Source organism: Kitasatospora sp. CB02891 (assembly GCF_002803145.1).
GTDB classification, from domain to species: Bacteria; Actinomycetota; Actinomycetes; order Streptomycetales; family Streptomycetaceae; genus Kitasatospora; species Kitasatospora griseola.
Genome location: NZ_NNBO01000014.1, coordinates 169,132 through 224,940 on the forward strand (window position 1 = coordinate 169,132; position 55,809 = coordinate 224,940).

Here is a 55,809-nt window from a genome sequence, read left to right on the forward strand (position 1 = left end):
TCGACCGCGTGCACCGCGCCGACCTGGCGCTTGAACAGGAAGCCGTCGAGGACCGGGAAGTGCTTCTCCACGTCCTTGATCGACAGCAGCGGGGTGCCGGAGCCGGCAGCGGCCCCGGACGGCTTCTGGAGGGTCAGTTCGTTGCTCATGATGTCCCTCTCAGCCGAGCCGCGGCTTGATCTGGTCGATGAAGATGTCCTGCCGCTGCGCCGCGCTCAGGTGGCAGGCGGCGGCGGGCCCGGTGGCCGGGTTGAGCGGCGGACGCTCCGAGGTGCAGCCGCCGCCGATCACCTGCTCGGTGAAGTCGCAGCGCGGGTTGAACGGGCAGCCGGTCGGCAGGTTGATCAGGCTCGGCGGGGTGCCGCGGACCGGCCGCAGCGGCACGTCCACGTCGCCGGTCAGGCTCGGCATCGAGGACAGCAGGCCCCAGGTGTACGGGTGCTGAGGGGTCTTCAGCACCTCGCGGACGGTGCCGCGCTCCACGGCCCGGCCCGCGTACATCACCATGATGTTCTGCGCGGTGCGCGCCACCACGCCCAGGTCGTGGGTGATCAGGATGATCGCGGTGCCCATCTCCTGCTGGAGGTCCTTCAGCAGGTCGAGGATCTGGGCCTGGACGGTGACGTCCAGCGCGGTGGTCGGCTCGTCGGCGATCACCAGCTTGGGGTCGCAGACCAGCGACATGGCGATCATGGCGCGCTGGCGCATGCCGCCGGAGAACTGGTGCGGGTAGTCGTCGACCCGGGTGGTGGGCTGCGGGATGCCGACCCGGGTCAGCATCTCGATGGACCGGTCCCGGGCCTCCTTCTTGGAGGCGCCGGTGTGCTTCCGGAAGGTCTCGCCGATCTGCTTGCCGATGGTGTGGTACGGCGAGAGCGCGGTCAGCGGGTCCTGGAAGATCATCGACATGGTCTTGCCGCGGAGCTTCTCCAGCTCGCGGTTGGACGCGCCGACCAGCTCCTGGCCGTCCAGCTTGATCGAGCCGGTGATCTCGGTCCGGTCCGGGTTGTGCAGGCCCAGGACGGCCAGGTTGGTCACCGACTTGCCGGAGCCGGACTCACCGACGATGCCGAGCGTGGTGCCCGGGGACACGTCGAAGGAGAGGTTGTCCACGGCCCGGACCACGCCGTCCTCGGTGCTGAAACGGACCGAGAGGTCGCGGACTGAGAGGAACGGCTTGTCGCCGCCGCTGCCGGCGGACGAGGCCTCCTCGGGCTTGGCCTGGGTGGTCATGGACTGGGCTCCTCGGTGCGGTACGTGAGGTCGGGACTGCTGGGTCGGCCTGGGGTGCGGCCGGTCAGGCCAGGCGGATGCGCGGGTCGATCAGGGCGTAGGCGGCGTCGACGATGATGTTGAAGAACACGATCAGCGTGGCGGCCACCACGGTGACGCCGACCAGCAGCGAGAGGTCGGAGTCGTTGAAGGAGTGGATCGCCAGCTCACCCAGACCGTGCAGGCTGAAGGTGGTCTCGGTGATGATCGCGCCGCCGAGCAGGACGCCGAGGTCGATGCCGAAGACGGTGACGATGGTGCCCATCGCGCCGCGCCAGGCGTAGCGCATGAAGACCGAGGTGCCGGACATGCCCTTGGCGCGTGCCGTCCGCACGAAGTCCTCGGACAGCTGCTCGACCATCGAGGAGCGGGTCATACGGGTGTAGTTGGCGGTCCAGATCAGCGACAGGACGATCCACGGGACCAGCAGGCCGGTGAACCAGCCGACCGGGTCCTCGGTGAACGGCACGTAGGTGGGCTGGGCCAGCAGGTCGGTGCTGTAGACCAGGGCGACCAGGGCGAGCGGACCGGCCACGTAGATCTGCATCGAGGAGACGATCAGCGAGGCGGAGCTGGCGATCTTGTCGACGGCCTTGCCCTGCTTGTGGGCGGCCAGCATGCCGGTGCCGATGCCGAAGATCAGGAAGATCACGGCGGAGCCGACGGTCAGCGACAGAGTGGTCGGGAAGCGGTCCAGCAGGATGGAGCCGACCAGTTCCTTCTTGTCGAAGGAGTAGCCGAAGCACGGGGCGGAGCAGGTCACGTTGTTGTAGGTGCCACCGCTGAAGATGGCGCTCAGCCAGTCCCAGTACTGGAGCGGCCAGGACTTGTCGAAGCCCATGTCGTGCCGGATCAGGGCGAGGTTCTCGGGCGTGCAGATCTTGCCGCAGTAGAGCCGCGCCGGGTCCGCCGGGATCGCGAAGAACAGCGCATAGGTGATCATCGACACGATCACCAGGATGACGAGAGCGCCGAGAGATCGGCGGACGAGGAATCGGAGCATCGGACGGGCTCTCCTGATCGGGGAGGGGCACCGGCAGATCGTGCCGGTGCCCCACCGTGAGCTACTGCTCGGTGATGACTACTACTTGACGTAGATGTTGAGCGGCGACTGCAGGCCGGCCAGGGTGTCGAACTTGACGCCGCCGAGGCCCGAGCCGTACAGGCTCAGCGAGCGCTGGTACACGTCCGGGATCGAGTACGCCTTGTCCTGCAGCTTCTTGTCGATCGCGGCCCACGCCTTGCCCTGGGCGGCCGGGTCGGCGATCTTGACCGCCGCGTCCATGGCGGCGTTGATCTCCGGGTCGTTCACGTGGGCGTAGTTCTGACCACCGTCGGCGATCATGCGGCCGTCCCAGACCGGCTGCAGCGAGGTGTAACCGGTCGGCCAGTCGGCGCCCCAGCCGCCCCAGTACAGGTCGAACTCGTTGTTGACCAGCTGGATCGCGTCGTAGTAGGTCTTCGAGTCCAGCGGCTTCGGCACGAACTTGAAGCCGGCGGCCTCCAGGTTGGTGCGGATGGCCTCGGTGACCTTCTGCTGCAGCGGGGTGTTGTTGAAGGCGTAGACGATGGGCTGGCCCACGGCGTTGGCCTCGGTCAGCAGCTTCTTGGCGGCCTCGGTGTCACCCTGCGGCTTCTTCAGCACGTCGAACGGGTCGTAGGACTCGTAGCCGAGCACGGTCGGGCTCATGTACGAGGTCGCGTAGTCACCGTAGGAGGTGCCACCCTGCAGCTGGCGGGTCTGCTGGTGCGGGAACGCCTTGACCAGCGCCTCGCGGACCTTCTGGTCCTTGATGCGGGTGTTGTTGATGTAGTAGTAGTCCACGTACGGGGTCAGACCCTCGAGCGTACGGGGCTTCAGCTTCTCGTCGGCCTTGACCTTGTCGATGTAGGTCGGGTGGACCTGGTTGTGGAACGAGAAAGCGGTCTTGTCGTCACCGTTGTCCGCGATGAAGCGCTCGGTGGACTGCTGGGCCTGGACACCGAAGGTCATGTGCCACTTGTCCGGGTACGCGTTCCGGATCGGGTCGGTGGCAGCGTCCCAGTTCGGGTTCCGCTCGAGGTCCAGCGAGCGGTCGTTGACGTGCTCGGTGATCTGGTACGGGCCCGAGGAGAACGGCTTCTTGTCGTACTCCTCCTTGGTGTCGTGGGCCTTCGGCACGATGCCGTAACCGGTCATCGCCAGGGTGAAGTTGGCGTCGGTGTGGACGTCCTTGAACTGGATGACGACGGTCTTGTCGTCCGGGGTGGTGATCGCGTCGAGGCCCTTGCCGTCGTACGGACCGGCGTAGGCACCGCGGTAGTCGTCGCCCGAGATCCACTGCTGGATGTAGGTCGGGCCACCCTTGATGAACGAGGCGTAGGTGCGCTCGATCGAGTACTTGACGTCGGCCGAGGTGATCGCGGCGCCGTCCTGCCACTTCACGCCGTCCTTCAGCGTGAACTTCCAGGTCTTGCCGCCGTCGGTGGTGGTGCCGGTGTCGGTGGCCAGGTCGCCGACCAGCTTCTGCGAGCCGTCCGCGGCGGTCTTGTAACCGGTCAGCTGACGGGTGAACAGCAGCGAGGCCTCGGCGTTGTAGTTCATGTAGACCATGGCCGGGTCCAGGTGCGAGAAGTCGTCGCGGTCGATCATGTTGACCGTGCCGCCCTTCTTCGCGCCGGGCTCCGGGACGGCCGGGCCCTTCGAGTCGTCGGCGGTGCCGACCGAGATCGAGGTGGCGGCGATGGGGGCCTTCGAGGCACCCGGCTTCGCGCTCTCGTTGGAGTGGCCGCTGGAGCACGCCGTGGTGACGGTCAGGGCCCCGGCCACCATGATGGCGGCGGCGAGCCGCGAATTGCGAGAACTCATCTTCATCCTGCCTGGGGTAGGTGTAGTGACTATGTGCAGTGGGGTGCCCGGGGCCTGGCTTTCCCATCCCCCCGGAGTCTTGAGGGCCTGCTAGCGGTTGGCCTTCGGGTCGAAGGCGTCCCGGACGGAGTCGCCGAGCAGGTTGAAGGCGAGAACGAAGATCACCATGGCGATGCCCGGGAAGAGCAGGTAGGTGACGTCGGTCCGCAGGTAGTCCGCCGCGCCGGCGATCATGCGGCCCCAGTCGGGGACCGGCTCGCTGACGCCCACCCCGAGGTAGGACAGGCCGGCTTCGGCGGTGACGAACGCCGGGAGCGCGAGGGTGGCCTGAACCAGGATCGGGGTCCACAGGTTGGGCAGGATCTCCTTGAAGATGATCCGCATCGGTGAGGCGCCGGTGACCTTGGCGGCCTCGATGAACTCACGTTCGCGCAGGGCCAGGGCGGTGCCGCGCAGGATGCGGGCCAGGCCCATCCAGCCGAGCAGCGAGAGCACGATGGTCACCGCGACGAACGGCAGCCACGTGGGGACCTTCTGACCCGACGGCACCAGCAGGCTGGTGACCACCGGCATGGTGGCGATCAGGAAGATCTGCGACGGGAACGACATGAGCACGTCGATCACGCGGCCGATGAAGAAGTCGGCCTTTCCGCCCAGGTAGCCGGCCGCGATGCCGAGCGCGACACCGATCACGGTGGTCAGCAGCGAGGTGGCGAAGGCGATGATCAGCGAGGTGCGGATGCCGTAGACCAGCTGCATCATCACGTCACGGCCGAGGCCCGGCTCCAGGCCGAACCAGAAGTCGCCGCTCATGCCGCCGTTGGGGGCCACCGGAAGACCGGAGTCGGTCAGCAGCGTCGGGTCGTTCTGGCCGTAGTGGGTCTCGGCGTCGTTGCCGTAGAGCATCGAGATGACCGGTGCGAGGACCGCCACCAGGACGAAGAACAGCACCACGCAGGCGCTCACCACGCCGGTGCGGTCGCGCAGGAAGCGGCGCCACATCAGCTTCCCGGGGGAGAGGCCGCGGAAGCCGGGATCGGCGGGCGCGTCGGCCGAGGCGTTGTCCGGAAGGTCCGACGTGGACCCGGGGGTGTCCCCGTCCGTCGTGGCCCCAGTAGGCGTCGTCATGGTGCGAAAGCTCCCGACCGTGGTCCGTGCAGAAGCAAGGAGTAAGAACTTGGATGAATGGACTCTTGCAAGTCGTTTATCGAACGTCAAGAGTTCCTCAGTTGTCGAGGGCCCATTTCCTCCTTCGTGCTGGAATATCAACCACTTCGTAGTTCCTGAACTCTTGACAGCCGTTGAGCGATACGGTCAAAACCGGACAAAGGTGATCAAGGCTCGTTCACCTGTCCGTAACGATGCACTGTCAGGTCCGCTATCTGGACGGCCAGTTCGACGGCCGATTGAACGACGCGCGTAGACCTCGTGTCCGTTTTGGCGTCATTGAGAGGAATTGAGATCGGCAATTGAGTGTCCGATAATCGGACACCTGCGTTTTCGGGCATGCCGGGGCGAATTCGTGGGTAGGGGTCACCCAATTCGGGCGGCAGGCGTACCGCCGGCCGCCTGGCAATTTCCCGCCAATGGCGGGACTTCGCCGCCCGGGTGTTACTTCAGCAGCCCGATGTTCTCGTAGACGAGGTCGCCGAGCCCCGGTGCGCCGAGGTTGGCGATGTTCTTGCGGACGCCGTAAATGGCCGGGCGCTGGTACAGCGGGACCAGTCCGGCCACCTCCCACGCCGCCGCGTCGGCCCGGTTGAGTGCGGCCGTCTCGTCGTCCACGGTGTCGGCCTTGGCAGCATCCGCCATGGCCTTGTCAAGTGATTTGCTGCCGACCTGGGACCAGTTGGAGCCGGAGTCCTGCTGGAAGGTGCTGATCGAGTTGGAGACCGGGAACGGGGTGCCCATCAATGCGAACGCGGTGAGGTCGAAGTCGTGCTTGTACACGAAGCCGTCGAAGAACTCGCCGGCCGGCACGGTCTGCACCGTGACCTTCACCCCGATCTGCCCCAGCATCCGGGTGACCAGCGCGCTCTCGTTGGCGGCCAGGTTGTTGCCGGCCGGCGCCACGAACCGCAGCGCCAGCTCCGTGCCGTCCTTGGTGCGGACGCCCGAGGGCCCGAGCTTCCAGCCCAGCGAGTCGAGGGACGCCTTCGCGGCGTCGGGGTCGAACCGGCTCAGGCCGTTCGAGTTGTCCTGGTAGCCGTGCTGGGACGGCACCAGGAAGTGGTTGTTCATCGGTATGTACGGCCAGTCCAGGCCGGCCAGGTCGGTCCGGGTGATCTCCGCCCGGTCGAGCGCCTGGATCAGCGCCTGACGGACCTTCGGATCGCCGAGCGCCGGGCTGCGCCCGTTCAGCACCAGCTGCCGCAGGTTCGGCCCGCCGGCCCGGCGGGCCTCGCCGTCCGGGGTGGACTCGATGATCCGGTAGCCCTCGGTGTTGGGGCCGTTGTTGTAGAAGTCGACCTCGCCGGCGGCGAACGCCTGCGGCATCTTCCCGGTGTCGTACGCCTTGAAGACGATCCGGTCCAGCAGCGGCTTGTCGCCCCACCAGTCCGGGTCGGCGACCACCGTGACGGTGCGCGCCGCCGGGTCCATCTTCTCCACCTTGAACGGCCCGCCGGTGACCGGGAAGCCCCCCTTGAAGGAGGTGTTGAACAGCTCCGGCGTGGCGATGTACTTCGCCGGCAGCAGCGGGGCGTTGCCGGCGTTGTTGAACATCGCCTGCCACTCCGAGTACGGCTCCCGGAAGGTCATCACGGCCTGGTGGTCGTCCTGGCCGCGGACCACGCTCTCCACCTGGTCGAAGCCGTTGCTGGAGGCGGTCCTGAACGCCGGGTCCTGGCCGTTCAGCGCCTGCCAGTCGGCCTGCAGGTCGCGCCAGGTGATCGGGGCGCCGTCGGACCAGTGGGCCTTCGGGTTGAGCGTCCACACCACGGTCTGCTTGCCCTGCCGCACCTCGCTCTTCACCGAGGTCAGGTAGGCCGGGTTGGGGGTCTGCATGCCGCCCGCGTCGGAGCGCCAGAAGGTCGGCAGCAGCGCCTTGACCACGTCGACGGTGGACGCCTCGGAACCGTCCGCCTGGATCGGGTTCCACTGGCTCGAGTACTGGTCGATCGCCCAGTTCAGGGTGCCGCCCTGGCGCAGTGCCGTGCGCGGCTTCGGGTTCAGCGCCTGCTGGGTCATCCGCGGGGCCTCGCCGCCCGCCACCGCCGTGGAACGGCCGCCCGGGGAGCCGCCGGCGGCGCAGGAGCACAGCGCGAAGGACAGCGCTGCCGCCGACGCGATCAGGGCGAGCGGGCGGCGACTTCTCGGGGTGGGGCGTCTCGGCACGCGGCACATCTTGCGTACCGGCGAGACATGTTGTCGACCAGTCGCCGATCAAGTCTTGATAACGCGCCGTGGTCACCCCGTGGCACCGCCCGGTTCGTCCCGTTCTGCGACGCCACTGGCGAGGATCCGCCAGCACGCCGGAGGCCGGGGCTCCGACGGCGGAGCCCCGGCCTCCGGGGGACGGTGACGGCGGATCAGGCGGGGAACTTGTACACCCGGTCCCGGCCCGTCTTGGTGACGGTCTGGCCGATCGCGTCCGCCACGTCCTGCACGGTGATCAGCGAGGACTGGCCGTTCTTGGTGGTCTTCACCTTGTCGAAGGTGGTGCCGACGGAGGTGCGCAGCGCGTCCAGGTCCCACTTCAGGACGATCTGGCCGGACGCGTCCGGGGCCAGCACCAGCGCCCTCGTCGCGGTCTTGCCGCCGAAGTTGAACTGCTTGGCGCCCGCGCTGATGGTGATGTTGCCGGCCAGCACCTGCTTGCCGAGGCCGTCCGCGGCCGCCTGCAGGGCGTCCTGGCCGACCTTCGGCTGGGCGTCGGCCAGCGGCAGCGCCAGCTCGGCGTCCGGCTTGCCGGCCGCCCGGTCCCGGTAGGCCTGCTCGACCTTGTCGGCGGCCGACGCGGAGTCCAGCCCCTGCCCGGCCTTGCCCGGGACCACCTCGGCGGTGGTCTCGGTGAACCGGACGTAGCCCTCCTGCAGGCCCTGCCCGGACTTCGCGGCCAGGTCGTCCAGCGCGGCCTTCAGCTTCGCCTTGTCCACCCGGACCTGCGGCTCGACGGCCTTGCCGCCGCCGGTCAGCGAGGAGAGCACCTCGACCGGGTTGTAGCTGTGCTTGGTCAGCGCGTCCACGGTGGCCGTGGTGTCGAAGCTCAGACCGGCACTGGCCGGGTCCAGGGTCACCGACTGGTCGCCGATCTTCAGCCGCACCGGCTGCTGCCCGGCCTTGCCGACCGAACCGTCCAGCGCCGTCACCGCCTGGTCGCGGGAGTCGCCGCCGATGTCGGTGCCCAGCACCGTGGTGCCCTTGGGAATGTCGGACTGATTCATCATCAGGCCCGCGCCGTACGCCGCCGCGCCCAGGAACAGCACGCCGCCGACGCCCGTCACCAGCAGCTTCTTGACCTTGCCGCCGCCCTTGGCCGACTTCGAGGAGGGCTCGTCGTCGTAGTCCTCCTCCACCGGCGGCGGGTCCTTCGGGACCTCGCGCTTGGGCGTCGCCGCCCGCGGGCCGCCGGGGAACGGCTGCGCCTCGGGCAGGTCGGCGAACCGGCCGCCGCCGTTGCCGCCCGCCGGACGGGGCCGGTCGGCGGCGGCGGCGAAGGGGTCGGCCGCGGCCGGACCGGACGCGGACTTCGGGGCGTTCAGGAACAGCTGGGTGGTCGGCGGGTCAGCGGCTATCGCACCGCCCGGGGCCGGCTCCTCGCCGGTGACCGGGTCGAAGCCGCCGATCTGGGTGTCCTCCGGCTCCGGCTCCGGGGCGTCGCCCCGGCCGGCCGGGGGCTCGGCGGCGAACGGGGCCTGACCGGGGGTCGGCTGCTGCTGGTGGTGCTGCTGGTACTGCTGCTGCTCCGCCGCGTAGGGGTCCTGGCCGGGGGCCGGCTGCTGCGGCTGGGCCGCGAACGGGTCCTGGCCCGGGTTGGGCTGCTGGGGCTGGGCCGCGTAGGGGTCCTGGCCCGGGTTGGGCTGCTGCGGTTGGGCTGCGTAGGGGTCCTGGGCGGCCATCGCCTGCTGCTGGCCCGGGTTGGGCTGCTGGGGCTGGGCCGCGTAGGGGTCCTGGGCGGCCATCGCCTGCTGCTGGTACTGCTCGTGCTGCTGCAGCTCCGCCGCGAACGGGTCCTGACCCGCCGTCGGCTGCTGCTGCGCGGGCAGCGAGGCCTGCTGCGGGTGCTGCTCGGCGGCGTACGGCGAGGCCGGGGCGAACGGCGAGGCCGCCGCACCGGACGGGAGCGGCGCGGCCTGCGGGCCGCCGGCGGGGCCACCGGCCGCCGGGGCGGCGGGGGTGGCGGCGGACCGGGCGGCCGGCGCGGGGGTCGCGGCGGGCTCCTGGCGGCCCTTCTGGCGGGGCTTGAACCACTCGCCGGTGGAGTCCGACTCGGAGGCCTTCGGCGCGGCCGGCTCCTGCCACTCCGGCGGCAGGTTCGGCGGGGCGCCGTTGGAGCGGCCCGCGCCGGCGTCCATCACGCCGAGCACCGGGTCGCCGCCCCCGCCGCGGTGGCGCGGGCCGGCCGGCTCCGCCGGCTTCTCGTCCTTGACCTTGCTCTGCACCACGACCGGCGGGATCGGCCGGGAACCGGGGATGTTGATCCGCACCCGGGTGGTCAGCGTGGTCTCCGTCTTCGGCACCTCGGCCTCGTCGGCGCGCGGGCCGGGAGCGGTCCGTGCGGCGGCCGGGTCCGGAAGCCCACCGGGCAGACCGGTGCCGTACGGCGGAGTGCCCGACGGGTACGCGTCGGGGCCGCCGCGGCGGGGCTGCGGGTGGGCGTTGTCAGATTCGCGGCTGCTCAATGCTGCTCTGCTCCGGGTTCGCGGCCGGGCCGGCTGGGCCGTCCGCTGCGTATGGGGCGGGTCGGGCCGCCGTACGGCGGCGTGCGGCGTGCGGCGGGCCGAACGGCCGGACATCAGCTGTTCACATGTCGGCTGCGGCAACACCCCGTCACGCGCGTGGTGCCGAAGGTACCGCCCTGCCCCGGTGGGCCGGACGGTGGGGGTGGCCCGCCGAGGCACCACCATACCGACTGCGGTTCCACCTCGTCCGACGACCGGTGGATCCCAATGGCCCGAATCCCCCCGGTATGGGCTACCGGTCGCCGTCCTTGACGGCCCGTCGGGGCTCCGGCGCCGGTACGCCGAACAGGAATCCGGTGCCGGTCGGCAGGGTCGCGCAGACCACGCCGAGCACCGAGCCGCCGAACAGGTAGGCGTACGCGGTCGCGGTCGCGGAGAGCACCAGGTCACCCTCCGGGCGGGGCGCCAGCAGCACCGCCAGCACCAGGAACCAGCCGGCCAGCGGCGCGCCCGCGCCCAGCTTGGTGCCGGTCGCCCGCAGCCCGCCGTAGAACAGTCCGAGGCAGGCCAGCAGGGCGAGCAGCACGCCGACCGGCGCCCACAGGGCCTGCACGAAAGCTCCGCACACCGAGACGGCCGCGCCCAGCAGGAACAGCACCGCGTAGGCGGTGATCCGGGCGCTGCGCGGGGGCATCGGCTCGGCCAGTCGGTCCTCGCGGCTGCCGAGCACGGGGTGGAGGAGCTTCACCGGGCCACCCCGGCGAACAGGTCGCTCTCCGGGCCGCCCGGGCCGAGCGCGCCGCGGACCAGCTCGTAGTACTCGGTGGCCAGCAGCGGCTGGCCGAGGTCGTTGCTGAGCGCGAAGTGGTGCCCGTCCACCACGATCTGGGTGGCGTGCGCCCGCATCGCGGCGGCCTTCGCCCCGGCGTGCGCCGCGTTGTCGAGCGTCGTGGTGATGATCTCGTCGTCCACCACGCCGGGAATCTGGTCGACCGGCGCGACGCCCTTGAACGGGGCCTCGGCGGCGGTCCGGCGCAGCCCGGCCTCGACCACCGAGCGCGGCACCCGGTTGTAGTAGACCTTGGCGATCCGCCAGGGCTCGCCCAGCTCCGGGCGGAACGCCGGGTCGGCGGCCAGCTCGTAGCCGCGCAGCGCCACCCGGTGGGTCTGGATGTGGTCGGGGTGGCCGTAGCCGCCGTTCTCGTCGTACGTCACCAGCACCTGCGGGCGGACCTCGCGGATCACCGCGACCAGGTGGCCGGCCGCCTCGTCCACGTCGGCCTGCCAGAAGCAGGACGGGTCGTCGTTGTCCCGGACGCCCATCATCCCGGAGTCCCGGTAGCGGCCCGCGCCGCCCAGGAAGCGGTGGTCGGTGACTCCCAACTCGCGCATGGCCGACGTCAGTTCGCCGATCCGGTGGGCGCCCAGGGTGTTGTCCCGGTCCTGCGCCAGGTGGGCCAGCTCGGGCGGGATCACCTCACCGCCCTCGCCCAGGGTGCAGGTCACCAGGGTGACCCGGACGCCCTCGGCGGCGTACCGCGCCATGGTGGAGCCGTTGTTGATCGACTCGTCGTCGGGGTGGGCGTGCACCAGCAGCAGTCCGCGCGCGTCGGCCGGAGGTACGGAGGTCATGTCCGGCAGCTTACGGCCTGCCCGGGGAGGACTTCCCGGACAGGCCGTGGCGGCGCGCTGGCGGCGGTCAGAGCCGCAGGCTGTTGATCATCCCGGCCAGGTTGGCCGTCACTTCTTGGATCGACGGTGCGATCGAGCTGGAGGCCAGGTAGAAGCCGAGCAGTGCGCACACCAGCGCATGGCCCAGTTTCAGGCCCGAACGTCGGACCAGGAGCCAGACCACGAACAGCATCAGGACGGCGGCGGAGACGGACAAAGCCATGACGGCTCACACCCTTCCTCGGGTGCGCCGCCCCGGGGGGACGGGGCAGCGGGCGGAACGATGGTCAACTGATACCCGATCGGTGACCGTCGAGTGACGTTCCGTGACCCCTCCCGGGGTGTCGCGGCGGGCCCGTCCGGGCACAGCGCCGCCGGTCAGGGGCGGTCCGAACGGCCGCAGCCCGCCGCGGCGGCGGGCTGCGCCGTCCGAGTGATCCACGCCGCGGGCAGGGCTTAGGGTCTGCGCCATGACCACCGAGAAGCCGCACGACACCTTCCCCCGGCAGTACGCGCGCACCAACCGGTTCACCACCGGCGCGCCCCGGTCGTTCACCGTCACCCCGGACGGCGCCCGGGTGCTGTTCCTGCGCTCCCGGGGCGTCGAGGCGCCCGCCAACCTGCTGTGGAGCCTGGACGTCGCGAGCGGCGCCGAGACCGTGCTCGCCGACCCCGCGGCGCTGCTCGGCGGCGGCGCCGAGGAGCTGTCCGACGCCGAGCGGGCCCGCCGCGAACGCAGCCGGGAGACCTCCGCCGGAATCGTCGGCTACGCGCTGGACGCCGCCGGGCGCACCGCTGTCTTCGCGCTCTCCGGGCGGCTGTTCGCGGTCGCGGTGGAGACCGGCGAGGCCCGCGAACTGCCCGCCGCCACGCCGCTGTTGGACCCGCGGCCGAGCCCCGACGGCGAGCACGTCGCGTACGCCACGCCGAGCGGCGAGCTGCGGGTGACCGCCCTCGACGGCAGCGGCGACCGGCTGCTCGCCGGGCCCGACGGGGAGGGCGTCGCCTGGGGGCAGGCCGAGTTCATCGCCCAGGAGGAGATGGGCCGCGACCGCGGCCACTGGTGGGCCCCCGACGGCGGCGCGCTGCTCGCCGCCCGGGTCGACGACACGCCGGTGCGCCGCTGGTGGATCGCCGACCCCGCCAACCCCGACCGCCCGCCGGTCGAGATCGCCTACCCGGCCGCCGGCACCCCCAACGCCGAGGTCGGACTGTGGCTGCTCGGCCTGGACGGCGCCCGCACCGAGGTCCGCTGGGACCACGCCGCCCACCCCTACCTGGCCCGCGTCCACTGGTCGGCCGGCGGTTCGCCGCTGATCCAGGTGCAGGCCCGTGACCAGCGCGAACAGCTGGTGCTGGAGGTCGACCCGAGCACCGGGGCGACCACCGTGCTGCTCACCGAGCAGGACGAGGACTGGCTGGAGCTGTTCGCCGGCGTCCCGGTGCGGCGCGCCGACGGGCAGCTGGTGCGGATCGCCGACCACGACGGCGCCCGGGTCCTGGTGGTCGGCGAACAGGCCGTCACCGACGCCGAGTTGCACGTCCGCTCGGTGCTCGGCCTGGACGGCGAGCAGGTGCTGTTCTCGGCCTCCTGCGGTGCCGCCGAGTTCGAGCGTCGCCCGGCCGGCTGGCTCGGCGTCTTCACCCACGGGCCGGAGGGCGTGCGGGAGCTCGGCGACGGCGCGCTCGGCGCCGTGCGCGGCGGCGGCACCACCGTGCTCACCACCGCCGACCCGCGACGGCCCGGAACCACCGTCACCGTGCTGCGGGCTGGCGCCGAGCCGCTGGTGATCGCCTCCTTCGCCGACACCCCGCTGCTGGCCGCCCGTCCGGTGTTCCGGTTCGCCGGCGAGCGCCGGATCCCCTGCGCGGTGCTGCTGCCCACCGGCTACGACCCGGACGTGGACGGGGAGTTGCCGGTGCTGATGGACCCGTACGGCGGCCCGCACGGGCAGCGCGTGGTGCAGGCGCACAACCCGCACCTGACCTCGCAGTGGTTCGCCGACCAGGGCTTCGCGGTGATCGTCGCCGACGGGCGCGGCACCCCCGGGCACAGCCCCGCCTGGGAGAAGTCCATCAACCGGCGCACCGCCGAGATCACCGTCGCCGACCAGGTCGACGCGCTGCACGCGCTCGCCGAGGAGTTCCCGCTCGACCTCGGCCGGGTCGCCATCCGCGGCTGGTCCTACGGCGGCTACCTGGCCGCCGCCGCCGTGCTCCGCGAGCCCGACGTGTTCCACGCCGCGGTGGCCGGCGCGCCCGTCACCGAGCACGACCTGTACGACACCCACTACACCGAGCGCTACTACGGCGACCCGGCGGTGGAACCCGAGGCGTACGAGGCCAACTCGGTGGTGGCGCTCGCGCCTTCGCTGCGCCGGCCGCTGATGATCGTGCACGGCCTCGCCGACGACAACGTGGTGGTCGCGCACAGCCTGCGGCTGTCCACCGCGCTGCTCGCCGCCGGCCGCCCGCACACCGTGCTGCCGCTGTCCGGGGTCACCCACATGACGCCGCAGGAGGACGTCGCCGAGAACCTGCTGCTGCTCCAGGTGCAGTTCCTGAAGGACGCGCTGGGCATCGCGTAACGGGCGCACCCGTGACATCCGTCATGCGGACGTCACGACGGTGCGCACTGCCGCCGCCACCCCCGTTCCGAGGAGTCTTGAGGAGTCGCAGCGAAACGGCTCCGAAGGGACTGAGAGACAGATGGGTACGGGAACGGGGGAGGTCGCGGCCTTCCGGAACGTCAGCAAGAGCTACGGCCGGGTGAAGGCGGTGAACGGACTCGACCTGGTCCTGCGACCGGGCGAGACGGTCGCGCTGCTCGGCCCGAACGGCGCGGGCAAGTCCAGCAGCCTCGACCTGCTGCTCGGCCTGCGCGAACCCGACAGCGGCACCGTCGAACTGTTCGGCGGCACCCCCCGCCAGGCGATCACCGCCGGCCGGGTCGGCGCGATGCTGCAGAGCGGAGGCCTGATGAGCGACGTCAAGGTCCGCGAAGTGGTCGCCCTCGCCTGCAAGGTGCACCCCAAGGGGCACGCGCCCGACGAGGTGCTGCGGACCGCCGGGATCACCGAGATCGCCGACCGCCGGGTCGACAAGCTCTCCGGCGGCCAGGAACAGCGCGTCCGGTTCGCCCTCGCGGTGGCCGGCGCCAACGACCTGATCGTGCTGGACGAGCCCACCACCGGCATGGACGTCTCGGTCCGCCGGCAGTTCTGGGCCGCGATGCGCGCCCAGGCCGACGCCGGCCGCACCGTGCTGTTCGCCACCCACTACCTGGAGGAGGCGGACTCCATCGCCGACCGCGTCCTCGTCCTGCACAAGGGCCGGCTGATCGCCGACGGCTCCTCCGCCGAGATCAAGGCCAAGGCCGGCGCCCGCCGGATCGGCTTCGAGCTGCACCCCTCCGACGGCGGCGCCCTCGACGAGGCCCTGCTGCGCGCCCTGCCCGGCACCGTCGGACTGGACGTCAGCACCCGCGCCGACGGCGTGCACACCGTCCGGATCCGCTCCACCGACGCCGACGCGGGCGTCGCCGCGCTCTACAAGGCCGGCCTGTACCCGCGCGGGCTGGAGGTCACCACCCTCGGCCTGGAGCAGGCCTTCCTGACCATCACCGGCGAGCGGGACAAGGACGACGAGGAAGCAGAGGCGAGCGCGCGATGACCACCCTGATCAAGCTGGAGATCCTGCGCACCCTGCGCAACAAGCGGTACCTGATGTTCACCGTCCTCTACCCGGCCCTGCTGTACGTGTTCTTCATCAGCGCCTACGGCAGCGGCGGCACCGTGGCCGGCGGCGTCTCCGTCAAGTCCTACTTCATGGTCTCGATGGCCACCTTCGGCGCGGTCGGCGCCGTCCTCACCGGCTCCGCGCAGCGGATCTCGCTGGAGCGCAAGAGCGGCTGGACCCGGCAACTGCGGCTCACCGCCCTGCCCGGCCGGGCCTACACCCTCGGCAAGATCGCCTCCTGCGCCGTCACCACCCTGCCCGCCATCGCCGTGGTCTTCGTGATCGGCGCGATCGAGGGCGTCGACCTCACCGCCGTCCAGTGGCTCGGCCTGGCCGCTGCCCTGTGGCTCGGCAGCTTCGTGTTCGCCGCGCTCGGCGTCGCCCTCGGCTACGCCGCCCAGCCGGACGCCGTCCAGCCCGTCGTGATGATCGTCTACATGCTGATGGCGCTGTTCGGCGGCACCTGGTTCCCGGTCGGCGACTCGCTGAAGACCTACGCCCGGTTCAACCCCGTCTACGACTACAACCAGCTGGCCTCGTTCATCCACGGCCAGAGCGTCGCAGGCTCCGCGATCGCCGCCCTGGCCGGCTTCCTGGCGCTGTTCACCGCCGCCGCGGCCTACCTGTACCGCAAGGACGCGCAGCAGGCATGATGGCCCGCATGCAGAGCACCGGCCCGGCCCGCCGCCCCGACCAGAACGGGGAGGACGGGCCGGACGGCCGTTGGACCACGTACCCGGGCGCGCCCGTCGACACCCGCCGGCAGCTGCTCGTCAAGCTGATGTGGACGTCCGTCTGGGCGTTCTACCTGCTGTACCCCGTCCAGGACCTGGCGACCGGTCAGCACACCACGGCCGGCACCGTCGCCGGAGCGGCCCTGCTGGTGGTCTTCCTGGCCGCCTACATGTCGCTGGTGGTGATCCGCAACACCCGCCGGATCGGCAGCTCCAGGCAGTACCTGCCGTTCGCCCTGATCCTCGGCATCGCCGTCGGCACCTCGATCGGCCTCGGCGAGGCCTGGCTGACCCTGTTCACCTACACCTCGGTCTGCGCCGCCCTCGTCCTGCCCGGCCGCAAGGCCCTCGTCGGCGTCGGCACCGTCACCGCCGTCTTCGCGCTGATCGGTTTCGCCACCGGCGCCGAACACACCACCCTGGTCGCCGTCGGACTGCCCTGCCTGCTGGCCGGCTTCGCCATGTACGGCATGCAGCGCCTGGTCGCCACCATGCGCGAACTGCGCGAAGCCCGGACGGCCGTCGCCCACCTCGCCGCCTCCGAGGAACGGCTGCGCCTCGCCCGCGACCTGCACGACCTGCTCGGCCACTCGCTCTCGCTGATCGCCATCAAGAGCGAACTCGCCGGCCGCTTCATGGACGCCGGGAAAGCCGCCGAGGCCCGCGCCCAGGTCGCCGACATCGAACAGGTCGCCCGGCAGTCGCTCACCGACGTCCGCGAGGCCGTCAGCGGCTTCCGCCGCCCCACCCTGCCGGTCGAACTCGCCGCCGCCCGCACCGCGTTGAGCGCCAGTCAGATCGAACTCGACGCCGACCCCCGACTCGCCGACGAACGCCCCGACCTCGGCACCGAGGAGACCGGCGCCCTCGCCTGGGCCCTGCGCGAAGCCGTCACCAACGTCGTCCGGCACGGCGTCGGCGCCACCCGCTGCACCGTCCACCTCGACGAGACCTGGGAGGACGACGGCCGCTACGCCGTCCTGGAGATCGTCGACAACGGTCCCGGCCCCGGCAAGGCCCTCCCCGGCAACGGCCTCTCGGGCCTGCGCGAACGCCTCGAACAGGTCGGCGGCCGCCTCGACACCGGCCCCGCCAACCGCGGCAAGGGCTTCCGCCTGCGCGCCCTCGTCCCCCTGCGACCCGGCCCCAGCGGGGAATAGGCTGCGCCCCGTGACGGACGGAACGGTCAACCAGCAGGTACGCGTACTCCTCGCGGAGGACCAGAGCATGGTGCGGGAGGCGCTCGCCGCGCTGCTCTCGCTCGAGGACGACCTCGACGTCGTCGCACAGGTCGCGCGCGGGGACGCCGTCGCCGCGGCCGTGACGGAGCACCGGATCGACGTCGCCGTCCTCGACATCGAGATGCCGGGCATGACCGGGATCGACGCCTGCGCCGAGATCCGCCGCGTCCGACCGCAGACCAAGGTCGTCATCGCCACCACCTTCGGCCGGCCCGGCTACCTCCGCCGGGCCATGGAATCCGGCGCGGACGCGTTCCTGGTCAAGGACGCGCCGGCCGCGGAGCTCGCCGACGCTATCAGGCGGGTGCTGCGCGGCGAGAAGGTCATCGACCCGAAACTGGCCGCCGCCGCGCTCTCGGACGGCGCGAACCCGCTCACCCCGCGCGAACGCGACGTGCTGGCCGCGGCGGCCGACGGCTCCGTCAACGCGGACATCGCCGCCCGACTGCACCTCTCCGAGGGGACGGTCCGGAACTACCTGTCGATGGCGATCCAGAAGACAGCGGCGAGGAACCGCGCGGAGGCGGTACGGGTCGCGCGCGAAAAGGGCTGGCTGTAGGAGGCTGCACCGCCTCTGGTGGTGCTCCTCCTCAGTTCAGGCGGTGCCGCGCCGATTTCGCCTCCTGGCGCACGCGCCTCGCGCTCTCCGGGTCGAACGCGTCCAGGATCTCCGCGTACGCGTCCAGCTCGGCGGCGCCGCCCAGGAAGTCTCCGGTCTTGACCAGCAACTCGGCCCGCTCCAGACGGAGTTGCGCGGGGTGGCGGGGGAGCAGGAGGGCGAGTTCCGCGGCCCAGAGCTGGGTGCGGGCGTGTTCGGGGCGTTCGGCGGCCCAGTGGCGGATGTTGCCGAGGACGCGCAGCACGGTGTCGAGCGGTTGGGCGGGGGTGAGCAGGTCGGGGGTGAAGCGGTGGCCGGCCGCGGCCACGAGGCGTTCGACGTCGGGGACGTCGAGCAGGCGGCCGCCGTGGAAGGGGTCGGCGAGGACGTAGTCGCGGCCGGTCTCCGGGTCGCCGACGGCGACGATGAAGTGGCCGGGCAGGGCGATGCCGTGGACGGTCAGGCCGGCCCGGGCGGCGACGGCCGTCCAGACCAGCGAGAGCATGATGGGCAGCCCGCGGCGGCGGCGGAGCACCTCCGGGAGGAGGGAGGACTCCAGCCGCCGGTAGTCGGACTGGCGGCCGTGGAAGCGCTCCCGGCCGCCGAGCACCGCCGCGAGGAGCGCGGCGGTCTCCTCGGGGCCGTGCGGGCGGCGTTCGGCGACGGCCTGCCGGATGGCCGCGGCGTGGCGGTCGAGGGCGGTCCGACAGGCGCTCAGGACGGCGTCGAGGTCGGGCGGTTCAGCGCTGTCGCCGGGGTCGCCGAGGGTGTGCTCGGCGGCGGCGAGCAGGCACAGCAGCACCGGGTCGGGGTGTTCGGCCCGGGCCTCGGCTCGGAAGCGGGTTCTGCTCTGCTCGGTCACTGCGGCCTTCGGTTCGGCAGCGGGTCGTGGCTCGGTTCAGGTGGTGCACGCTACCGCTGGGGGAGGCGGGCGTAGTGGTAAGTGTGACTGGTCGTGAAGCCCCGGTGGTCGTAGAGCGCCTGCGCGCCGTGGTTGTCGGTCTCGACCTGCAGGTAGGCGGCAGTGGCGCCCTCTTCGGCGGCGCGCGCGGCGAGCACCGCCATCAGGGTGGTGGCCAGGCCCCGACGGCGGGCCGCCGGGACGACCTCGATCGCGGAGAGGCCGGCCCAGGCGCCGTCCACGGCCATCCGGCCGATGGCCAGCGGGGCGCCGTCCGGGCCGGGCACGTGGGCGAACCAGACCGACGGTCCGCCGTGCAGGACGGCGCGCGCGGCGGCTTCCAGGGCCGGGTCGTCGCCCACCCGGCGGTACAGCGACAGCCAGTCGCGGTCGGCGGTGCGGGCGAGCCGGACCTGCCGCCAGCTGTCCGGCGCGGCCGCCCTGGTGAGTCCGCCGAGCCGTGCCGTGCGGACCGTGGTCGGGGCCAACGGGGCGCCCGATCGGTCGAGTTCGGCGGTGAGGTCGGGCGGCGAGGCGCCGTCCACCACTTCGACGTGCGCGGGCAGGCCGCGGGCCGCGTACCAGTCGCGGACCCGGTCGAGGGCCTCGGCCAGCGGCAGGCCGGGGTCGCCGAGGGCTTGCACCGAGTTGGCGCGCCGGGTGAAGCCGGAGGAGGCGCGCAGCACCCAGTCGCCGAGCGGCTGCTGTTCGACGGCGGGCCAGCCCCGGGCCGCGGTGCGCTGGAGCTCCGTCGGGGTGATGCCGGGCATCGAGGTGTACCGGGCCGGGAACGGGGGCACGGATTTGCCCGCGACCAGCAGATCGGCGGCGAAGCGTACCGACACGCCGCCGCGGGACTCGACCGTCAACGCGTCGTCGTCCCAAGCAGTGAGCACGCCGATCACATCGCGGAATACCGGCCGTCCGTCCGCCACGCCGTCAACACGCCGTACCGAGACGCGTTTTCCCACGTCAGACGGGTCTATCCGGACCTCCGGACGGGCCTCGATGGGTGCTCCGCCAGCCATCAATCGCACCTCCTGTGCATTTGCGTCCCTCGACCCGCGATACTAGGTGCGGGCATCGACGACGCCGCGCGCACCGCGCGACCGAGTAAACAGTAGGGCGGCAGCCCTTCCGAGGAGGAACGACAGCGTGACCTACGTCATCGCGCAGCCTTGTGTCGACGTGAAGGACAAGGCGTGCATCGAGGAGTGCCCCGTCGACTGCATCTACGAGGGTGAGCGTTCGCTCTACATCCACCCGGACGAGTGCGTGGACTGCGGCGCGTGCGAGCCGGTCTGCCCGGTCGAAGCCATCTTCTACGAGGACGACACTCCGGAGGAGTGGAAGGACTACTACAAGGCCAACGTCGAGTTCTTCGACGACCTGGGGTCGCCCGGCGGCGCCTCCAAGCTCGGCCTGATCGAGCGTGACCACCCGTTCATCGCGGCCCTGCCCCCGCAGAACGCCGACCACTGATCGGTGGCATCCACGCTGTGAGCACCAACGACAGCACGCACGCGCCGTTCCCGGGCCACCCGGGGGCGGCGCGCCGCGTATCCGACCGCCTGCCGGTCTTCCCGTGGGACAAGCTCGAACCGTACAAGCGCACCGCCGAGGGCCACCCGGACGGGCTGTGCGACTTCTCCGTCGGCACCCCGGTCGACCCGGTGCCGGAGCTGATCCAGCAGGCGCTGGCCGCGCACACCGACACGCCCGGCTACCCGACCGTGTGGGGCCCGCTCGCTCTGCGCGAGTCGATCGCCGGCTGGCTCCACCGCCGGATGGGCGCCGAGATCGGCCCCGAGGCGGTGCTGCCGACCGTCGGCTCCAAGGAGCTGGTGGCCTGGCTGCCCGGCCAGCTCGGCCTCGGCCCCGGCGACCAGGTCGCCTACCCGAAGCTCGCCTACCCCACCTACGAGGTCGGCGCGCTGCTCTGCGGCGCCGAGCCGGTCGCGTACGGGGACCTCGACGAGCTGGACGGCAGCAAGGTCCGGCTGCTCTGGCTGAACTCGCCGTCCAACCCGACCGGACGGGTGCTCGGCGCGGACGAGCTGCGCCGCGCCGTCGAGTGGGCCCGGGCGCACCGGGTGCTGCTGGTCAGCGACGAGTGCTACCTCGAACTCGGCTGGGAGGCCGAGCCGGTGTCGGTGCTGCACCCGTCGGTGTGCGGCGACTCGCACGAGGGGCTGCTGGCCGTCCACTCGCTCTCCAAGCGTTCCAACCTCGCCGGGTACCGGGCCTCGTTCGTGGCCGGCGACCCGGTGGTGGTCCGCGAGCTGCTGGAGATCCGCAAGCACGGCGGCATGATCGTGCCGGCGCCGGTGCAGGCGGCCACCGCGGTCGCGCTCGCCGACGACGCGCACGTCGCCGAGCAGCGGGAGCGGTACGCCCGGCGGCGCGGCGCGCTGCGGGCCGCGCTGGAGGCGTACGGGTTCCGGATCGAGCACTCCGAGGCGAGCCTGTACCTGTGGGCGACCCAGGACCGGCCGTGCTGGGAGACCGTGGCCGAACTCGCCGAGCTGGGCATCCTGGTGGCGCCCGGCGACTTCTACGGTCCGGCGGGCGACCGGTTCGTCCGGGTGGCGTTCACCGCCACCGACGAGCGGGTGGCGGCCGCCGTGGAGCGGCTCAAGCGCTGAGCCCGCGTCAGGCGTGCGGAAGGGGCGGAGCCGGTCGGCTCCGCCCCTTCGGCGTGTGCGGTGCGGTGGGTCAGCCGACCGGCAGGTGACCGCCGAGCAGGCCGCCGAGCGGGGTGCCGGCGAGCAGGCTGCCCAGCGGGCTGTTGCCGCCGCCCAGCGCGGGCGTCCCGCCCAGGCGGTTGGCGGACTCGTGCTCGGCCAAGCCCGTGACGGTGTTGGTGAGCGGCAGCGACTGGGCGGCGGAGAGCACCGGGGCGAGCTTCTCGGCGGCCGGCAGGCCCTTCGCCAGGCGGTCGACCGGCAGGCCCTTGGCAACGGTCTGCAGCGGGGCGGCGGTGGCCTTGCGGGCGGCCGGGACGACCTTGTCGGTGACCGCGGGGCCGACCTTCTGCTCGACGGCGGGGACGACCCGGTCGGACAGCGTGCCGAGCGCACCGGTCAGCTGGTCGGCCTTGGCGGCCGGGCCGAGGTGGCCGAGCGCGTCGTCGGTGGAGGGCAGGGCGTGCGCGACGGTGTTGCCGGCCGCGTCGCCGGCGGCCGGGCCGCCCGCGGCGAGGGCCGCGCTGCCGGTGGTGCCGACCATCTGGCCGAGCTCGTGGGTCGCCCCCTGCACCGTGTCGCCCGAGTTGGGGACGTCGGCCAGCTTGGTCACTCCGGCGCCCAGGTCGGTCTGCGGGACCACCTCGGTGGCGGAGGCGGCGCCCGCGGCCGCGAGCGGCGCCGCGGTGGCGGCGACGAGCAGCGCGGCCTGGGCGATCCGGCGCGTGAGGGGGAGGGACATGGTGCTCCTAAGAGGTGAGGTCTACGGTCCGCCGGGCGGACGGCCGGAACGGCTGTCCGGTCTCGCCCCGCGGGCGACGTGTATGACCGCAAGAGCACCGGGAAGGTTTCGGCCGGTCAAGGTCAAGGGTTGGCAAAGATCGGACGATCCGCTTTCCGGCAAACCGGTCGGATCGTCCACGATGCGACCGCTGAAGAATCGTCACTTCCCTTGGCGGGGAAGGCGCCTGCCGCCCGCCCGGCGGACCGGCGTGTCGGCGGCCCGCCGACTGCCGCGCCGTCAGCGGGAGTTGACGCGAATCACCCGGTGGGCCGTCACCCGCGCACCTGTGCGTCAACGCACCGTCGGCGCCGTCACTTCTTCTTCGCCGGAGCGCCCAGCGTCACCAGCACCCGGTCCGTCGGGGCGCCCGCCAGCGGCTTCCAGCCGTCGTTGGGCCGGTCCACCCGCCACACCTTGCCGTCGTAGGCGACCTGCCCGATGCCCAGGTCCGCAGCCCGCGCCACCGACCACTGCGCCAGTGCCCAGCCGGTCTGCTGGGTGCCGCCCGCGCCCGCGGTGCTCGCCGTCGGCTGCGGGGTGAACGCCAGCACCTCGCGCGGGTCCTTGGCCGCCTTCTCGGCGGACGCCACCGTCACCGCCTTGCCGAACTCCCGGCGCACCCGGTCGGCCGCGCCGGCGGCGGGCGGGGCCGCCGAGTCCGGCTCCGGCAGCTGGTGCACCACGCAGTTCAGCGCCGCCGGCTCACGGCCCATCAGCACCGTGGCCAGCAGCGTCGCGTTGTTCTCGTGCTTGGCGTACGCCTGCGGGTAGCCGCTGCGCTGCACCTGCTGGGCGGCGTCGGTCAGCGGCATCTGCGCGTAGCCGTTCACCTTCACCAGCGCGTCCAGGAACTTGTTGGTCGCGTACACCGGGTCCATGATCTGCTCGATGGTGCCCCAGCCCTGCGAGGGACGCTGCTGGAACAGGCCCACCGAGTCCCGGTCGCCGCCCTCCAGGTTGCGCAGCTTGGACTCCTGGATGGCGGTCGCCAGCGCGATCGTCACCGCCCGCTCGGGCAGGCCGCGGGACATCGCCACCGCCGTGATGGTCGCCGCGTTCGCCGCCGCCCCCAGCTCCAGCGTTCCGGAACCCGCCGGGGTGGCGACCTTGCAGCCCTCGTCCGGGACGGTGATCTTGTCGCGGTTCAGCCACACCACCAGGCCGCCGACCACCGCCAGCGCCAGCACCCCCACCAGGATCCGTCGCCACGGCCGCCGACGGCGCTCGGACGCGCCACCCCCCGCGTACTCGGCGTCTGTGGCCACCGTGGCCCCTCCCTCGTCGTCCGTCGTCGTCCGGTCGCAGCGGCCCGCAACGGGCCCGCACCGCTCGCGGACACCGTAACCGCTCGGACGGCCGTACGGGTCCGCGCGGTTGCGTGCCCGCCCGCCGGGCCGTCCGGCCGCTCGGTAGGGTGGCCGCCATGAGCAGCCCGAACCAGCCCCTCGACCTGACCGTCGACGGCGGCACGCTGACCGCCCGCCTCGTCGACTTCCCGTCCGTCAGCGGCGAGGAGACCGCTCTCGCCGACGCGGTCGAGGCCGCGCTCCGGGCCTACCCGCACCTCACCGTCGACCGGTTCGGCAACAACGTGGTCGCCCGCACCCACCTCGGCCGGTCCCAGCGGGTGGTGCTCGCGGGGCACCTGGACACCGTCCCGATCGCCGACAACGTGCCCTCGCACGTCGAGGGCGACCTGCTCTACGGCTGCGGAACCTCCGACATGAAGTCCGGCGTGGCCGTCCAACTGCGGCTCGCCGCCACGGTGGTGGAGCCGAACCACGACGTCACCTACGTCTTCTACGACTGCGAGGAGGTGGAGGCCGAGCGCAACGGCCTCGGCCACCTGTTCGCCACCCACCCGGACTGGCTGGCCGGCGACTTCGCCGTCCTGATGGAGCCCAGCGGCGCCGTCGTCGAGGGCGGCTGCCAGGGCAGCCTGCGCGCCGACATCACGCTCACCGGCGTCCGCGCGCACGCCGCCCGCAGCTGGCTCGGCGACAACGCCATCCACAAGGCCGCCGAGGTGCTGCGCCGGCTGGTCGACTACACGCCCCGACGGGTCGTCATCGACGGCCTGGAGTACCGCGAGGGCCTGAACGCCACCCGGATCGACGGCGGCGTCGCCGGCAACGTCATCCCCGACGAGTGCCGGATCCACGTCGCCTTCCGGTTCGCCCCCGACCGCAGCCTGGAGCAGGCCGAGGACCACCTGCGGGAGGTCTTCGACGGCTACCAGCTGGACATCGCGGACGCCTCGCCGGCCGCCCTGCCCGGCCTCTCCCAGCCCGCCGCACAGGCCTTCCTGGCCGCCGTCGGCGGCGAGCCGCGGGCCAAGTTCGGCTGGACCGACGTCGCCCGGTTCTCCGCGCACGGCGTCCCCGCCGTCAACTACGGCCCCGGCGACCCGAACCTGGCCCACAAGCGCGAGGAGCACTGCTCGCTGAGCGCGATCGCCGAGGTCGAGGAGCGGCTGCGGGCCTGGCTCACCGCGTAGCCGCCCCACGGCCTTTGGCGGACGGGCAGCCGTTTCCCGTTGTTCCTCGGAAAGTTGCCTCGTCAGGCGTAGGGTTTCGTCATGACAGCCAACGGAGATGAACCCGTCCGCAGGGCCAGGAAGCCCTTTCCTGAGAAGCGCAAGGGCCCGGTGCTGCTGCGCCGGGACCAGGTCGAGACGAAGACGACGGACCAGGCGCTGCTGGACACCACCGGGCCGACCGACTGGTTGCACACCGACCCGTGGCGGGTGCTGCGGATCACCTCCGAGTTCGTCGAAGGCTTCGGCGCGCTCGCCAAACTCCCCACCGCGATCAGCGTGTTCGGCTCCGCCCGGACGAAGCCCGACTCGGCCGAGTACCAGTCCGGCGTGGAGATCGGCCGGGCGCTCGCCGAAGCCGGCTACGCGGTGATCACCGGTGGCGGCCCCGGCGCGATGGAGGCCGCCAACAAGGGCGCCGTCGAGGGCGGCGGGCTGAGCGTCGGCCTCGGCATCGAGCTGCCGTTCGAGCAGGGCCTGAACGAGTACGTCGACCTGGGCCTGAACTTCCGGTACTTCTTCGTCCGCAAGACGATGTTCGTGAAGTACTCCCAGGGCTTCGTGGTGCTCCCCGGCGGGCTCGGCACCCTGGACGAGCTGTTCGAGGCGCTCACCCTGGTGCAGACCCAGAAGGTCACCCGGTTCCCGGTGATCCTCTTCGGCAGCGCCTACTGGGGCGGACTGGTCGAGTGGCTGAGGTCCACCCTGGTCGCCCAGGGCAAGGCCAACCCGGACGACCTGGACCTGTTCCACGTCACCGACGACGTCGCCGAGGTGCTCAAGGTCCTCGAAGAGGCCCGCAAGCCCCAGGGCACCCAGGCCTGACAGCCGTCGACGGACCGTCAGGCGAGCCCCCGGCGGGCGACCGCCGGGGGACGGGTGCCGCGGATCGACGCCACCATGTCCAGCACCTGCCGGGTCTCCGCGACCTGGTGCACCCGGTAGACCTGCGCGCCCAGCCAGGCGGAGACGGCGGTGGTGGCCAGCGTACCCAGCAGCCGCTCGTCCACCGGCTTGTCGAGCGTCTCGCCGACGAAGTCCTTGTTCGACAACGAGACCAGCACCGGGAACCCGGTCGCCGTCATCTCCGGCAGCCGACGGGTCGCCTCCAGCGAATGCCGGGTGTTCTTCCCGAAGTCGTGCCCCGGGTCGATGATCAACCCGTCGCGCCGCACCCCGAGTTCGAGCGCCCGCTCGGCCAACCCCACCGTCACCCGCAGGATGTCCGCCATCACGTCCTCGTACCCCACCCGGTGCGGACGGGTCCGCGGCTCCGCGCCGCCCGCGTGCGTGCACACCAGGCCCGCGCCGAACCGGGCCGCGACCTCGGCGAGCCGCGGATCGAAACCGCCCCAGGCGTCGTTCAGCAGATCCGCGCCGACCTCGCAGACCGCCTCGCCGACCTCGTGCCGCCAGGTGTCCACGCTGATCACCGCGTCCGGATGCCGCTTGCGCAGCTCCGCCACGAACGGCACCGTGCGCCGCAACTCCTCCTCGACGGTGACCTCTTCGCCCGGCCCGGCCTTCACCCCGCCGATGTCCAGGATCGCCGCACCCTCGGCCATCGCCCGGTCCGCCGCGGCGAACGCGGCCTCGTCGGCGAAGGTCGCCCCCCGGTCGAAGAACGAGTCCGGAGTGCGGTTGACGATCGCCATCACGACCAACTCGTCCGGACCGAACTCCCGCGTGCCGAGGCGTAGTGCCACCGGTGTCTCCTCCTCAGCGCTCCCGGGTGCAATGATGGGCCCCGGCCTGTACGGGACCATGATCCCACCTGATCCCGCCAGAGGGCCGAAGCCGACGGGAACTGCCAGGAAAACGGGAACAGCCGGGAACTGCCGGGGACTGACGGAGGACAGCTCGTGTTCTGGGTGATCGTGGTTGCGATGGCCGTGGTCGTCGGCGGTGCCGCACTGGTGGCACTGGGCGGCGGCGGGACTCTCCCCGAGGCGGAACGCGACCGCCTCACCGCCCGCCTCCCGCAGGACCGTCCGCTCAGCCGGACCGACGTCGACGAACTCCGCCTCCCGATGGCGCTCCGCGGCTACCGCATGGACGAGGTCGACGACGTCCTCGACCGCCTCGGCGCGGAACTCGCCCTCCGCGACGCGAAGATCGCCGAACTGGAGGCCGTCGGCGCGGTACGCGGTTCGGTCGCGGCGACCGGCGGCGCGGCCGGGGAGCCGCTGCCCGGGCTGGAGTCGTTCACGGCCGTGCTGGAGAAGAAGCCGTCGGAGGACGCGGCCGGAGCGGCGGACTCCGCCGAGGGTGCCGAGGGTGTCGACTCCGCCGAGGCTGCCGACTCCGCCGGCTCCGAGAAGAGTGACCGCTCGTGACCGGTGCGGTACCCGGCGCGGACGGGCTGCTGCGCTGCCCGTGGGGCGACTCGACGGACGACTACCGGGTCTACCACGACACCGAATGGGGCCGGCCGGTCCACGGCGACCAGGCCCTGTTCGAACGCATCTCGCTGGAGGCGTTCCAGTCCGGGCTGTCCTGGATCACCATCCTGCGCCGACGCGAAGGCTTCCGGGCCGCGTTCCGGGACTTCTCGATCGAACAGGTCGCGGAGTTCGGGGACGCCGACGTGGAGCGGCTGATGGCCGACACCGGGATCATCCGGAACCGGGCGAAGATCCTCGCGACCGTCGCCAACGCCCGAGCCGCGATCGACCTCGGCGAGGGCGAACTGGAAACGCTCATCTGGAACCACGCCGGCGATCCGGACCGCCCCGCCCCGAAGACCCTGGCGGAGGTGCCCGCGGTGACGGCCGAATCGACCGCGCTCGCGAAGGCACTGAAGAAGAACGGCTTCCGCTTCGTGGGGCCGACCACCGCCTACGCACTGATGCAGGCCTGCGGCCTGGTGAACGACCACCTGGTGGACTGCCACGCCCGCTGAGGCTTTTTTTGGTGAACGACCACCTGGTTGCCGTGCCCGCCCCAGCAGCCACAGCCCGCCGTCCACGGACCTCACCCAGGATGCCTTCCGCCCCGCGCAGTTCCCCGCGCCCCTGACGGGGCGCGGGGTTGCAGCTTCGCCTCGGGCTTCGCCTCGGGCGCTTGCCGGGGGCGCGGTTTTGTGGTGGAGCCCGGTGGGGTGTGCCGTGGGGGGAGTTACTTGCCCACGAAGGTGGGCTTTTCCTTGGCGACGAAGGCGTTGACGGCGATCAGGTGGTCTTCGCTGTTGCCGGCGGCGGTCTGCAACTCCTCTTCCTTGTCGAGGAGTTCGGTGAGGGAGTGGGAGGCGGCGTAGGCCAGGGACTCCTTGATCGCGCCGTAGGCGAAGGTGGGGCCGTTGGCGAGGGTGAGGGCGAACTCGTGGGCGGTGGCGGCGAGTTCGGTGGCGGGGACGACGCGGGTGGCGAGGCCGAGGGCGAGGGCCTCGTCGGCGCGGACGGTGCGGGGGAGCATGAGGAGTTCGGTGGCGCGGGCGTGGCCGACCAGGCGGGGGAGGGTCCAGGAGGCGCCGGAGTCGGTGGTGAGGGCGACGCCGGCGAACGAGGTGTTGAAGCCGGCGGTGTCGGCGACGATCCGGAAGTCGCAGGCGAAGGCGAGCGAGGCGCCGGCGCCGGCCGCGATGCCGTTGACGGCGGCGACGGTGGGCTTGCGCATGCCGGCCAGGGCGCGGACCAGCGGGTTGTAGTGCTCGGCGACGGTGCGCAGCGCGCTCTCGCCGGTCTCCTGCTGGTGGTGCAGGTGGCCGAGGTGCTCCTTGAGGTCCTGGCCCACGCAGAAGGCCTTCTCGCCGGCTCCGGTGAGCAGGACGGCGCGGACGTCGGGGTCGGTCGCGGCGGTGGTGACGGCGTCCCGGAGGGCGACCTTGGTGGCGACGTCGAGGGCGTTCATGGCGTCGGCGCGGTCGATGGTGAGGACGGCGAGGGCGCCGTCGCGGTGGTAGCGCACGGTGTCGGACATCGGTGAGGGCTCCCGGGTCGCGGTGGGCTGTCGTGGGCACAGCATGCCGGAGTGCGGCCGGGTGGGGGAGTGTGAGGTGGCGCACCCCGGGAGGGCGTGTCGGAGTGCGACGTGATGCGGCTTTCGGCTGGTAATCGGCGCTTCGGTCCGGGTTCGGGAGGCTTGGCGCAGAGAGTGATGTTGGTCATCGAGCGGTCGCATGCGGGATAATGGCTTCCGATCAATGCGTTCGATACCGGCGGTGGACGGACTGCCGGTGCGTACCTGAACGGTTGCAGGAAGGGGAACGAGCATGGCGGCCATGAAGCCGCGGACGGGTGACGGCCCGCTGGAGGTAACCAAGGAGGGGCGGGGCATCATCATGCGCGTTCCGCTCGAAGGGGGCGGGCGCCTGGTGGTGGAGCTGACGCCGGACGAGGCGGATGCTCTGGGCGAGGCTCTGAAGAAGGCCTGCGGCTGACCCGAGCAGGTACTGACACTCGCACGTCCCGGTCGCTCCGGGAGTGTTCGACGGGCCCGGTCCCCCGGTTGCGGGGAGCGGGCCCGTTCCGCTGTCCGGGTTCAGCGCTTGACCGCGCAGAGCAGGCCGTCGCTGACCGGCAGCAGGGCGGGCAGCAGGGTGTCGCCCTGCTCCCGGATGTCGGCGACCAGGTCGCGCACGGCGCGGGTCTGCGGGTCGTCGACGTCGGGTTCGGCGAGCCGGCCCTCCTGGAAGACGCCTTCGAAGCAGACCACGCCGCGCGGCCGGAGCAGCCGCATGGCCTCGGTGAGGTGGAAGCCGGAGTCGGCCGGGTCGCCGTCGCAGAACACCAGGTCGTACTGGCCGTCGGCGAGTCGCGGCAGGACGTCGCGGGCCCGGCCGGGGATGAAGCGGGCCCGGTTGGCGGCGAACCCGGCGGCCAGGTAGGCCTCGCGGGCGTACTGCTGGCGGACGGGTTCGGAGTCGACGGTGGTGAGCACGCCGTCGGGCCGCATGCCGCGCAGCAGGTAGACGCCGGACACGCCGGTGCCGGTGCCGATCTCGACCACGGCCTTGGCGTCGAGCGCGGCGGCCAGCAGGCGCAGGGCCGCGCCGCCGCTGGGGCCGATCGCGCGTATGCCGGTGCGGGCCGACTGCGCCCGGGCGTAGGTCAGCACCGCGTCCTCGCCGACGTAGGTGTCGGCGAGGGCCACTCGCTGGGGCCCGAACTCGGTGATGGCTGCCTCTTCCGGAGCGCCGGTGTCGATGGAAGTCGACAAATTCCAGCGACAGACTACTGGCCGTCCGGGAACCGCGTTCGACGGCTGGCCGTTGAGTCGTCGTGGGTGGCCGGACCACCTGCGGCGGCCGCTGTTCGACCGCTCTTATCCGGGCTTGACGTGTGAGGTGGATATGGTGGTGGCTCTGCTGGGCAGAAGAGCCGACCGAGGAGGTGTGGCCGAGGGCGACGTCCCTGTGCAGCGGCACTTCCGCGGCACCACGTCGGCCCGTACGCCAAAGCCCGTGATGAACCAGTCTGTGCACTCCCCCCTGGACAAGTCGACCGCAGCCGACGACTCGGTGGCCGAGGCCCCCGGCACGCTCGCGTCCTTCGCGGAGGGGCCCGACGCGCAGAGCTGGACGCCGCCCAGCTGGGAGGAGATCGTCGAGGCGCACAGCGCCCGGGTCTACCGTCTCGCCTACCGGCTGACGGGCAATCAGCACGACGCGGAGGACCTCACCCAGGAGGTCTTCGTCCGGGTGTTCCGCTCGCTGTCCACGTACACCCCCGGCACGTTCGAGGGCTGGCTGCACCGGATCACCACCAACCTGTTCCTGGACATGGTGCGCCGTCGCCAGCGGATCCGCTTCGACGCCCTCGCCGAGGACGCGGCGGAGCGCCTGGCGAGCCGTGAGCCCAGCCCCGCCCAGCACTTCAGCGACACCCACTTCGACGCGGACGTGCAGCAGGCGCTGGACACCCTCGCCCCGGAGTTCCGTGCCGCCGTGGTGCTGTGCGACATCGAGGGCCTCTCCTACGAGGAGATCGCCGCCACCCTCGGGGTGAAGCTCGGCACCGTCCGCAGCCGGATCCACCGCGGCCGCTCGCACCTGCGCGCCGCCCTCAAGCACCGGGCGCCGAACGCCGCCGCGGGCCGCTCGCGCCGGGGCGGCTCCGCCGACCCCGTGCCGGTCGGCGCCGAACCGGGCGGAAGCGACCGGAGGGGGTCATGAGCGATCAGGCCCCCGAGCGCGCCGACCGCTCGCGCTGGGCGCCGCTGCGCCGCGGCGAGCAGACCCCGGCGGCGGCCGAGCTCCGGCCCGTGACGCTCCGTCCGGTCGAGCCGGCGGCCGAGGAGCACCACCACCTCGGCGACCGCCTCACCGCCTTCCTGGACGGCGAACTCGGCCACGACGCCCGCGAGCGGGTGCAGGCCCACCTGGCGACCTGCCCGGAGTGCCTGGCCGAGGCGGAGGGCGCCCGTGCGGTCAAGCGGACGCTCAGCAGTGCGGCGATGCCCGGCCCGTCCGCGGCGCTGATGGCGCGGCTGATGGCCGTGGCCGCGCTGCCCGAGGACGAATCGGGCCCTGACGAGCCGTCGGGTGCCGTGTTCGGCGGCAGCCGGCTCACCGGCGGCTCCTTCGGCCGGGGCGCGGGCTTCGGCGGCGGCGCGCTGGGCGCCGACGCCCCGATACCCGGGATCGACCCGCGGGCCGGCCTGTTCGGCTCCCGCCCGGCCGGCCTGTTCGGCTCCCGCCCGTCCACCGCGCCGCGTCCGCTGGCCGCGCTCGCCGAGCTGCCCACCCCGCGCCAGAGCCCGGCGCGCGGGCGCCGGCTGGTGTTCGCCGCCGCCGGGGCGTTCTCGGTCGCCGCGGTCACGCTCGGCGGTGTCGGCGGCCTCAGCGCGAGTCAGGGCGGCCCCAGCCGGCAGCCCACCAGCGTGACCCCCATCGGCGGGGCGATCGTCCCCGTCAACGCGCAGCAGCAGATGGACACCCCGGACTATCCGATGCGTTCCCGGATGCAGGCCAGCCCGCAGCCGTCGCCCACCGGTGACCCGCGGCAGGTCCTGCGCTAGCCTGCCTTCACCGGCACGCCGTCGAGGTCGGTCACCCGGGTGGTCTTTACCACGGATTCACCTGGGGGAGACCGGGGAACGGCCGCCCGCGTTTACCCTTGGTTCAGCGTTGTCGGGTGCTGGGAGTTCAGGTGTTCGGAGACATAGGCGGACTCGAGGTCCTGACCATTGCGATCATGGCCATCGTGATCTTCGGTCCGGACAAGCTCCCCAAGCTGATCCAGGACACCATGAGCTTCATTCGCAAGATCCGCTCCTTCGCGGACAACGCGAAGGAGGACATCCGCAGCGAGCTCGGCCCGGAGTTCCAGAACTTCGACTTCGAGGACCTCAACCCGAAGACCTTCGTCCGCAAGCAGCTGCTCGGCGACGGCGAGGACCCGCTCGGGCTGAAGGACCTCAAGGACAGCGTCGACATCAAGTCCGCGCTGAACGGCGAGCCGGCCCGCACTCCGACCGCCTCCGTCGACTTCTCCAAGCCGGCCGCCCCGGCGAGCAGCGGCCCGGCCCTCGCGGTCGGCGAGCGTCCGCCGTTCGACCCGGACGCCACCTGACCGACCGGCCCCGCCCGACCACGACGCCCCGCCCGACAGGCGGGGCGTCGTCGTTCGCGCCGCTATCGTGTCCTCTACCTCCCCGGAGGGCGCGCGCTGTGCGGTCCGTCACGCTCGGCCGTGTCCGGCCCGGTTTTCCCGGACGGAGGGGCCGCGGTGCGCCACCATGGAGCCCGCCCGTGGCAGGAGCACTACCGAGGAGGCCCGCAGTGGACGCCACGCAAACGACCGCAGACCCCGCCGCCACGCGTCGGCCCGCCGCCGACCCCCTCGCCGCCTACCGCGCCGCCGACTTCCCCTGGTACGGCCTGGACGAGGGCTGGACGGGCCGCCGCTGGCTCGGCCAGGTCGGCAACGGCCAGAACCCGCGCGCCGCGCAGTCCGACACCCCCGACTACGGCACCCTCGGCCACGGCGACGAGCCCGCCCGCGGACCCGAGCCGCGCGACACCCGGCGCTTCGCGGTCGTCGTCACGGTGGCCCGCCGCGAGGTCCGCCGCAGCGCCGACAACACCGGCACCCTGGAAGCCACCTCCGCGTCCTCCGCGGCCTGGCTGGCCGGCGCCGGACTGCTCGCCGCCACCTGGCCCGGCAACCTCGACCGCACCCTGCGCCAGCACTGGCTCGACCAGCAGTCCACCCTCGCCTGGGACTTGGCCGACGACCTGGACGGCCCCGCCTGGTCCTCCCTCACCCTCCCCGTCAACGGCGTGCCGCAGCCCTTCCGCTACCGCGAGTCCGAGTACGGCTGGGTACTGGCCGGCGAGGCCCCCGGCGTCCTGATCGGCGCCTACGGCCGCTCGGTCTCCGCGTACGGCATCGGCTTCACCACCGTCCCCGGCCTGGAGTCGTACGACGGCCGCTAGTAGGTGATGTCCTCGCAGTCGTAGCTGCCCGGCGCCACTTGCGCGATCGAGGTGCCGTCGCAGGCCAGCATCGGGGCCAGCACCGTCAGCCGGAACACCCCGAACGCCAGCAGGGGCAGCACCAGGATCGCCACCGCGGTCCGGCCCGCCGCCCCGCCCGAGCCGCGAAGTCCCAGGACCAGGCCGGCCAGCGCCAGGAACAGCCCGGTGCCGAGGACCACTGCCGCAAGGCCCGTCCGGTTGTCGTGGAACCCCGGGTTCAACTCCGGCGGCCCCTCGATCTCGATCGTCGCGGACACGCTGAACACCATCAGCACCGCCGCCGCCACCAGCAGGGCCGCCGTCAGACACCCGATTCCCGTTCTGTTCACACCCCTCGGACAGCCCGGCCGCCGGTTCCGGTTCCCGACAAGCGAACGGCCCCGGGCGGTCGCCCGGGGCCGTTCGCGGTGCTGTGGGTCCCGTCAGAACTTGTTCTTCGGGGTCAGGCCCAGGGAGAGGCCCGAGAGGCCGCGCTGGCGGCCGGAGAGCTTGCCGGCGATGGTGCGCAGGGCGGCGCCGGCCGGGGAGTCGGGGTTGGAGAGGACGACCGGGCGGCCGTCGTCGCCGCCCTCGCGGAGGCGGACGTCGATCGGGATGGAGCCGAGCACCGGGACGGTCGCGCCGACCGAGCGGGTGAGGGCGTCGGCGACGGTCTGACCGCCGCCGGTGCCGAAGACGTCGATCATCTCGTCACAGTGCGGGCAGGGCATGCCCGACATGTTCTCGATGACGCCGACGATCTTCTGGTGGGTCTGCAGCGCGATGGTGCCGGCCCGCTCGGCGACCTCGGCGGCGGCCATCTGCGGGGTGGTGACGATCAGGATCTCGGCGTTCGGGACGAGCTGCGCGACCGAGATCGCGATGTCGCCGGTGCCGGGCGGCAGGTCGAGCAGCAGGACGTCCAGGTCGCCCCAGTACACGTCCGCCAGGAACTGCTGCAGCGCGCGGTGCAGCATCGGGCCGCGCCACACCACCGGGGCGTTGCCCGGGGTGAACATGCCGATCGAGATGACCTTCACGCCGTGCGCCGCCGGCGGCATGATCATGTCCTGGACCTGGGTCGGCCGACCCTCGACGCCCAGCATGCGGGGCACGCTGTGGCCGTAGATGTCGGCGTCCACCACGGCGACCTTCAGGCCGTCCGCGGCCAGCGCCGCCGCCAGGTTGACCGTCACCGAGGACTTGCCGACGCCGCCCTTGCCGGAGGCGACCGCGTACACCCGGGTCAGGGTGCCCGGCTTCGCGAACGGGATCTCCCGCTCCGGGGCGCCGCCGCGCAGCAGCTGGGAGAGCTCGCGGCGCTGCTCGTCGCTCATCACGTCGAGTTCGACGGAGACGGCGGTGACGCCGGGAACCGCGGACACCGCGTCGGTGACCCGCTGGGTGATCGTCTCGCGCATCGGACAGCCCGAGACGGTGAGGTACACCGCGACCTTCACCGCGCCGCCGTCGCCGATCTCGACGGATTTCACCATGCCGATCTCGGTGATCGGACGGTTGATCTCCGGGTCGTGGACGGTCGCCAGGGCTTCCTGGACGGACTGCTCCGTCACCCCGGCCGCCACCTCTGTCTCGTTGGCCATGTGTTGATGGTACGGCGCTGCGCCCTCCCCCCGACTCGCCGGTAGCGTGCCGCGGGTCACAACGGGTCGACGGGCTCCCGCCGTTCCTCGATCTCCCGGAGCAGCGACTGCAGTTCGGACCGGATGAAGTCGCGCGTGGCGACCTCGCCGAGGCCCTGCCGCAGCGCCGCGACCTCCCTGGTCAGGTACTCGGTGTCGGCGATGTTGCGGTCGCTGCGGGCCCGGTCCTGCTCCATGTTGACGCGGTCGCGGTCGTCCTGGCGGTTCTGCGCGAGCAGGATCAGCGGGGCCGCGTACGAGGCCTGGAGCGACAGCATCAGGGTGAGGAAGATGAACGGGTAGTTGTCGAAGCGGACGGTGGGCGGCAGCAGGGTGTTCCACGCCACCCACGCGATGATCACCACCGTCATCCAGACGATGAACCTGCCGGTGCCCAGGAAGCGGGCGATCCGCTCGGAGAGCTTCCCGAACGCCTCCGGGTCCCACGCGGGCAGGTGGATCAGGCCCGGGCGGCCGGTGCGCGGCTGGTCGAGCCGGGAACGGGACGACGGGGAGTCGACGCGTCGTTCCTCGCGCCGGCCGCGCTGCTCGCGGGTGCGCAGTTCGCGCAGCTGGCGCAGCTCCCGCAGCTCGCCCTGGATGCGCTGGCCCGGCGTCTCGTGCTGACGCTTGCGGTCACTGTCCATCGGACACCTCCTCGGCGGAGATGCCGTGCGCCGAGCCCTCGCGCCAGTCGTCCGGCAGCAGGTGGTCCAGTACGTCGTCCACGGTGACCGCGCCGAGCAGGCGGTCGTCCTCGTCGACCACCGGCGCCGCCACCAGGTTGTAGGTGGCCAGGTAGGAGGTGATCAGCGGCAGCGGGGTGTCCGGCGGCAGCGGGTCGAGGTCGTCGTCCACGATCGAGCCGACCAGCGTGTACGGGGGTTCGCGGAGCAGCCGCTGGAAGTGCACGGTGCCCAGGTAGGTGCCGGTCGGGGTCTCGTTCGGCGGGCGGCACACGTACACCTGCGCGGCCAGCGCCGGCTTGGTGTCGGAGATCCGCACCCGGGCGAGCGCCTCCGCGACCGTGGCGTCGGGCTCCAGCACGATCGGCTCGGTGGTCATCAGACCGCCCGCGGTGTCCTCCTCGTAGGAGAGCAGCCGCCGCATCTCCGCGGCCTCGGCGGGCTCCATCAGGCGCAGCAGCCGCTCGGCGTCCTCGGCGGGCAGCTCGGACAGCAGGTCGGCGGCGTCGTCCGGGTCCATGGTCTCCAGGATGTCGGCGGCCCGTTCCTCCTTCAGCTTGCCGATGATCTCCACCTGGTCGTCCTCGGGCAGCTCCTCCAGGACGTCCGCGAGCCGGTCGTCGTCGAGGGCCGCCGCGACCTCGGCGCGACGCTTCGCGGACAGGTGGTGCATGACGTTCGCCAGGTCCGCGGCGCGCAGCTGCTCGAAGGTGGCGAGCAGGGTGGCCGCGCCCTGGCCCTCCTCGGCGAGCGAGAAACCGGTGACGGCGGACCAGTTGAGCAGCAGCTGCTCGCCCTTCGCCTTGCGCAGCCTGCTCGGGCGGCCGACCTGGACGAAGACCTTGTCGATCTCCCACTCGCGCAGGCGGGTCTGCACCATCGCGACGTCCAGCACCGTCACCTCGTCGCCGGTCTTGGTGCGGGTGACGGTGCGGTCGAGCAGCTCGGCGAGGACCAGGGTCTCCGACGGGCGCTGCTCGAACCGACGCATGTTCAGCAGTCCGGTGGAGAGCACCTGGCCGGACTCCAGGCTGGTCACCCGGGTCATCGGCAGGAAGATGCGGCGGCGGCCGATCACCTCCACCACCAGACCGAGAACCCTGGGCGGGTTGCCGCCGAGACGGAGCGAGACCACCACGTCGCGGACCCGGCCCACCTGGTCGCCGTTCGGGTCGAACACCGCGACGCCGGAGAGGTGGGAGATGAAGACCCGGGTGCTTGGGCCCGCCATGGGACTGCCTCCCGCCGGGAAAGGGATATAACCATCCAAACTTAGCGGGGGTTGGCGTGCGGGAGCGGGTGGGCGCACCGCTGGGGCGCGCGGTTCCCCGTCCCCGTCTTCGTACTCGCCCGCGCTTCAGCTCCTGCGCTTCTTCTTGAAGAGGAGCTTCGGGAGCCCGGCCGGGATCGGCTTGCGGGTGGTGACCGGGGTGGGCGCGGGGGCGGCGGCGAGGGAGCCGTCGGGGTGGGGGACGAGGGGGCCGGTGGGTTCCAGGCGCAGGATGCGGGACTCGCGGGCCCAGCGGTCGCCGATGGTGTCGGTGTCGGGGGCGTTCAGGCGCTTGCCCTTGAGTTCCTCGACGGCGCCGTCCCAGGCGGGGGTGCCGGGGGCGACGGCGGTGACGGTGGCGGAGAAGGCGACCAGGCGGCCGCCCTTGTCCTTGCTGCGCAGGGTGAGCGCGGCGGGGGCGTCGGCGGCGAGGCCGTGCAGGGGCTGTTCGGCGCCGTCGCCGACGACGACCACGGCGCCGTCGTGCCAGGCGTGCCAGAGCGGGCGGGCGTGCGGCTGTCCGGCGGGCCGGACCCAGAGCAGGCCGGACTTCTTGGCGGCTTCCTCCACCAGGGCCCGGTCGAGGAAGTCTGCCGCGCTCGCGGTCGTCGTACGCTCCATGCCGGACAGCGTACGGCCTGGCCGTCCAGGGGACGGTCCATCCCCCGGGACGACAGTTCCATGACGGGCGGACAGCCCTTACCGTGTATCCCGCCCCCGTCGCCCGTCCGCCGAAGGAGAACCGTGCCCACCGCCACCACGACCGCCCCCGTCGCCGCCGCGGTGGTTGATCAGCGGGGGCAGTTGCCGCGTACCGACCTGCTGCTGCTGGCGGTGTCGATCGCGGGCATCTCGCTGTCCGCGCCGCTGATCAGCGCGACGGCGGCGCCGGCGCTGGCGATCGCGTTCTGGCGCAACGGCATGTCGGTGGCGGTGCTGGGCCCGTACGCGCTGTGGCGGCACCGGGCCGAGCTGCGCGGGATCTCGCGGCGGGCGCTGCTGCTGGCGACGGCGGCGGGCGTGCTGCTGGCGCTGCACTTCGCGCTGTGGATGCCGAGCCTGCGGATGACCTCGGTGGCTTCCGCGACGGCGCTGGTGACGACCACTCCGCTGTGGACGATCCTGCTGATGCGGCTGTTCGGGGTGCGCGCGCCGCGGCTGGTGTGGCTGGGCGTGGGGCTGGCGTTCGCGGGCGTGCTGGTGCTGACCGGGGTGGACCTGTCGGTCTCCTCGCGGGCGCTGCTCGGGGACGGGCTGGCGCTGGGCGCGGGCGCGGCGGCGGCCGGGTACGTGCTGCTGGGCGCGGAGGTGCGGCGCACCGTGTCGACCACCGCGTACACCCTGGTCTGCTACGCGACCTGCGCGGTGGCGCTGCTGGCGGCGTGCCTGCTGACGGACACCCGACTGGCGGGCTGGCCGGCCGGCGCGTGGTGGCAGATCTTCCTGCTGATGGTGACGGCGCAGCTGCTGGGGCACTCGCTGAGCAACCGGGTGGTGCGAACGCTGGGTCCGTCGATCACCTCGACGGCGATCCTGCTGGAGACCCCGGGCGCGGCGCTGATCGCGGCGGTGTGGCTGGGCCAGTGGCCGCCGGTCGCGGCCTACCCGGCCGTCGGACTGATCCTGCTGGGCCTGGTGCTGGTGGCCCGGGCGGAGCGCCGCTGACGCTCCGCCCGGGACCTCACAGCCAGCCGTTGCGGCGGAAGCCCCGGTACATGCCGAAGCAGATCGTCGCGATCACCCCGAGCACGGTCGGATAGCCGTAGGTCCACTGGAGCTCCGGCATGTGTTCGAAGTTCATGCCGTACACGCCGGTGATCATGGTGGGGACGGCGAAGATCGCCGCCCAGGCGGTGATCTTGCGCATGTCCTCGTTCTGGGCGACCGAGACCTGCGCCAGGTTGGCCTGGAGCAGCGAGTTGAGCAGCTCGTCGAAGCCCTGCACCTGCTCGCTGACCCGGGCCAGGTGGTCGGCGACGTCCCGGAAGTACTTCTGCATCTCCGGGTCGACGAGTCGCGCGACCGGCTCGGCGAGCTGCAGCATCGGCCGCAGCAGCGGGGTGACGGCGCGCTTGAACTCCAGCACCTCGCGCTTGAGCTGGTAGACCCGGCCGATGTCGGCGCCGCTGCCGCCGCGGTTGGCGAACACGCCGTACTCGATCTCGTCCACGTCGTTCTGCAGGCGCTCGGCGACCAGCAGGTAGTTGTCCACCACGTGGTCGGCGATCGCGTGCAGCACCGCCGCCGGGCCCTTGGCGAGCAGGCCGCTGCCCTCGGCGTCGGCCTCCAGGCGCAGCCGCAGCGCGCGCAGCGAGGAGTGCGCGCCGTGCCGGACGGTGATCACGAAGTCCGGTCCGGCGAACACCATCAGTTCGCCGGTCTCGACCACCTCGCTGGTCGGGGTGAGCTGCTCGTGCTCGATGTAGCGGACGGTCTTGAAGACCGCGAAGAGCATGTTGTCGTATCGCTCGACCTTGGGGCGCTGGTGCGCGTGCACCGCGTCCTCGACCGCCAGCGGGTGCAGGCCGAAGCGCTGCGCGATGCCCTCGAACTCGGCGCCGGTGGGCTCGTGCAGGCCGATCCAGCTGAACGAGCCGGGCCCGCTCTGGTGGGCCGCCTTCACCTGCCGGGCGGCCTCGCGCGGGCTGCACGTCTCGCCGATGCGCTTGCCCTGCTGGTAGACGGCGCAGTCCACCACCGCGGACGGGGCGGTGCCGGGGGGCAGTCCGAGCTCGTCACCGGTCCGGCGACGGGTCGGACGGACGACTGCGGCGCGCAGGTTGTTGATCATCGACATGGCGCGGGCTCCTTGGGCCGGACCGGCGCGCGCCCAGGCAGGGCAGGGCGAACACGACGGCGGGAAACACCGGTGGACACGCCGGAGCCGATGGTGCGTCAGAAAACCGTTGCTGGGCGGGTTTCGACGGCTCGACCCCGGGGAAGGTGCTCTCCCGGCCGGACGCCACGCTGCGTGCGAGCCCAGGTCAGCCGTGCAGGCGGCGGGCCGGGGTGGGCCGGAGAGAGCTGCCGGTACTGCATGGTCGACTGCTGTCCACCGTGACCACCTCCTCCACGCCGGGGCCCGCGCGGGGGCCGTCGTAGCGGCCCTGGTTCGTATTCACAAGGCCGACCGCTCACATTAACAGCTCTTTCCCGTGCGAGGAGCCGCAGTTCGGCGTAGGCCGGGTAAAGGTCGCGCCAAAGCTTGTGCGCCGCCGCGCGCGCTAAGGTCGCGACATGGCGCACGACTTCCCGCTCTTCGGCGACTTCTCCGACCCCGACGCAGGCCACGGCGCCGGCCCGACCCGGCAGACCGTCCTGGCCGCCGTCGAGGCCCGGCTGATCAGCACCTTCGGCGAACCCTCCGGCCGCGCCGCGGTCACCTTCGTCGGCGCGGACCGGATCGAGGTGCTGCGCTTCGGCCCGGACGCCGAGGGCCTGGTCCGCTACGCGACGCTCGGCATGGCCGCCGCGCCGATGGCCGACCCGTCCTCGCCGGTCGCCGACCCGGTGCGCGGCCCGCGCGTCGAGCTGGTGCTCACCGTGCGCGGCGGGCGGGACGAGGTGCACCGGGCGTTGGTGGTGTTCGCCGCCAGCCCGCAGGTGGAGGGCCTGGTGGTGGCTCCCGGCGGCTCGCTCGACCTGGGCTCCCCGCTGTGGACCGGCGCCCCGTTCACCTCGGTGCTGGCCGCCGAGCCCGGCGGCCTGGTCGAGGACCTCGAACTCCCGGCCCCCGCCGAGGCGGTGCGCTTCCTGCCGCTGCTGCCGATGACGCCCAACGAGGCCGCGTTCAAGCGCGTCCAGGGCGCGGGCGCGCTGGAGGAGCGGTGGCTGAAGCACGGCACCGACCTGCGCGACCCGAACCGCCGCGGCGTCCCGCTGGACTGACTCCCGGCCGGCCCGTCACTTGGGACGGCCCTCGATGAAGCCGAACACCCCGTTGGCCACCAGCTGCGCCGCGATCGCGGACAGCAGCAGGCCGGACAGCCGGGTGATCAGCACCACGCCGCCGTCCTTGATCACCCGGATGATCGACAGCGAGAACCGCATGGTCAGCCAGAGCAGCACGTGCATGACCACGATCGCCGACCAGAGCGCCAGGTGCTGCGTCCCGGTCCTGGCCTGCTGCACGGCCAGGATGACCGCGACGATCGCCCCCGGCCCGGCCAGCAACGGGGTGCCGAGCGGGACCAGGGCGACGTTGACGTCCTTGGTCTGCGTGGGTTCCTCGATCCGGCCGGTCAGCAGGTCGAGTGCGATCAGCAGCAGCAGGACCCCGCCGGAGACCTGGAGCGCCGGGATCGACACGTGCAGGTAGTCGAGGATCTGGTGCCCGAACAGTCCGAAGCAGGTGATCACCCCGAGCGCCACCACGGTGGCCTGCCAGGCCATCCGGCGCTGCGCCTTGTGCGTCCGGCCCGAGGTGAGCGCCAGGAAGATCGGCATGATGCCCGGTGGATCCATGATCACGAACAGCGTGACGAACAGTGAGCCGAAGACCTTGCCGTCGATGGCGTCGTTCATGGCGGGATTGTGGGCGCTCGGGTCGTTCGGGTGCGATGGGACGCGCCGGGGTGTCTCAGCCGGTGATGGGCTTGGCTCCGGTCGCCTGCGCCACCAGTGCTTCGTACACCGCCGGGTCGGTGGTGAACTCGCCCAGCCGGACGGTCTTGCGACTGCCGTGGTAGTCGCTGGAGCCCGTCACCAGCAGCCCCAACTCCCTTGCCAGGTCGCGCAGTCGGGAGCGGGTCGAGTCATCGTGGTCGGTGTGGTCGATCTCCAGCCCGGCCAGCCCGGCCGCCGCCAGGTCGGCGATCACCCGGTCCGACACCGTCCGGCCGCGCTTGACCGCTCCGGGGTGAGCGAAAACCGGTACGCCCCCCGCTCCCCGTACGAGCCGCACCGCGAGCGCCGGGTCGGTCTCGTGCTTGGGGACGTCCGCCCTCCCCTCGTTGGCCAGCCACTCGGCCGTGAACGCGTCCGAGACGCTCGCCACCACGCCCGCCTCCACCAGGGCCGACGCGATGTGCGGACGGCCCACCGAGCCGGCCCCGGCGATCCGCTGCACCTGCTCCCAGCTGATCGGCGCGCCGAGCTCCCGGCAGCGCTCCACGATCGCCCGCCCGCGGCGGAACCGGTCGGTGCGCACCAGCTCCCGCTCGGCCGCGAACGCCGGCTCCGCCGGGTCGAACAGGTACGCCAGCATGTGCATGCTGATCCCGTCCACCTGGCAGGAGAGTTCGGCGCCCGGCACCAGGGTCAGCCCCGTCCCGGCCACCGCGGCCGTCGCCTCGCCGTACCCCGCCACCGTGTCGTGGTCGGTCAGCGCCACCACGTCCAGGCCCGCGGCCACCGCGTTGGCGACCAGTTCGGCCGGGGAGTCGGTGCCGTCCGAGGCATTGCTGTGGGTGTGCAGATCGATACGCATGCCGCCCAGGATAGGGAGCGGTCGGCGCGGAGTCTCCAGGGCCTGACAGGCCCGGGGTCCGACAGGCCCTAGCCCAGCAGGCGCGGGGAGAGCGCCCCGCAGGGCAGCAGGCCGAGTTCGGCGCCCGCGTCGCGCAGGTCCGTCAGCACCAGTTCGTCGTGCATCAGCAGCGCCGACTGCTCGGGCCAGGCGATCGCCCACAGCCACAGGCCGCGCGCCTCGCCGACGTACACCGCCCGGTCGTCCGGGGCGCCCGGGACGTGGAACATCGGGGTCGGCCGGCCGGCCGCCATCAGCTTGGCGTCCGCGGGCTTGTACAGCGCCACCGACTCGCCCGGGTCCGGCCCGTCCAGCCCCGCGTAGCGGGCGCCCAGGCCGATGCCCAGCTCCTCGGCCACCAGCACCAGTTCGCCGAACCCGCCGAGCGGCGCCGGCCCCGAGCAGGCGACGGCGGTGGCGCGGGCTCCTGACAGGTCGTCACCCGCGTGCGCGATCCCGGTGAACAGCCAGCCGACCGGCAGCGGCCAGGGCATCCAGACGGGGACCTGCGAGCGGTTCACGGCGACGTTCAACGCCTCGACACTGGGGGGCAGCACCGGCTGCATCGGGTGCACCGCACCGTGCCGGTCGCACTGCCAGGTGTCGGAGAAGAGACCGGGGGCGCGGACCCGACCGGCACACCGCGGACAGCTTGGCTCGCCCCTCATAACCGACAACGGTCCTCCCTCCGGACTGCTGCGTCAAGGACGATCACCCGTAAGGAGTCCGCCACGAGCCGCCCCGGCAACGGCCCGGGTCCGGCAGGGTCATGTCCCGGTCGAACCGGCGCCAAACCCCCGCAGGTCGCGGCCCCCGAACACACTGACGCCCCGTCGCCTCAGGGGTCTCCTGCGGTGACGGGGCGTCAGCCGGGTATCGGAACGTCGGACGGCTCAGCGGCTCGCCCGCGCCCGGTCACACGGCCTTGCACGGCCGAATGTAAAGGCGTTCGCCGGTTTGCGCGGCGGTCTTCAGGTACTCCGAGACGGTCGCCGCATCGGCGATCAGCCGATCGGTCTCCGCTCCCGCGTGATCCAGGCGAAGGATCTCGAAACGCATGGGCCTCTCCCTTCCCGTCCTCGGGCTCCGAGGCGGACTCGGCCGGCGGTAGGCCATCGCGCGATGGCCCGTCGGCACTGGCTGGGTCGGACGTCCGGCAGGTGCAGTCACCCGTCGCTCCCCCCACTCTCAAGCAGGACTTCTTCAGCGGCACTTGCTGTGCGGCACTGCGGGGCGAGGCGACGATGCCTCGACGACTCACTGTGCCGCGACGCTGCTACCCGGCGGTTGCCCGCGGGTAAATCCGTCGTTTCGACGGCCGGAGGAGGGTGCGGCCGTCGTACGGTTCTGATTCCGGACTGAGTCAAATATTACCCGAGCTAACGATCCTTGTCGCCCGAAAACCGGGGTCGACTTCTGACTGGTCGTCAAGAGGTCTGCGAGCGGCCCGGATCCGGCGCCAAATCGATGCGACGCGACGGCCCGGCGGGGGTCGTGGGTGTGCGAAAGGTGGCCGAACGGCTACTTGGCAGTGTCCATGCAAAATGTCGATGATCTCTGGAGTGCTTCGCGGAGTTCGGTAGGGGAAACCGATGGGGGTCGGAGATGTCGGTCATGGTGGAAAGTGCGCCCGCGTGCGACGAAATGTCCGGGGAATGCTGTTTCGAGCACTGGCGAATGTGGGGGTGCAGGTGGGCCGCCGACATGACCAGTGACGACCGCAGCACCTTCACGGCGCAGTCGCTCCGGCACGAGCTGGGGCCGGTGACCTTCGGCTGGACATCGTGCCCACCGGTACGGGCCCGGCGGACCGAACGGATGATCCGACATTCGGACGAAGGGCTGTACCACCTCACCATGCTGACGGCCGGCGAGGCCCGGGTCGGCCTCCACGCGACGGGCCGGGTGGAGGCGGTAGGGGCGTGGGACCTGGTTCTGACGAGCAGCTCGCACCCGTACGAGACGCGGTTCCTGAGCCACCCCGACGCCGGCGCCGGTTCGGGGCAGCCCCGCGTCGAGGGCGTGGGCATCGACCTGCCGGCATCGCTGGTGCCGATCCCCGCGCACCGGGTGCACGGCCTGCTCGGCCGGAAGCTGTCCGGGCAGGAAGGTGCGGGCGCCCTGCTGGCGCAGTTCATGATCGGCCTGAGCCGGCAGGCCGTCACGCTCCAGCCGGGTGAGGCATCCAGGCTCGGGATGGTGACGGCCGATCTGCTGTCGGCGGTGATCGCCCGGGAACTCGACGCCGAGAACGCGTTGACGCCCGAAGCCCGGCAGCAGGTCCTGGTGGACGGCATCCGGACGTACATCCGCGGCCGCCTTCAGGACCCGGACCTGTCACCGCCCGTGATCGCCGCCGCCCACAACCTCTCGCTCAGCCACCTGCACAGCCTCTTCACCCGCCACTCCCAGGGCGAGACCGTCGCCGCGTTCATCCGCGGCCAGCGCCTCAAGAAGGCCTACCGGGACCTGGCCGACCCGGCTCTGCACGCCCTGCCGATCCAAGCCGTTGCCTTGCGCTGCGGCATGCCCCGGGCCTCGGACTTCGCCCGCGCGTTCAAAGCCGCGCACGGGCTCACACCCCGCGAGCACCGGCACCGGGCGCTGGCGGCGGCTGTCGTCGAGTAGGCGACGGACAGCGAAGGACGCTGTCGGGACTCCCGCGAACGGTGGTCCCGACAGCGTCCGGGCCTCATGGCTCAAGGCGAACCCGCTGCTGCCCGCCGGCAGCTCGGGGCGGTATCACGCTCGGTCACATCACCCGGTATTCGCCCCACGAGAGCTTGGATCCCCAGCTGCTGCAGTAGGCGTAGCTCAGGTTCCCGCTGCCGATCACGGCCCAGCTCCCGTAGACGGTCTCGCCGTTGGCGCAGTGAGCCATGGCCTGGACGTACTTGGCGCCGTCGAACTCGGAGCAGCCGGCCCCGTAGGTGTAGTCGTCCTGCCAGTGGCTGCAGGCCTGAGCAGCCGACGCCGGGGACGCGGCCACCACTCCGAGCATGAGCGTGGCCGCGGCGACCCCTGCTGCTGCCAACGTGCGTATCTTGCGCATGAATTTCCCCTCACGGATGGGACGGCAGATGTGAAGTCACAGGCCCTGTAGCGGAATTCGCGACGACAACGGCCGATACCGGCCGCCCGCGCCGCGCCCTGCATTCCGCCGGACGTTGCTTCCCTCACGAACGAAGCTAAGGCCGCAGGTGCCTCGTTCGACAGCAATCCCGTGGTGATCAGACGTCATGCATAGAACCCGCGACGCTGTGCGGAAACGACATCCGGTGGGACCGGCCGACGGCCGGTTTCGGCCTTGATCGCCCGGGAACTCGATGCCGAGAACACGGTGGCGCCCGAAGCCGGGCTGCGCGCCTTGGCAGAGAACATCCGGACCGGGACTCGGCCGACCCACCCTGCACGCCTTGCCGATCCGGGCTGTCGCCGTGTGCTGCGGCATTCCTCGGGCCTCGGACTTCGCCCCGGTGCTCAAAGCCGCGTACGGGCGTGCGGCCCGTGAGCACCGGAGCCGGGCGCCGGCGGCGACTGCTGCCCAGTGGGAGGCGGACAGCGAAAGACGCTGCCGGGACTCCCGCGAACGGGAGTCCCGACAGCGTCCGGGCCTCATGGCTCAAGCAGAACCCGCCGCCGGCCATCGGCCGTGCGGGATCACGCTCGTCAGAACGTCGTGTAGCCGTATTCGTTGGAAAGCCCGGCTCCGACGCTGCTGCAGTAGGCGTAGCTCCACTGCCCGCTGCCGATCCGGGCCGCAGCGCCGGTGACCGTCTTGCCGTTGGTGCACTTGGCGGTGGCGTAGACGTAGGTGGCGCTGCCGGCGGAGTCGCAGCTGACGCCGAAGGTGGCGTCGTCGTGCCAGGTGGTGCAGGTCGCGGCCGACGCCGGAGTCGCGGCCACCACTCCGAACGTGATCATGGCCGCGGCGACACCGGATGCTGCCAACGTGCGTATCTTGCGCATGAATTTCCCCTCACGGATGGGACGGCAGATGTGAAGTCACAGGCCCCGTGGCGGAATTCGCGACGACAACGGCCGATACCGGCCGCCCGCGCCGCGCCCTGCATTCCGCCGGGCCCTGCTCCCTTCACGAACGAAGCTAAGGCCGAAGGTGCCTCGTTCGACAGCAATCCCGTGGTGATCAGACGTCATGCATAGAACCCGCGACGCTGTGCGGAAACGACGCCGGGCGACGGCCGCGACCGCGTCCTAGGACCAGAACGCGGCCAGCTCCGCTGCTGTCTCGATCGGGCGTTCCGCGTTCGGGGAGTGGCCTGCGCCGGGCACGGTGAGGCGGTAGGCGGACAGTCGGTCTGCCATTCGGGACTGTTCCTCGACCGGCCATGCGTAGTCCCGCTCGCCGGACAGGACCAGCTTTGGCAGGCGGACGGCCGCCAGCTCGTCCACCCGGTCCGGTGCGGAGATCAGATGCGCGGCTGCCGCCTTCAGTGCCTGGGGGTGGTTCGCCAGCCAGCGACGGTGCAGGAAGTCCGCGATCTCCGGGTCGAGCGGCGGTACCCGCTCGCCCTCCATCTGTCGCATCACCTGCCAGATCGACTCCAGGTCCATCGACTCCAGCGCGTCGAGCAGCAGCGCCGTCCGCGCCGCCTCCGCCGGGTCGATCGCGGCCGGGCCCGTCGACATCAGGGTCAGCGTCTCCCACGGCAGCTCGTCGGGTGCGGACAGGACCGCCTCCCGCACCACCTGGCCGCCGAACGAGTGCCCCAGCAGGTGCAGCGGCCCGCCCTCGGCCTTCAGTTCCGCGGACAGTGCCAGGACGTCCGCACCCAGCGCCCGCACCGTGTACGCCTGCGGGTCGTCAGGGCCGTCCGACTCGTACTGACCGCGCTGGTCCAGCGCGACCGTCCGGAACCCGGCGTCGGCCAGCGGCTCCAGCAGGGCGATGAAGTCCTCCTTGCTCCCGGTGAACCCGGGGACCAGCAGTGCCGTCCCCCGCACGGCGCCGGTCGGCTCCCCCCACAGGGTCGCCAGCCCACCCATCCGGACCGGCCGCACACATCCCGGCAGCTTCAAGAACGGCGGCGTACTCATATCTCCGTGCCCTCCGACCAGATCACCCGACAACCCGGGGCCACCCTACGCAGCACGAATCCGGCTGACGTGCGCGGAGCGGGGGAAACGCCGAGAGGTGGGGTCGGTCGGGGGGCGGAAATGCCGCCGGGGAGGGCGCGACCTGGTGGTGGTCGAGCCCTCCCCGGCGGCACGGGGTGGTGCGGTTACTGCTCCACGGTCTTGCGGGTCCGGCGCGGGGCCGGGATCTCTTCGGCCGCGACCTTCTTGGCAGCGCGCTTGCGCGGGGCCGGCGGGGCTTCCTCGGCGGCGACCTCGACGGCTGCGACAGCCTTCTTCGTCGCCCGCTTGCGCGGCGCCGGGGCCTCCTCGGTCGGGGTCTCGACGGCCACGGCCTTCTTGGTGGCGCGCTTGCGCGGGGCCGGCGCGGCTTCCTCGGCGGCGACCTCGACGGCTGCGACAGCCTTCTTGGTCACCCGCTTGCGCGGCGCCGGGATCTCCTCCGCCGAGGCTTCGACGGCCACGGCCTTCTTGGTGGCGCGCTTGCGCGGGGCCGGCGCGGCTTCCTCGGCGGCGACCTCGACGGCCGCAGCAGCCTTCTTGGTCACCCGCTTGCGCGGCGCCGGGGCCTCCTCGGTCGGGGTCTCGACGGCCACGGCCTTCTTGGTGGCGCGCTTGCGCGGGGCCGGCGCGGCTTCCTCGGCGGCGACCTCGACGGCTGCGGCAGCCTTCTTGGCGGCCCGCTTGCGCGGAGCCGGAGCCTCCACCGTCTCCACGGCCACCTCGGCGACCGGCGCGGCCGGGGCCTTGCGGGTGCGCTTGCGCGGGGTCTCGGCGACCGGCTCCGCGACGACCGCCGGGGCGACCGTCTCGACGACGGTCTCGGCGACCGTCTCGACCGCCGGGGCGGCGGCCTTGCGGGTGCGCTTGCGCGGGGTGCGGGCGGCCGGGGTCTCGGCGACGGGCTCCACCGCGGTCTCGACGACGACCTCGGCGACGACCTCGGCAGCCGCCGGGGCGGTGGCCGGGGCCTTGCGGGTGCGCTTGCGCGGAGTCCGGACCGCAGGGGTCTCGGTCTCGACGACCGGCTCCACGACGACCGCCGGGGCGGCGTCGATCACCGGTACCGGAGCGGCCTCGACCACAGCCGTCTCGACCACGGCCGACTCGACCGCGGCCGGGGCGGCAGCGGAGTTGCGACGGTTGCGGTTGCGGCGGCGCGAGCTGCGGCCCTCACCGGGAGCGGCCGGCGCGGCGGCGGGCTGCTCGGTGGTCGGCAGGGCCGGGGTGGCGGTGCTGGCGGAGCTGCCGCCGCGGGTGCGGCGACGCTCGCGGTTGCGGCGGGCCGGACGCTCGGCGGGAGCCGGGGTCTCGGGGGCGGCAGCGCCCCGTCCGCCGCGTCCGCCGCCGGTGCGGCCGGTGCGCTGGCCGCGGCCGCCGGTCTCGCCGAGGTCCTCGACCTCCTCGGCGGCCAGGCCGGCCCGGGTGCGCTCGGAGCGGGGCAGGATGCCCTTGGTGCCGGGGGCGATGCGGAGCAGCTCGTACAGGTGCGGGGAGGTGGAGTAGGTCTCCTCCGGGTCGTTGAACGGCAGGTCCAGCGCCTTGTTGATGAGCTGCCAGCGCGGGATGTCGTCCCAGTCGACCAGGGTGACGGCGGTGCCGGAGGCGCCGGCCCGGCCGGTGCGGCCGATCCGGTGCAGGTAGGTCTTCTCGTCGTCGGTGCACTGGTAGTTGATGACGTGGGTGACGCCTTCGACGTCGATGCCGCGGGCGGCGACGTCGGTGCAGACCAGGACGTCGACCTTGCCGTTGCGGAAGGCGCGCAGCGCCTGCTCGCGGGCGCCCTGGCCGAGGTCGCCGTGCACCGCGCCGGCCGCGAAGCCGCGCTTGGTGAGCTGGTCGGCGACGTCGGCGGCGGTGCGCTTGGTGCGGCAGAAGATCATCGCCAGGCCGCGGCCGTCGGCCTGCAGGATCCGGGAGACCATCTCGACCTTGTCGAGCGAGTGGGCACGGAAGATGTGCTGCTCGATGTTGGCGACGGTGGTGCCGGTGTCGTCCGGCGCGGCGGCCCGGATGTGGGTGGGCTGGCTCATGTACCGGCGGGCCAGCGAGATGACCTGGCCGGGCATGGTGGCGGAGAAGAGCAGGGTCTGCCGCTTGGCGGGCAGCATGGTGATGATCTTCTCGACGTCGGGCAGGAAGCCGAGGTCGAGCATCTCGTCGGCCTCGTCCAGCACCAGCGCGCGGACCTGGGACAGGTCGAGCTTGCGCTGGCCGGCCAGGTCGAGCAGGCGGCCGGGGGTGCCGACGACGATGTCGACGCCCTTCTTCAGGGCCTCGACCTGCGGTTCGTAGGCGCGGCCGCCGTACACGGCGAGGACGCGGACGTTGCGGACCTTGCCGGCGGTCTGCAGGTCGTTGGTGACCTGGGTGCACAGCTCGCGGGTGGGCACCACGATGAGCGCCTGCGGGCTCTCGGTGAGCTGCTCGGCGGTGGCCCGGCCGGCGGCGACGTCGGCCTTGACCACGACGCGCTCGATCAGCGGGAGGCCGAAGCCCAGGGTCTTTCCGGTGCCGGTCTTGGCCTGGCCGATGACGTCGTGGCCGGTCAGCGCGACCGGGAGGGTCATCTCCTGGATCGGGAAGGGGTGGACGATGCCGACCGCCTCCAGGGCCTCGGCGGTCTCCGGGAGGATGCCGAGTTCCCGGAAGGTCGTCTTGATGGGTTCGCCGGTGGTGGACAGGGTGCTGCCTCTTCCATGTGGAGGGGCCGAGCTCGAGCGCGTCCTGCCGTGCCCGCGCTGCCCGGTGAGGGGCGCGTCGGGCGGGCGGCGCGGGGGAGGGCGTCCCGTTGACGGGGTCGTGCGGCCCGGCGCGTCCTGGCGCGGTCCGCGGCGGCCCTCGCTCGGCCTGATGCGGTGCCTGGGCCCGAGGCTCGGGCCAGGTCGGAGCCGATCGGCTCTCCGACCGGGCATCCGCGTACGTGAGCGCCGGATGCGGTGTACCGGGCGGCGGAACGCCGCCGGGCACGACTGCGCGGCCTGCCGATGAACGGACGGGCCGCGCGGGTTCACACCTGGCCTCGCTACCTACCATACAGTCAAGCGACGACTCGAACACGTGACGGCGAATACTCCGACCGGCCGTGCCGGGCTGGCGGGACGGCCGCGGACGGTCCTCGGACCCGTCGGGACCACTAAGGTCGGATGCCATGGAGACTCAGGAACCCGGTGACGGGATCACCGACTCGATCGGGCCCTGGGCGGCCCGGGCCGCCGACCCGCAGTACCGCGCGGCGGTGCTCGACCTGCTGGGCGCGCTCGCGTACGGCGAGCTGAGCGCCTTCGAGCGGCTCGCCGAGGACGCCAAGTTCGCGCCCGGCATCGCGGAGAAGGCCGCGCTGGCCCGGATGGCCTCCGCCGAGTTCCAGCACTACCAGCTGCTGCACGACCGGCTGGCCGAGGTGGGTGCCGACCCGGTCGCGGTGATGGAGCCGTTCGTCGAGCCGCTGGAGGCCTTCCACCGGATGACCGCGCCGTCCGACTGGCTGGAGGGCCTGGTCAAGGCGTACGTCGGCGACGCCATCGCGACCGACTTCTACCGCGAGGTGGCCGTCCGGCTGGACGACGACACCCGGGACCTGGTGCTGCGGGTGATGGCCGACACCGGGCACGCCGAGTTCGCGGTGGAGCGGGTGCGGCAGGCGATCGAGGAGGACCCGCGGGTCGGCGGGCGGCTCGCGCTGTGGGGACGCCGGCTGATGGGCGAGGCGCTCAGCCAGGCGCAGCGGGTGGTCGCCGAGCGGGACGCGCTGTCCAACCTGCTGGTCGGCGGCGCGCACGTGCGCGGCTTCGACCTGGTCGAGGTCGGCAAGATGTTCAACCGGATCACCGAGACCCACACCAAGCGGATGGCGGCGCTCGGCCTGGCGTCCTGAGCGGCCGTCAGGCGTGGCGGTGGCGGCCGCGCCGGGCGGGCGCGAGGTCCGGCCGGGCCGGCACCGACACCAGCAGCGCCGCCACCACGACGGACACCGCCAGCTGCACCGCCGGGGCGTGGCCGTCCAGCACGTAGTGGGTGAGCCGGCCGGCCAGCACGGCGGACACCAGGGCGGTGCCGACCGGCAGGGCGCGCGGCCCGGGGAACAGCGCGGGCCGGGCCAGCACGGCGCCGAACCCGACGGCGAGGCCGATCAGGACGAACGCGATCGTCTCCCACACGGCTGCCTCCCGGGGCTGTACGGCGCTGCGGCACCCACCGCCTACCCGCCCGGACCCGCCGGTACGCACAGCACGGCGCCCCGTCCCCCCGAGTGGGGGAACGGGGCGCCGGTGACGTGCTGTCAGAGCGTGCCGAAGCCGACCTTGCGGACGGACGGCTCGCCGATCTCGACGTAGGCCAGCCGGTCGGCCGGGACGATCACCTTGCGGCCGTGCTCGTCGGCCAGCGTGAGCAGCTTGGCGCTGCCGTCCAGGGCCTTGGCGACCGCGTCCGCCACCTCTTCGGCAGATTGCGCGCTCTCCAGGACGATCTCCCGGTTCGCGTTCTGCACGCCGATCTTGACCTCCACGGCTTCCGTCCCTCCGGTAGCTGGCCGCGCGCGCTCGAACCGCCGTTCGCGGGCGGCGCGCCGTACGGGCTTCACCTTAAGGCAGCGGAGCCGCTGGGAGGCGAACGTCCCGGGTCGGTCCGCTCAGGGCCGAATCGGCGGTCACTCGCCGGCGCCGCCGGAGCCCTCCTGGACCGGGTGCATGGGGAAGCCCTTCAGACCGCGCCAGGCCAGGCTGGCGACCAGCCGGACCGCCTCGTCGCGCGGGACCTCGGACCCCTGGGACAGCCAGTACCGGGCGGTGATCTGGGCCATGCCGCAGACGCCCACCGCGAGCAGCTTGGCCTCCGCGTCCGGCAGGTCGGTGTCCTCGGCGATCACCTTGGAGACCAGGGTGGCGCTCAGGTCGGTGGCCCGCTCGACCCGGTCGCGCACGGCCGGCTCGTTGGTCAGGTCCGACTCGAAGACCAGCCGGAACGCGCCGGACTCGCTGGAGACGTAGTGGAAGTACGCCTCCATGGTCGCGGCGACCCGCTGCTTGTTGTCGCTGGTCGCCTCCAGCGCCGCCCGGGTGCCGTCGACCAGGGCGTCGCAGTGCTTGTCCAGCAGCGCGAGGTAGAGCTCCAGCTTCCCCGGGAAGTGCTGGTACAGCACCGGCTTGCTGACGCCGGCCCGCTCGGCGATGTCGTCCATGGCAGCTGCGTGGTAGCCCTGGGCGACGAACACCTCCTGGGCGGCTCCGAGCAGTTGTTCACGGCGGGCGCTACGCGGCAGGCGGGCGCCGCGCGGACGCTCCTGCGCCTCCTGGATGGCCGTCACGGCGCTCCTCACTTCACGGTCTGCGATGGCTGGCAAGGTGTTGATTCTACTTTTCGGTAACCCGCGTGTGCGCGGATGAAGCCGAGTAAAGCGCACCACCGCCCTTGTCGGGAGCCCACAATACGGCCCGGACCAGGGGTGTCCACAGGTCGAGACCGGCCCGGGACCGGGTCGGGGACGGGCCGAATCGCACCGGTGGCGGGCCGTCCTCACTACCATCGTGCTCCATGAGCGCCGCCCAGCACCCCCTCGCCGCCCTGGAGCCGTACCGCACCGTCGAGGTGCCGGGCGCGGCCGTGGCCGTCAGCCGCCACTCCGAACCCCGCGACGGGCTGCCGCCCGCCCTGTTCGTGCACGGGCTCGGCGGCTCCGGCGACAACTGGCTGGAGCTGCTCGACCAGCTCTCCGAGGACGTCGACGGGGAAGCGGTCGACCTGCCCGGCTTCGGCTGGTCCGCGCCGCCGTTGGACGGCAACCTGACCGTCTCCGGGCACGTCCGCGCCGTCATCGGCTACCTGGAGGAGACCGCCCGCGGGCCGGTCCACCTGTTCGGCAACTCGCTCGGCGGCGCGGTCTCCGTCCGGCTCGCCGCGCTCCGCCCCGACCTGGTGCGCAGCCTCACCCTGATCTCCCCGGCGCTGCCCGAGCTGCCCCCGCAGCGCACCGCCTGGCCGACCGGGATGCTGGCCGTCCCCGGCGTGGCCGAACTGCTCCGCCGCCGCAACGCCGGCAGCTCCCCGGAGAACGCCACCGCCGAACTGCTGCGGCTGGTCTACGGCGACCCCGAGGGCATCCCCGCGCACCGCCGGGCCCGGGCCGTCGCCGAGTACCGGCGCCGCACCGCGCTGCCCTACGCGCTGCAGGCGCTGGCCGGGTCCGCGCGCGGCATCGTCACCGCCTACACCGAGCGCGGCGAGCAGTCGCTGTGGCGGCAGGCCCGGCAGGTCGAGGTGCCGGTACTGCTGGTCTACGGGCTCAAGGACAAGCTGGTCTCCTACCGCTCCGCCCGGCGGGCCTGCGCCGCGTTCCGGGACGCCCGGCTGCTGGTGCTCCCCGAGTCCGGGCACGTGGCGATGCTGGAGCACCCCGAGCCGGTGGCCCGCGCGGTGCGCGAACTGCTCGCCGAGGCCGACGCCGCCCGCTGACCCCGCCCGCACGGGCGCACGCACGGGCGCGGGCCGAGAACGCGGCGGCGACGCGCGAGGTCACGGCCGTTCACTCGATCAGGTGGCAAGCCGGGCCGGGCCCCTGGGGGGTCCGGCCCGGCGCTCTACCGTCGTGTTGTCGGACCGAACAGGTGTGGGGGGGCGAGACGGCGAAGGCGGCGGACGCGGGGAGCGGGCGCCGGCCGGACGGCCGTCGAGCACGGACGCACTTCCTGTTGTCGTAGGGCCGGAACCCGTCGAAACGCTCTTGCTCAGGAGGCGTCGTGCGCATAGCTCTGCTCACCGAGGGCGGTCATTCCGTCGCGCAGGGTGGTGAAGGGGGCTGGTGCGGCCGCCTGGTCGACGGCCTGCCCGAGCACGAATTCCGGCTCCACCGCCTGCTCCCGGCCGACCGCCCCGCCCCGCCCACCGGGGTGCGCGGCCTGCACGGCGTCCACGAACTGCCCATGTGGGGCCGCCGGCCGGCCGGGCGCGGGCCCACCTCGCTGCGCCGCCGCGGCTACGCCCGGGCGTACGAGGAACTGGTGCGCGCCCTGGTGCTGCCCGGCGAACGGGCCGGGTTCGGGCCCGCGCTGTACCGGCTGGCCGCACTCGGCCGGGAGGACGACGCGCTGCCCGCGTTCCTCGCCTCCGGCCACGCGCACCGCGTGCTGGAGCGGAGCTGGCGGACGCCCGGCGCCGACACCGCCGGCGGTCAGCCGCAGGTCTGCGACGTGCTGGTCGCCGCCGACCTGCTGGAGCAGTGCCTGCGGCCGCTGTCCGCGCCCTGGTACGGCACCGGCCCGGCCGGGCTCGGCGGGGCCGACCTGTGCCACGTGGTCGGCGGCGGGCCGGCCGCGCTGCCCGCGCTGGTCGCCCGCGAACTGCACGGCGTCCCGTTCGTGGTCACCGAGCACGGCCTGCACCTGCGCGAGCAGTACCGCGGCTACCGCTCCGCGCCCTACCGCTGGCCGGTGCGCGCCCTGCTGCTGTCGTTCTTCCGGCAGCTCGCCGAGGAGACCTACCGGCAGGCCGCCGTGCTCACCCCCGGCAGCGACTACGACCGCCGGTGGCAGCAGCGCTGCGGCGGCGACCCCGCCCGCACCCGGATCGTCCACGAGGGCACCCCCGCCACCGGGCGGGCCGCCGCCGGCGCCGAACCCGCGGCGCCCACCCTGGTCTGGGCCGGCGCGCTGGAGCCCGGCCGCGACCCCGAACTGATGCTGCACGCCTTCGCGCAGGTCCACGCGGAACTGCCGGACGCCCGGCTGACCATGTACGGCGAGGAGGGCGCGCCCGGCTACCGCGCGCACTGCGAGGCGATCGCCGGACGGCTCGGCGTCGCCGGGGCCGTCGAGTTCGCCGGGCGGCCGAGCAGCCCGGCCGCGGCCTGGGCGGCCGGCAGCGCCGTGGTGTTCAGCGCGCTCGCCCAGCGCAGCCCCCGGCTGCTCGCCGACGCCATGCTCAGCGGCCGCGCCGTGGTCGCCACCGAGGTCGGGGTGGCCCGCGAGGTGCTCGGCCCGACCGGGCTGCTGGTGCCGCCGCGCAGCCCGCGGGCCCTCGCCGGGGCCTGTCTGGCGCTGCTCCGCGACCGCGAGCGCCGCTCCCGCCTGGGCCTCGCCGGTCGGCTGCGGGCGCAGGAACGCTTCGGTGTCGAGCCCGTCGTCGGCGCGTTCCGCGAGATCTACCTCGAACTGGTCTCCCGCTACCCGGCGTTCCCGGCCCGGCCCGGCGCCCCCGCCCGGCCGTTCGCCCGCCCCGCCGAGTACTGGGTGGCGGCCGCCGCCCCCGCGCTCGCGGAGGCGGTGTGAGTCAGTCGCCGCCCGCCGATCCGGTCCGGGAACTCCTCGACGCCAACCGCGAGCTGTGCGAGCGGGCCGTCGATCCGCTGGAGATCGCCGCCGCCCTGGAGGACTCCGGCCTGGCCGCCGACGGCGCCGCCCGC

56 protein-coding genes (1 of these 56 only partly in view) are annotated in these 55,809 nt (G+C 72.6%); 22 read left to right on the forward strand and 34 right to left on the reverse strand.

Going from position 1 to position 55,809, the window contains the following annotated elements; translation table 11 throughout:
- The 10 genes from CG736_RS27525 to CG736_RS27570 all read right to left on the reverse strand — a co-directional run.
- On the reverse strand, positions 1-149 hold the start of the coding sequence (locus tag CG736_RS27525; RefSeq protein WP_100588861.1) for an ABC transporter ATP-binding protein. The gene continues 922 nt to the left of window position 1, outside the view; 149 of the gene's 1,071 nt are visible here — the first part of the coding sequence; it begins with the start codon at positions 147-149; the stop codon falls past the left edge of the window.
- 10 nt (positions 150-159) lie between these two features.
- Complete coding sequence (locus CG736_RS27530) at positions 160-1,233, reverse strand: ABC transporter ATP-binding protein (protein WP_100588862.1); 1,074 nt, start codon at positions 1,231-1,233, stop codon at positions 160-162.
- A gap of 64 nt (positions 1,234-1,297) precedes the next feature.
- Entirely contained in the window at positions 1,298-2,275 is a 978-nt protein-coding gene (locus tag CG736_RS27535) for an ABC transporter permease (RefSeq protein ID WP_100588863.1), read from the reverse strand.
- A gap of 81 nt (positions 2,276-2,356) precedes the next feature.
- On the reverse strand, positions 2,357-4,120 hold the full coding sequence (locus CG736_RS27540) for an ABC transporter substrate-binding protein (protein ID WP_232734212.1): 1,764 nt from the start codon (positions 4,118-4,120) through the stop codon (positions 2,357-2,359).
- Between the two features lie 90 nt (positions 4,121-4,210).
- Entirely contained in the window at positions 4,211-5,248 is a 1,038-nt protein-coding gene (locus tag CG736_RS27545; protein WP_083462645.1) for an ABC transporter permease, read from the reverse strand.
- 483 nt (positions 5,249-5,731) lie between these two features.
- Entirely contained in the window at positions 5,732-7,456 is a 1,725-nt protein-coding gene (locus CG736_RS27550) for an ABC transporter family substrate-binding protein (protein ID WP_157815756.1), read from the reverse strand.
- Positions 7,457-7,650: 194 nt separating this feature from the next.
- The gene (locus CG736_RS27555) at positions 7,651-9,963 is read right to left on the reverse strand and encodes a peptidoglycan binding domain-containing protein (RefSeq protein WP_100588866.1); all 2,313 of its coding nucleotides are present in this window, start codon (positions 9,961-9,963) and stop codon (positions 7,651-7,653) included.
- Between the two features lie 292 nt (positions 9,964-10,255).
- Positions 10,256-10,711 (reverse strand): DUF6113 family protein, encoded by a 456-nt coding sequence (locus tag CG736_RS27560; RefSeq protein WP_198520632.1) that lies wholly within the window; start codon positions 10,709-10,711, stop codon positions 10,256-10,258.
- Positions 10,708-11,595 carry an N-acetyl-1-D-myo-inositol-2-amino-2-deoxy-alpha-D-glucopyranoside deacetylase gene (gene mshB / locus CG736_RS27565; protein ID WP_100588867.1) on the reverse strand — a complete coding sequence of 296 codons (888 nt, stop codon included), beginning with the start codon at positions 11,593-11,595 and terminating at the stop codon, positions 10,708-10,710. Before mshB ends, CG736_RS27560 begins: the two co-directional genes overlap by 4 nt.
- A 67-nt stretch (positions 11,596-11,662) precedes the next feature.
- A complete protein-coding gene (locus CG736_RS27570) occupies positions 11,663-11,857 on the reverse strand; it encodes a hypothetical protein (RefSeq protein WP_043915898.1) in 195 nt (64 codons plus the stop codon).
- A gap of 247 nt (positions 11,858-12,104) precedes the next feature.
- Between CG736_RS27570 and CG736_RS27575 the strand changes: the two genes are divergently transcribed.
- The 5 genes from CG736_RS27575 (at position 12,105) to CG736_RS27595 (ending at position 17,906) form a co-directional block, all read left to right on the forward strand.
- On the forward strand, positions 12,105-14,222 hold the full coding sequence (locus CG736_RS27575) for a S9 family peptidase (protein ID WP_100588868.1): 2,118 nt from the start codon (positions 12,105-12,107) through the stop codon (positions 14,220-14,222).
- A gap of 121 nt (positions 14,223-14,343) precedes the next feature.
- A complete protein-coding gene (locus CG736_RS27580) occupies positions 14,344-15,306 on the forward strand; it encodes an ABC transporter ATP-binding protein (protein ID WP_100588869.1) in 963 nt (320 codons plus the stop codon).
- Entirely contained in the window at positions 15,303-16,025 is a 723-nt protein-coding gene (locus CG736_RS27585; protein WP_043915901.1) for an ABC transporter permease, read from the forward strand. The genes CG736_RS27580 and CG736_RS27585 overlap by 4 nt, the downstream gene beginning before the upstream one ends.
- Positions 16,026-16,033: 8 nt before the next feature.
- Positions 16,034-17,266, forward strand: coding sequence for a sensor histidine kinase (locus tag CG736_RS27590; protein WP_100588913.1), 1,233 nt, complete (start codon positions 16,034-16,036; stop codon positions 17,264-17,266).
- Positions 17,267-17,276: 10 nt separating this feature from the next.
- Positions 17,277-17,906 carry a response regulator gene (locus CG736_RS27595; RefSeq protein ID WP_369880580.1) on the forward strand — a complete coding sequence of 210 codons (630 nt, stop codon included), beginning with the start codon at positions 17,277-17,279 and terminating at the stop codon, positions 17,904-17,906.
- A 31-nt stretch (positions 17,907-17,937) separates the two neighbouring features.
- Here the strand turns inward: CG736_RS27595 and CG736_RS27600 are convergent, their stop codons facing one another.
- Positions 17,938-18,807 carry a transglutaminase-like domain-containing protein gene (locus tag CG736_RS27600; protein WP_100588871.1) on the reverse strand — a complete coding sequence of 290 codons (870 nt, stop codon included), beginning with the start codon at positions 18,805-18,807 and terminating at the stop codon, positions 17,938-17,940.
- 50 nt (positions 18,808-18,857) lie between these two features.
- A complete protein-coding gene (locus tag CG736_RS27605; RefSeq protein ID WP_369880581.1) occupies positions 18,858-19,742 on the reverse strand; it encodes a GNAT family N-acetyltransferase in 885 nt (294 codons plus the stop codon).
- 259 nt (positions 19,743-20,001) lie between these two features.
- Between CG736_RS27605 and fdxA the strand changes: the two genes are divergently transcribed.
- Together fdxA and dapC are read left to right on the forward strand one after the other, a co-directional pair.
- Positions 20,002-20,328 (forward strand): ferredoxin, encoded by a 327-nt coding sequence (gene fdxA, locus CG736_RS27610; RefSeq protein WP_030061559.1) that lies wholly within the window; start codon positions 20,002-20,004, stop codon positions 20,326-20,328.
- A gap of 17 nt (positions 20,329-20,345) precedes the next feature.
- On the forward strand, positions 20,346-21,491 hold the full coding sequence (gene dapC / locus CG736_RS27615) for a succinyldiaminopimelate transaminase (RefSeq protein ID WP_100588873.1): 1,146 nt from the start codon (positions 20,346-20,348) through the stop codon (positions 21,489-21,491).
- A gap of 70 nt (positions 21,492-21,561) precedes the next feature.
- On the opposite strand, the gene CG736_RS37200 is transcribed toward dapC, so the two are convergent.
- Positions 21,562-22,272 (reverse strand): hypothetical protein, encoded by a 711-nt coding sequence (locus CG736_RS37200; RefSeq protein WP_198520633.1) that lies wholly within the window; start codon positions 22,270-22,272, stop codon positions 21,562-21,564.
- Between the two features lie 353 nt (positions 22,273-22,625).
- Positions 22,626-23,579 carry a hypothetical protein gene (locus tag CG736_RS27625; protein WP_100588874.1) on the reverse strand — a complete coding sequence of 318 codons (954 nt, stop codon included), beginning with the start codon at positions 23,577-23,579 and terminating at the stop codon, positions 22,626-22,628.
- A gap of 158 nt (positions 23,580-23,737) precedes the next feature.
- Between CG736_RS27625 and dapE the strand changes: the two genes are divergently transcribed.
- Positions 23,738-24,811 carry a succinyl-diaminopimelate desuccinylase gene (dapE, locus tag CG736_RS27630; RefSeq protein ID WP_100588875.1) on the forward strand — a complete coding sequence of 358 codons (1,074 nt, stop codon included), beginning with the start codon at positions 23,738-23,740 and terminating at the stop codon, positions 24,809-24,811.
- A gap of 81 nt (positions 24,812-24,892) precedes the next feature.
- A complete protein-coding gene (locus tag CG736_RS27635) occupies positions 24,893-25,675 on the forward strand; it encodes a TIGR00730 family Rossman fold protein (RefSeq protein ID WP_100588876.1) in 783 nt (260 codons plus the stop codon).
- Positions 25,676-25,692: 17 nt separating this feature from the next.
- Here the strand turns inward: CG736_RS27635 and folP are convergent, their stop codons facing one another.
- Positions 25,693-26,505, reverse strand: coding sequence for a dihydropteroate synthase (folP, locus tag CG736_RS27640; RefSeq protein WP_043916791.1), 813 nt, complete (start codon positions 26,503-26,505; stop codon positions 25,693-25,695).
- 207 nt (positions 26,506-26,712) lie between these two features.
- Between folP and CG736_RS37205 the strand changes: the two genes are divergently transcribed.
- Together CG736_RS37205 and CG736_RS27650 are read left to right on the forward strand one after the other, a co-directional pair.
- Entirely contained in the window at positions 26,713-27,186 is a 474-nt protein-coding gene (locus tag CG736_RS37205) for a DivIVA domain-containing protein (RefSeq protein ID WP_198520634.1), read from the forward strand.
- Positions 27,183-27,752 (forward strand): DNA-3-methyladenine glycosylase I, encoded by a 570-nt coding sequence (locus tag CG736_RS27650; RefSeq protein ID WP_100588877.1) that lies wholly within the window; start codon positions 27,183-27,185, stop codon positions 27,750-27,752. The genes CG736_RS37205 and CG736_RS27650 overlap by 4 nt, the downstream gene beginning before the upstream one ends.
- Positions 27,753-27,967: 215 nt before the next feature.
- Here CG736_RS27650 and CG736_RS27655 read toward each other — a convergent pair whose 3' ends face one another.
- Positions 27,968-28,768 carry an enoyl-CoA hydratase/isomerase family protein gene (locus tag CG736_RS27655; RefSeq protein ID WP_100588878.1) on the reverse strand — a complete coding sequence of 267 codons (801 nt, stop codon included), beginning with the start codon at positions 28,766-28,768 and terminating at the stop codon, positions 27,968-27,970.
- A gap of 292 nt (positions 28,769-29,060) precedes the next feature.
- On the opposite strand from CG736_RS27655, the gene CG736_RS27660 reads away from it, so the two are divergent.
- The gene (locus CG736_RS27660; RefSeq protein WP_014137929.1) at positions 29,061-29,228 is read left to right on the forward strand and encodes a DUF3117 domain-containing protein; all 168 of its coding nucleotides are present in this window, start codon (positions 29,061-29,063) and stop codon (positions 29,226-29,228) included.
- A 101-nt stretch (positions 29,229-29,329) separates the two neighbouring features.
- On the opposite strand, the gene CG736_RS27665 is transcribed toward CG736_RS27660, so the two are convergent.
- Entirely contained in the window at positions 29,330-30,007 is a 678-nt protein-coding gene (locus CG736_RS27665) for an O-methyltransferase (RefSeq protein WP_369880584.1), read from the reverse strand.
- Between the two features lie 247 nt (positions 30,008-30,254).
- Here CG736_RS27665 and sigE point away from each other — a divergent pair, with 247 nt between their 5' ends.
- The 4 genes from sigE (at position 30,255) to CG736_RS27685 (ending at position 33,227) form a co-directional block, all read left to right on the forward strand.
- Complete coding sequence (gene sigE, locus CG736_RS27670; RefSeq protein ID WP_100588914.1) at positions 30,255-30,962, forward strand: RNA polymerase sigma factor SigE; 708 nt, start codon at positions 30,255-30,257, stop codon at positions 30,960-30,962.
- A complete protein-coding gene (locus CG736_RS27675; protein ID WP_100588879.1) occupies positions 30,959-31,807 on the forward strand; it encodes a zf-HC2 domain-containing protein in 849 nt (282 codons plus the stop codon). The genes sigE and CG736_RS27675 overlap by 4 nt, the downstream gene beginning before the upstream one ends.
- Positions 31,808-31,938: 131 nt before the next feature.
- On the forward strand, positions 31,939-32,361 hold the full coding sequence (locus tag CG736_RS27680) for a sec-independent translocase (RefSeq protein ID WP_100588880.1): 423 nt from the start codon (positions 31,939-31,941) through the stop codon (positions 32,359-32,361).
- 209 nt (positions 32,362-32,570) lie between these two features.
- The gene (locus CG736_RS27685; RefSeq protein ID WP_369880587.1) at positions 32,571-33,227 is read left to right on the forward strand and encodes a hypothetical protein; all 657 of its coding nucleotides are present in this window, start codon (positions 32,571-32,573) and stop codon (positions 33,225-33,227) included.
- Here the strand turns inward: CG736_RS27685 and CG736_RS27690 are convergent.
- The 5 genes from CG736_RS27690 to CG736_RS27710 all read right to left on the reverse strand — a co-directional run bounded on the left by CG736_RS27690 (position 33,224) and on the right by CG736_RS27710 (position 37,468).
- A complete protein-coding gene (locus CG736_RS27690) occupies positions 33,224-33,598 on the reverse strand; it encodes a hypothetical protein (protein ID WP_157815757.1) in 375 nt (124 codons plus the stop codon). The genes CG736_RS27685 and CG736_RS27690 overlap by 4 nt on opposite strands.
- 93 nt (positions 33,599-33,691) lie before the next feature.
- Positions 33,692-34,852 carry an Mrp/NBP35 family ATP-binding protein gene (locus tag CG736_RS27695; RefSeq protein ID WP_043915914.1) on the reverse strand — a complete coding sequence of 387 codons (1,161 nt, stop codon included), beginning with the start codon at positions 34,850-34,852 and terminating at the stop codon, positions 33,692-33,694.
- 56 nt (positions 34,853-34,908) lie between these two features.
- Positions 34,909-35,538, reverse strand: coding sequence for a DUF1003 domain-containing protein (locus tag CG736_RS27700; RefSeq protein ID WP_100588883.1), 630 nt, complete (start codon positions 35,536-35,538; stop codon positions 34,909-34,911).
- Positions 35,528-36,808, reverse strand: a complete 1,281-nt coding sequence (locus CG736_RS27705) for a magnesium transporter MgtE N-terminal domain-containing protein (RefSeq protein WP_100588884.1) — start codon at positions 36,806-36,808, stop codon at positions 35,528-35,530. The genes CG736_RS27700 and CG736_RS27705 overlap by 11 nt, the downstream gene beginning before the upstream one ends.
- Before the next feature lie 126 nt (positions 36,809-36,934).
- Positions 36,935-37,468: a pyridoxamine 5'-phosphate oxidase family protein gene (locus CG736_RS27710; RefSeq protein ID WP_100588885.1), complete on the reverse strand. Its 534-nt coding sequence runs from the start codon at positions 37,466-37,468 to the stop codon at positions 36,935-36,937.
- A gap of 123 nt (positions 37,469-37,591) precedes the next feature.
- Between CG736_RS27710 and CG736_RS27715 the strand changes: the two genes are divergently transcribed.
- A complete protein-coding gene (locus tag CG736_RS27715; RefSeq protein WP_232734213.1) occupies positions 37,592-38,512 on the forward strand; it encodes a DMT family transporter in 921 nt (306 codons plus the stop codon).
- A 16-nt stretch (positions 38,513-38,528) separates the two neighbouring features.
- On the opposite strand, the gene corA is transcribed toward CG736_RS27715, so the two are convergent.
- Complete coding sequence (gene corA, locus CG736_RS27720; RefSeq protein ID WP_100588887.1) at positions 38,529-39,644, reverse strand: magnesium/cobalt transporter CorA; 1,116 nt, start codon at positions 39,642-39,644, stop codon at positions 38,529-38,531.
- A 440-nt stretch (positions 39,645-40,084) separates the two neighbouring features.
- On the opposite strand from corA, the gene CG736_RS27725 reads away from it, so the two are divergent.
- Positions 40,085-40,735 carry a suppressor of fused domain protein gene (locus CG736_RS27725; RefSeq protein ID WP_100588888.1) on the forward strand — a complete coding sequence of 217 codons (651 nt, stop codon included), beginning with the start codon at positions 40,085-40,087 and terminating at the stop codon, positions 40,733-40,735.
- Positions 40,736-40,750: 15 nt separating this feature from the next.
- Here the strand turns inward: CG736_RS27725 and CG736_RS27730 are convergent, their stop codons facing one another.
- From CG736_RS27730 to CG736_RS37210, 4 genes are all read right to left on the reverse strand, one after another.
- On the reverse strand, positions 40,751-41,371 hold the full coding sequence (locus CG736_RS27730; protein ID WP_100588889.1) for a MarC family protein: 621 nt from the start codon (positions 41,369-41,371) through the stop codon (positions 40,751-40,753).
- Positions 41,372-41,426: 55 nt separating this feature from the next.
- Complete coding sequence (locus CG736_RS27735; protein ID WP_100588890.1) at positions 41,427-42,275, reverse strand: PHP domain-containing protein; 849 nt, start codon at positions 42,273-42,275, stop codon at positions 41,427-41,429.
- 68 nt (positions 42,276-42,343) lie between these two features.
- A complete protein-coding gene (locus CG736_RS27740; protein WP_043915920.1) occupies positions 42,344-42,982 on the reverse strand; it encodes a DUF6758 family protein in 639 nt (212 codons plus the stop codon).
- Positions 42,983-43,229: 247 nt separating this feature from the next.
- Positions 43,230-43,373: a hypothetical protein gene (locus tag CG736_RS37210; protein WP_167349416.1), complete on the reverse strand. Its 144-nt coding sequence runs from the start codon at positions 43,371-43,373 to the stop codon at positions 43,230-43,232.
- Between the two features lie 618 nt (positions 43,374-43,991).
- Here CG736_RS37210 and CG736_RS27745 point away from each other — a divergent pair.
- Positions 43,992-44,942, forward strand: coding sequence for a helix-turn-helix domain-containing protein (locus tag CG736_RS27745; protein ID WP_232734214.1), 951 nt, complete (start codon positions 43,992-43,994; stop codon positions 44,940-44,942).
- Positions 44,943-45,066: 124 nt separating this feature from the next.
- Here CG736_RS27745 and CG736_RS27750 read toward each other — a convergent pair whose 3' ends face one another.
- From CG736_RS27750 to CG736_RS27765, 4 genes are all read right to left on the reverse strand, one after another.
- Positions 45,067-45,366: a hypothetical protein gene (locus CG736_RS27750; protein WP_100588892.1), complete on the reverse strand. Its 300-nt coding sequence runs from the start codon at positions 45,364-45,366 to the stop codon at positions 45,067-45,069.
- A 617-nt stretch (positions 45,367-45,983) separates the two neighbouring features.
- Positions 45,984-46,283: a hypothetical protein gene (locus CG736_RS27755; protein WP_157815758.1), complete on the reverse strand. Its 300-nt coding sequence runs from the start codon at positions 46,281-46,283 to the stop codon at positions 45,984-45,986.
- A gap of 246 nt (positions 46,284-46,529) precedes the next feature.
- Entirely contained in the window at positions 46,530-47,372 is an 843-nt protein-coding gene (locus CG736_RS27760) for an alpha/beta fold hydrolase (RefSeq protein WP_100588894.1), read from the reverse strand.
- A 185-nt stretch (positions 47,373-47,557) separates the two neighbouring features.
- Positions 47,558-49,981: a DEAD/DEAH box helicase gene (locus CG736_RS27765; protein ID WP_232734215.1), complete on the reverse strand. Its 2,424-nt coding sequence runs from the start codon at positions 49,979-49,981 to the stop codon at positions 47,558-47,560.
- 581 nt (positions 49,982-50,562) lie between these two features.
- Here CG736_RS27765 and CG736_RS27770 point away from each other — a divergent pair.
- Positions 50,563-51,288 (forward strand): ferritin-like fold-containing protein, encoded by a 726-nt coding sequence (locus CG736_RS27770; RefSeq protein ID WP_043915923.1) that lies wholly within the window; start codon positions 50,563-50,565, stop codon positions 51,286-51,288.
- Between the two features lie 7 nt (positions 51,289-51,295).
- Here the strand turns inward: CG736_RS27770 and CG736_RS27775 are convergent, their stop codons facing one another.
- The 3 genes from CG736_RS27775 to CG736_RS27785 form a co-directional block, all read right to left on the reverse strand.
- A complete protein-coding gene (locus CG736_RS27775) occupies positions 51,296-51,571 on the reverse strand; it encodes a hypothetical protein (RefSeq protein WP_100588895.1) in 276 nt (91 codons plus the stop codon).
- A 122-nt stretch (positions 51,572-51,693) separates the two neighbouring features.
- Positions 51,694-51,921, reverse strand: a complete 228-nt coding sequence (locus tag CG736_RS27780) for a DUF3107 domain-containing protein (RefSeq protein ID WP_043915925.1) — start codon at positions 51,919-51,921, stop codon at positions 51,694-51,696.
- Between the two features lie 141 nt (positions 51,922-52,062).
- Positions 52,063-52,719 carry a TetR/AcrR family transcriptional regulator gene (locus CG736_RS27785; RefSeq protein WP_100588896.1) on the reverse strand — a complete coding sequence of 219 codons (657 nt, stop codon included), beginning with the start codon at positions 52,717-52,719 and terminating at the stop codon, positions 52,063-52,065.
- 227 nt (positions 52,720-52,946) lie between these two features.
- On the opposite strand from CG736_RS27785, the gene CG736_RS27790 reads away from it, so the two are divergent.
- Together CG736_RS27790 and CG736_RS38715 are read left to right on the forward strand one after the other, a co-directional pair.
- The gene (locus tag CG736_RS27790; protein ID WP_100588897.1) at positions 52,947-53,864 is read left to right on the forward strand and encodes an alpha/beta fold hydrolase; all 918 of its coding nucleotides are present in this window, start codon (positions 52,947-52,949) and stop codon (positions 53,862-53,864) included.
- A gap of 284 nt (positions 53,865-54,148) precedes the next feature.
- Positions 54,149-55,675: a DUF3492 domain-containing protein gene (locus CG736_RS38715; RefSeq protein ID WP_100588898.1), complete on the forward strand. Its 1,527-nt coding sequence runs from the start codon at positions 54,149-54,151 to the stop codon at positions 55,673-55,675.
- Positions 55,676-55,809: the final 134 nt, after the last annotated feature.

Coding starts and splice junctions, on each gene's coding strand:
- CG736_RS27530 (WP_100588862.1), bottom strand. CDS start 1,233: ATGACCACCCAGGCCAAGCCCGAGGAGGCCTCGTCCGCCGGCAGCGGC.
- CG736_RS27535 (WP_100588863.1), bottom strand. CDS start 2,275: ATGCTCCGATTCCTCGTCCGCCGATCTCTCGGCGCTCTCGTCATCCTG.
- CG736_RS27540 (WP_232734212.1), bottom strand. CDS start 4,120: ATGAGTTCTCGCAATTCGCGGCTCGCCGCCGCCATCATGGTGGCCGGG.
- CG736_RS27545 (WP_083462645.1), bottom strand. CDS start 5,248: ATGACGACGCCTACTGGGGCCACGACGGACGGGGACACCCCCGGGTCC.
- mshB (WP_100588867.1), bottom strand. CDS start 11,595: ATGACCTCCGTACCTCCGGCCGACGCGCGCGGACTGCTGCTGGTGCAC.
- CG736_RS27570 (WP_043915898.1), bottom strand. CDS start 11,857: ATGGCTTTGTCCGTCTCCGCCGCCGTCCTGATGCTGTTCGTGGTCTGG.
- CG736_RS27575 (WP_100588868.1), top strand. CDS start 12,105: ATGACCACCGAGAAGCCGCACGACACCTTCCCCCGGCAGTACGCGCGC.
- CG736_RS27580 (WP_100588869.1), top strand. CDS start 14,344: ATGGGTACGGGAACGGGGGAGGTCGCGGCCTTCCGGAACGTCAGCAAG.
- CG736_RS27585 (WP_043915901.1), top strand. CDS start 15,303: ATGACCACCCTGATCAAGCTGGAGATCCTGCGCACCCTGCGCAACAAG.
- CG736_RS27590 (WP_100588913.1), top strand. CDS start 16,034: ATGCAGAGCACCGGCCCGGCCCGCCGCCCCGACCAGAACGGGGAGGAC.
- CG736_RS37200 (WP_198520633.1), bottom strand. CDS start 22,272: ATGTCCCTCCCCCTCACGCGCCGGATCGCCCAGGCCGCGCTGCTCGTC.
- dapE (WP_100588875.1), top strand. CDS start 23,738: ATGAGCAGCCCGAACCAGCCCCTCGACCTGACCGTCGACGGCGGCACG.
- CG736_RS27635 (WP_100588876.1), top strand. CDS start 24,893: ATGACAGCCAACGGAGATGAACCCGTCCGCAGGGCCAGGAAGCCCTTT.
- folP (WP_043916791.1), bottom strand. CDS start 26,505: ATGGCGATCGTCAACCGCACTCCGGACTCGTTCTTCGACCGGGGGGCG.
- CG736_RS27655 (WP_100588878.1), bottom strand. CDS start 28,768: ATGTCCGACACCGTGCGCTACCACCGCGACGGCGCCCTCGCCGTCCTC.
- CG736_RS27660 (WP_014137929.1), top strand. CDS start 29,061: ATGGCGGCCATGAAGCCGCGGACGGGTGACGGCCCGCTGGAGGTAACC.
- sigE (WP_100588914.1), top strand. CDS start 30,255: ATGAACCAGTCTGTGCACTCCCCCCTGGACAAGTCGACCGCAGCCGAC.
- CG736_RS27675 (WP_100588879.1), top strand. CDS start 30,959: ATGAGCGATCAGGCCCCCGAGCGCGCCGACCGCTCGCGCTGGGCGCCG.
- CG736_RS27695 (WP_043915914.1), bottom strand. CDS start 34,852: ATGGCCAACGAGACAGAGGTGGCGGCCGGGGTGACGGAGCAGTCCGTC.
- CG736_RS27700 (WP_100588883.1), bottom strand. CDS start 35,538: ATGGACAGTGACCGCAAGCGTCAGCACGAGACGCCGGGCCAGCGCATC.
- CG736_RS27705 (WP_100588884.1), bottom strand. CDS start 36,808: ATGGCGGGCCCAAGCACCCGGGTCTTCATCTCCCACCTCTCCGGCGTC.
- CG736_RS27710 (WP_100588885.1), bottom strand. CDS start 37,468: ATGGAGCGTACGACGACCGCGAGCGCGGCAGACTTCCTCGACCGGGCC.
- corA (WP_100588887.1), bottom strand. CDS start 39,644: ATGTCGATGATCAACAACCTGCGCGCCGCAGTCGTCCGTCCGACCCGT.
- CG736_RS27725 (WP_100588888.1), top strand. CDS start 40,085: ATGGCGCACGACTTCCCGCTCTTCGGCGACTTCTCCGACCCCGACGCA.
- CG736_RS27730 (WP_100588889.1), bottom strand. CDS start 41,371: ATGAACGACGCCATCGACGGCAAGGTCTTCGGCTCACTGTTCGTCACG.
- CG736_RS27735 (WP_100588890.1), bottom strand. CDS start 42,275: ATGCGTATCGATCTGCACACCCACAGCAATGCCTCGGACGGCACCGAC.
- CG736_RS27740 (WP_043915920.1), bottom strand. CDS start 42,982: ATGAGGGGCGAGCCAAGCTGTCCGCGGTGTGCCGGTCGGGTCCGCGCC.
- CG736_RS37210 (WP_167349416.1), bottom strand. CDS start 43,373: ATGCGTTTCGAGATCCTTCGCCTGGATCACGCGGGAGCGGAGACCGAT.
- CG736_RS27745 (WP_232734214.1), top strand. CDS start 43,992: ATGTGGGGGTGCAGGTGGGCCGCCGACATGACCAGTGACGACCGCAGC.
- CG736_RS27750 (WP_100588892.1), bottom strand. CDS start 45,366: ATGCGCAAGATACGCACGTTGGCAGCAGCAGGGGTCGCCGCGGCCACG.
- CG736_RS27755 (WP_157815758.1), bottom strand. CDS start 46,283: ATGCGCAAGATACGCACGTTGGCAGCATCCGGTGTCGCCGCGGCCATG.
- CG736_RS27760 (WP_100588894.1), bottom strand. CDS start 47,372: ATGAGTACGCCGCCGTTCTTGAAGCTGCCGGGATGTGTGCGGCCGGTC.
- CG736_RS27765 (WP_232734215.1), bottom strand. CDS start 49,981: ATGACCCTCCCGGTCGCGCTGACCGGCCACGACGTCATCGGCCAGGCC.
- CG736_RS27770 (WP_043915923.1), top strand. CDS start 50,563: ATGGAGACTCAGGAACCCGGTGACGGGATCACCGACTCGATCGGGCCC.
- CG736_RS27790 (WP_100588897.1), top strand. CDS start 52,947: ATGAGCGCCGCCCAGCACCCCCTCGCCGCCCTGGAGCCGTACCGCACC.